Origin of the sequence: Mesorhizobium sp. LSJC285A00, from assembly GCF_000503155.1 — a bacterium.
Lineage (GTDB): Bacteria > Pseudomonadota > Alphaproteobacteria > Rhizobiales > Rhizobiaceae > Mesorhizobium.
In genome coordinates this window covers 1-57,671 of sequence record NZ_AYVK01000010.1, presented here as the reverse complement: position 1 = coordinate 57,671, position 57,671 = coordinate 1, and the positions used below count along the sequence as shown (strand labels likewise).

Sequence of the window (57,671 nt, the reverse complement as noted above, 5' to 3'; positions counted from 1 at the left end):
AACCTGGCCTGGATCTTTGCCGTCTTGAGAACCACCGGCTCGGGCGCGGCTGCGGCCCAGCCACTGAGCCTGGCCATCGCTGCAAGGCCAACCCCGCCAACGCCGGCAAGCGCGGCTGTTTTTAGAAGCCGGCGGCGGGTGAGTAGGGTCATGGAAAGCTCCGACGAAAATCCGGCTGTGTTGGCGCTCTGGATGGCGGCGGCTACCGGCGCGCTGCCGATACTGCCACATCGCCTCCCGATCATGCCATGGCGAGCCGATGACATTTGCTTGCGCACCAGCGTGAACGCTGGTGCCGCCGGTTAGCCCAACAAGGTTTGCCCGGCACGTACCCCTACCCTTAATCCCTCCCCACAAGGGGAGGGAAAGCTGCGGCGCGCCCTGTATCTCCGCCCTTGCATCTAGACCTCAGTAATTTGCCGAGATCAACGCTTACCAGGTCTCCCTCCCCCTTGTGGGGAGGGATTAAGGTGGGGGTAGGTGCCGGGCAAACATCGAAGAATGGGGGGAGCGCCCTATGTGATTGCCCTGCATCAGCGTTGTCTGGAGCCTCAGTTCAAGCCGGCGAGCAGCGCCTGTGCCTCGGCGAGGTTTTGTTCCGAACCGGCGGCGAGTTCGTCCATCTTGCGCTCCTTGAAAATGACGAGCGCATCCTGGCAGGCGGCGATGGCTTCCTCGGCAAGCGCCTTGTCCTTGCGGGCAGCACCGAGGTCGACCAGCACGTCGCACAGGCTGTCCTGCGTGAAGGCTACGGCCGGCACCGAATTGATCTTCTTTTGCACGGCGATTGCCTCGCGCAGGATCGGCACCGCCTCCTCGAAGCGGGCGACGTTGTTTTCGGCGCGGCCGGCAAGCGTCAAGGCATAGCCGACCTCGTTCTGCACGCTCGCCCATCGGTCGGGGTCGCGGTCGCGGCCGACCTCATCGGCCAGTGCGCGGTTGGCGGCGATCTCTTCATCGAACACCGCCGACTCCGGCGCCTTGTCCCTAATCATGGCGAGCACCCGGGCGAAATCGCCCTGCGTGCGGACCCATTGCTCCGGCGCCCGCTCACGAGTGCGCACGCTCTGTATGCTGCGATAGATGGCGGCCGAGCGCTTCAGCAAGGCGACATCGTTGCGCCAGTAGCCCAGCGTCGACAGCGCGCTGGCCAGATTGGCCTGGTTGCGTAGCCACTCATCGGCGTCTGTGTCGCGGGCAATCACGCTGAGCGCCGCCTCGTAGGCCTGAACCGACTTCGCCATTGTGTCCGGGTCGGAGGTAGCGCTGGCCTGCATCATCCGCGCGTTGCCGAGATCGCCTTCAACGGAGGCCCACAGTGTGCGATCGGGCAACGCGGCATAGACGGCGAGCGCCGCCTCGTGCGCGGTCGCCGCCCTCTGGTAAAGAGACGGATCGTTGCTGCTACCGGCAAGGTAGTAGTAGGCGCTACCGAGATTGTTCTGCAGTTGTGCATGATCTTCCGGCGCCGTGGCGCGGTCATAGAAGGGCAAGGCCGCTTCGAGCGCAGTCACCGACTGGCTGAAGTCATCGGCGTTCTGTGTCCTGTCGCCGAGCACGAGCAGGACATGGCCCAATCCCCATTGTGTTGCCGCAAAAGAGACCGGATCGCTGTCGCGAGTCTGCACCTCGAGCGCCGCGCGATAGGCTGTCACCGAGCGTTCGAGCGCCTCGACCGGGCCGCCATTGGCCTTGCCCAGCATGGAAAGGGCGATGCCCAGCCGGTATTGCGTCGTCGCCCAGTCGGTCGGGGCGCCCTCTCTGGTCCGCACCGTGAGCGCGGAATCATAAGCGGCGACCGCCTGTTCGAGGATCGCCCTGTCGCCCGCACGGGCACCCCAGGTCGACAGCGTGGCGCCGAGATCGTACTCTGTCGAGGCGAAATCGAGGGGGGCGGAGGTGGCGGTGTAGACTTCCAATGCCTTGCTGTAGGAGGCCGCCGACTTCTGCAAATAGTCGGTTCCTGTGTCTCGATTTCCAAGCGTTGCATAAACGAAGCCGAGATTCTGTTGCAGCGAGGCCCAGTCGAGCGGCAGCTTTTCACGCGTATATTCAGATAGCGCCGCCTCGTAGGCTGAGACCGCCTTGAGCAACATGGCGTCGTCGTTCTGCCTGGCGCCAAGACGATGCAGTGCGTTGCCCAGCGTCAGCTGGCCGTTCGCCCAGTCGGCCGGCGCGCGCTCGCGCGTCCGAACCGAAAGCGCTGCCTCCGCCGCCTCCCGCGCGCGCTGCAACGCGGCGATATCGCCGTTGATCTCGCCGATCGACTCGAATGCGGTGCTCAAATTGTTCTGGATCGTCGCCCATTGCGCCGGCGCGCGTTCCCTGGTCATCTCCTCAGCCGCCGCCTGGAAGGCCGCGACCGATTGCTCAAGCGTCGGTACATCCTTTTCGCGCGCGCCGAGGCTCGCCAGAACGACACCCAGATTGATCTGGCTCAATGCCCAGTCGAGCGGTACGCGATCCCGGCGATATTCTGTCAGCGCGGCGCGATGCGCCGATATCGCTGCGCGAAAACTGTCCGATGTGGTCTGGCGTTCGCCGATCTCGGACAGCACGATGCCGAGATTGTTCTGCGTCGCCGCCCATTCAAGCGGCAGTTTTTTCGACGACTGTACCTCGAGCGCCGAGCGGAAGGCCGCGACTGCCCGCTCAAGCAGTGCCGTCCCGTTCTCGCGCTGGCCGAGCCGCCAGTAGACCGTGCCCAGATTGCCATAGGTCGATGCCCAGTCGTCAGGGTAGGCGTCATGCGTATAGACGGTCAGCGCCTGCTCATAGGCGGCAGCTGCCTTGTCGAGGTTGTCGCGGCCGGCTTCCCGTTCGCCCAAAGTAGCAAGCGTGGCGCCCATATTGTTCTGGGTGGCCGCCCAAAGCAGCGGCAACTTTTCGCGGGTGACATAGGTCAATGCCTGTTCATAGGCTGTCAGGGCCTGGGCGAGATACGCATTGTCGCCGGAGAAGTCCCCTTGTTCCGACAGAGCGTTGGCCTCTGCCGCCTTGTAGTAGAACGCATCTTCGTCGCTCCATTTCGCGGCCTGCTCATAGGCCTTGGCGTAGTCCTGAGCCGCCTCCTTGAAGTTGAAGGAAATCTCGTAGGTTCTGGCGCTGCTGGCGAAAACCTTTGCGAATTCGAGCCGCTTTGCCTTCAGCTCGGCCTCGGCCTGGTCGACCGTAGACGAAAGTTCGCCGATGCGGGCCTTGGCCTGCTCGTTGAATTTCTGCGCCGCTTCGAGCGCGCCTTCCTGAACCGCCTGTTCGGCGAGTTTCGATAGCCTGGCAATTTCGGGGTCCGGGTTTTTCAAAGTCTCGCGTTCGGCCAACACGTGTTTCAGCCGTTCGGTCTGGCCACGCAGCAGCTTGTCGAGCTCAGCCGGATCCTTGGGTATGTCGACCCCGAGCGCCTTCAGCATGGCGTAAAGCCCATCCATCGGCACCTTGCCGTCACGCGATATGGTTTCGATCTGGCGGCGCTCCGGATCGGGTAGCGTCGAGATGGTCAGCAGGAGCTGGCGCCGCTCCCTGAGGATTTCGCCCTCATCGCCTTTCGGTGCCTCGGCGGGGGTACCGAAATAGAGCAGCCGGCGCAGGCTCTCATTGACCCAGGGCCGCTGCTGGCCGTTGGTCTTGAGATAGACCTCCTCGCCGATCATGCGCAGAACGGTGCCGAATTCCTCGCCGCCCATCGTGTCGATGTGGCGCAGGATCGCTGCCGCATAGGGGCTGTTGCCATCGGCCGGACCGTCCAGCGCAACCTTGCCGGGCTCGGCGGCAAAGGCGATGACCTGGCCGAGGCTGCCGTCGACCGAGCCCTTGGCGTCGGCGCCGCCCTTCAGGGAAACCACGCCGCGCGTTTCCCCGAGACCGCCGGCGCCGATCGGCTTGCCTTGGTCGCCCGGCGCCAGCTTCAGGAGCGTGCCCGGCGGGAACGGATCGTTGCGGCAGGCGTCCAGCAGAACGATGGTGACCGGCACCTTGGCCTTCAGTTCGGCGACGATGGACGACAGCGGCACCAGCTTTTCGCCGGCATTGTCGAGCGCCGAGATATCGGCATCGACAGGGACCAGATAATTCTCGCCGCCGGCTTCGATGCCGTGGCCGGAATAGTAGATGATGGCGACATCGGCGCCCTCGGCATCGTCGACGAAGCCTTCGAGATCGCGCCGCAATTTGCGCGCGTCGCGGTTGGTGGCGACATTGGTCTCGAAGCCGAGCCTGTCGAACATCTCCTCGATGGCGCGGGCGTCGTTTTCCGGATTGGGCAGTTTGCCGACATGCTGGTAGTCGGACTGACCGATGATGAGCGCGACGCCTTTCAGCGCCTTCGGCTCTTCAGCCAAAGCGGGGCCAAACGCGCATAGGCACACCAGTGCTGCGGCAATTGCCGCGCACATGCGCCCTGTCGCACCTGCCGTTCGCCCAAAGAGCATTCTCTACCCCAAAACCCGACGCTATCTTCCGCAGGCGAGATGGCATCATGATGGCCGGCCGATGGCAAGTCCTTGGGCGAGCTGTGTTCTTGTCGTGGATATGCGTACGAGGAGGCTGGCTTTCAGCGTGCGAGCGGTAGTGTTCAGCATGCCGGATACGGCCAGACCGGCCTGTTCGTGAGTTGACAGGTCCGGACTTGTTGAGCAGTCGTCCGGCCCCGTAGAGCCTCTTTCTCTCAATGTTTCCGGGCGAGGCGCCACGGTTGGATGCGCGGGATTGGCACTTTTGCGTCAGCCGGCTTTTTTGGTCCGCAACGAGACCCGGACTTCGCGACTGCATCTTTTTAAATCAAAGGAATGAACTGGTGCTGCGAGAGAGGATTGAACTCTCGACCTCTCCCTTACCAAGGGAGTGCTCTACCACTGAGCTACCGCAGCCGCTGATGGCGGGGCTTCTGCCATATAGAACCGGCAAGCGCAAGGCGTCTGTGAAAGGCTTTGCCAGACAAGTTTCGCTGACATGGCGGCGCCACAATGCTAACTATCCCTTGAACGGCAGGCCCTGCCAGTTGCGGGCGGGACGGAACGATGGACGAGAAGACAATTCCACCGAAAAAGGCTGATCCGGAAAAAAAGGACGGGACTGACCGCAAGGACCGTCTGGCCGAGCAGCTGCGCGCCAATCTCATGAAGCGCAAGACGCAAGCGCGCTCGCGGCGCACCGGTGATCCTGACCAGCGGCCCGAAGGACTGCCGGCTGCTGAAAAAATGCACAAGGACTGACCGATATCAGCCACACTGGCCGGTCACCTTGGCCAAAGGGGCTCAGAAATCCTATTTCTTGAACCAAGCCGGCCAATGGTCTAGACGGGCCGATACTCAAACTGACGAAAACCGGCCTATCGGGCCGAGGGGACATTCTCTCATGGATCGCATCAGAATTGTCGGCGGCAACAAGCTCGCCGGAAGCATTCCGATTTCGGGCGCGAAAAACGCCGCTTTGCCGCTGATGATCGCCTCGCTGCTCACCGACGACACGCTGACGCTGGAAAACGTGCCGCATCTGGCCGATGTAGAGCAGCTGATCCGCATTCTCGGCAATCACGGCGTCGACTATTCGGTCAACGGCCGCCGCGAGAAGCAGAATGAGGGCTATTCGCGCACCATCAATTTCTCGGCCCGCAACATCGTCGACACGACCGCGCCTTACGAGCTGGTGTCGAAGATGCGGGCATCGTTCTGGGTGATCGGCCCGCTGCTGGCCCGCATGGGCGAGGCGAAAGTGTCGCTTCCCGGCGGTTGCGCCATCGGCACGCGGCCGGTCGACCTGTTCCTCGAGGGCTTGCAGGCGCTGGGCGCCGACATCGATGTCGACACCGGCTATGTGCTGGCCAAGACCAGGAACGGCCGCCTCGTCGGCAATCGCTATGTCTTCCCGAAAGTCTCCGTCGGCGCCACCCATGTGCTGATGATGGCGGCGGCGCTGGCCAAGGGCGAGACGGTGCTGGAAAACGCCGCCTGCGAGCCCGAAATCGTCAACCTCGCCGAATGCCTCAACGCCATGGGCGCCAGGATTTCCGGCGCCGGCACGCCTGTTATCACCATCGATGGCGTCGAGTCGCTGTCGGGCGCGCGCGTGCGCGTCATCCCCGACCGCATCGAGACCGGCACCTATGCCATGGCGGTGGCCATGACCGGCGGTGATGTCGTGCTCGAAGGCGCCCGCCCCGAGCTGCTGCAGACCGCGTTGGATGTGATTGCCCAGACCGGTACCGAGATCACGCCGACCAATTCCGGCATTCGCGTCCGGCGCAACGGCGCCGGCATTTCGCCGGTCGACGTCATGACGGCGCCGTTCCCGGCCTTCCCGACCGATCTGCAGGCGCAGTTCATGGGCCTGATGACCATGGCCAAGGGCAAGTCGCGCATCACCGAGACCATCTTCGAAAACCGCTTCATGCATGTGCAGGAACTGGCCCGGCTCGGCGCCCACATCACGCTGTCCGGCCAAACGGCGATCGTCGACGGCGTCGCCAAGCTGAAGGGCGCACCCGTGATGGCGACCGATCTGCGCGCCTCGGTGTCGCTGGTCATCGCCGGTCTGGCGGCCGAAGGCGAAACGACGGTCAACCGCGTCTACCACCTCGACCGCGGTTTTGAGCGGCTGGAAGAAAAGCTCTCCAATTGCGGCGCGGTGATCGAGCGGATTTCAGCTTAACCGCACGGCAGTTGCTTCAGACAGACAGGCGTCTGGTGCTGCCTTCATTCACCGCCAACACTTCAAACCCGAGGCGCTAGCCTCGGGTTGAATTTGTGTCGCGGTTGCACGGACCGGAAAGACCGCCTAACAGAAGGCTGAAACCAACTTTCAGGTGTGCATTCGGCATGGCAGCCCTCAAACTCATTGCGCTCGACGATCAGGATCTGAGCATCGTCTCGGCTCACGTCCAGGACGCCGTGATGAAAGTCTCGGATCTCGAATACCTGCCTTCGGCCAAGCGTTTCATATTGACCATGAACCGCTTCGTCTGGGAGGCGAAATCCGGATTGTTCAGCCCGCACAATGAGCGGCGCCAGGCGGTGTTGCATTTCGACCGCGTGCTCGGCGCCAAGACCAGCGGCATTGCCCGCGATCGGCCGGCCGAGGTGCTGTCGCTTCTGGCAATCAGCTTTATCGAAATCAGCAAGCCGGCCGGCATCGTCGAATTGGTCTTTTCCGGCGGCGGCGCGATCATGCTCGACGTCGAATGCATCGAGGCGCGGCTTGCCGACATAGGCGGCGCCTGGGAAGCCACCTCGCGTCCGGTGCACAGGGTCTAGAGCATGATCCCAAAAAGTGGGTGCCGGTTTTTGTTGGACAAAACGGGAATCGTCTGTCCAGAGATCTTGCTCCAACAAAGGGTTAGATCGTGATGAGATTTCAACCAAGTCTCATCACGATCTAGACGCAGCCGATGGCCATTACGCTTATCCAGTCCGATGCCGGTTTCGCGCAGCGTTTCGCCGCCTTCCTGACCACCAAGCGGGAGGTATCGGAGGACGTCGACACTGCCGTGCGCGCCATCATTGCGCGGGTTCGTGCCGAGGGCGACGCTGCCCTGGTCGACTACACGCTGAAATTCGACAAGGCCGACCTCAATAGCCTCGGCATCGCCGTGTCGAAGGACGACATCGCGCAGGCCTACAAAGACGCCGATCCGCAGACGGTCGAGGCGCTGAAATTTGCCCGTGACCGCATCCGATCCCATCACGAGCGACAAATGCCCAAGGACGATCGCTATACCGATGCCGCCGGGGTCGAGTTGGGTTCGCGCTGGACGGCGATCGAGGCGGTCGGGCTCTATGTGCCGGGCGGCACGGCAAGCTATCCAAGCTCGGTGCTGATGAACGCCGTGCCGGCCAGGGTGGCGGGCGTCGAGCGCATCGTCATCGTCGTGCCGGCGCCGGGCGGCATCATCAATCCGCTGGTGCTGGTGGCCGCCGATATATCAGGCGTTTCAGAGATTTACCGCGTCGGCGGCGCGCAGGCGATTGCCGCCCTTGCCTATGGCACCGAAACGATCCGGCCGGTCGCCAAGATCGTCGGGCCCGGCAATGCCTATGTCGCCGCCGCCAAGCGCCAGGTGTTCGGCACGGTCGGCATCGACATGATTGCCGGACCGTCTGAAGTGCTGGTGGTGGCCGACGGCAGCAACGATCCCGACTGGATCGCCGCCGATCTTCTGGCGCAGGCCGAGCACGACGTGTCGGCGCAATCGATCCTGATCACCAACGATCCTGCGTTCGGAAAAGCAGTCGAACAGGCGGTCGAGCGCCAATTGCTGAGCCTGCCGCGCGCCGAGACGGCGGCTGCCAGCTGGCGCGATTTCGGCGCGGTGATCCTGGTGGAGACCATCGAAGCCGCGCTGCCGCTGGTCGACCGCATCGCCGCCGAACATGTGGAACTCGCCATCGACGATGCCGAGGGCTTCCTGGCCAGGATGCGCAATGCGGGTGCTGTGTTTCTGGGACGCCATACGCCCGAAGTCATCGGCGACTATGTCGGCGGCTCCAACCACGTGCTGCCGACGGCGCGTTCGGCGCGCTTCTCTTCGGGCCTGTCGGTGCTCGATTTCGTCAAGCGCACCTCGATCCTGAAGCTCGGGCCGGAGCAGCTGAGAGCACTTGCGCCGGCGGCGATTGCGCTGGCCAAGGCGGAAGGCCTCGACGCGCATGGCCGCTCCGTCGCCATCCGGCTGAACATGTAGGCGGCGATGGCGGACGGCGATCAAACCCGCGCAAGGCTGATCGATGTCGAGCTCGACGAGTCGATCGGCCGTTCGACGCCCGATGTCGAACATGAGCGCGCGGTGGCGATCTTCGACCTGATCGAAGAAAACAGCTTTCAGCCGGTCAATGATGACGGCGCCGGGCCTTATCGGCTGAAGCTCTCGCTGGCCGAATCCCGGCTGGTGTTTGCGGTCGCCCGCGAGGATGGTGCTGATGTCGTCACCCATATCCTGTCGCTGACGCCGCTCAGGCGCATCGTCAAGGACTACTACCTGATCTGCGAAAGCTATTACGACGCCATCCGCTCCTCGACGCCAAGCCATATCGAGGCGATCGACATGGGCCGGCGCGGCCTGCACAATGAAGGCTCGCAGACGTTGATGGACCGGCTGGCCGGCAAGATCGACATCGACTTCGACACGGCGCGGCGGCTGTTCACGCTGGTCTGCGTGCTGCACTGGCGGGGTTAGACCTGACTGGGGCGCCCCGCTCGATCCTGTTCTTGTGCGGCATGAACGCCGTGCGCTCGCCGATGGCCGAGCAGCTGGCGCGGCGCATGCTGCCGCCGGCCACTTTCGTCGCCTCTGCCGGCGTGCACAGGGGCGAGCGCGATCCGTTCGTCGACGCGGTGCTGGCCGAAGAAGGCCTGACGCTGGGCGAGCGCCAGCCGCGCTCGATGGACGATCTCGAGGACGATTATTTCGACCTGATCGTCACCCTGGCGCCGGAAGCCCACCACGCCGCGCTCGAACTCACCCGCTCGCTTGCCGTCGACGTCGAATACTGGCCGATGCCGGATCCGACCGATGTCGGCGGCAGGCGCGAGCAGATCATGGCCAGCTATCGCGACGTGAGAGAACGGCTGAAAGCGCGCATCAGCCGACGTTTTCTGCTTCCGGAGGTAAAAAACGCGGCGGATTGATGCATGTCGCTTAAAAGCGGTCCCGGTTTTGAGACAACGACAGGCATAAAACGAAAGCTCGGAGCGCGTCGCATATGACGCGATCTAAGCGTGTTCACAAGCGCACGATTATCATATAGGTTCCGCCGAAATTCCGGCCTGGGCGCTCCAGGGCGCCGGAACTGCAATCCAAGCAAAGGTATCGAATGCCGAAGGAAGAAGTCCTCGAGTTTCCGGGTGTCGTGACGGAATTGTTGCCCAACGCGATGTTCCGGGTGAAGCTCGAAAACGAACACGAGATCATCGCCCATACGGCTGGCCGCATGCGCAAGAACCGCATCCGTGTGCTGACCGGCGACAAGGTCCTGGTCGAGATGACGCCCTATGACCTGACCAAGGGCCGCATCACCTACCGTTTCAAGTAACAGTCCGGCGCGAACCGCGATGAGCATCCTGCAGAAGCTCGTGCTTGCCTCTGGTTCGCCGCGCCGGATCGAACTGTTGCAACAGGCCGGCATCGAGCCGGACCGCGTGCTGCCAGCCGATGTCGACGAAACGCCGCTGCGCGCCGAACATCCGCGCTCGCTGGCCAAGCGGCTGTCGAACGAAAAGGCCGAGAAGGCGCTGGCCTCGCTGAAAAGCGAGGAAGACTATGCGCCAAGTTTCGTGCTGGCCGCCGATACGGTGGTCGCGGTCGGACGCCGCATCCTGCCCAAGGCCGAGACGCTGGACGACGCCGCCAATTGCCTTGGACTGCTTTCGGGCCGTTCGCACCGAGTCTATTCCGGCATCTGCCTGATTACGCCGGGCGGCAAGCTGCGCCAAAGGCTGGTTGAATCCAGGGTACGCTTCAAGCGGCTTCCGCGCGAGGAGATCGACGCCTATGTCGCCTCCGGCGAATGGCGCGGCAAGGCCGGCGGCTATGCCGTCCAGGGTCTCGCCGGGTCGTTCGTCGTCAAGCTGGTCGGCTCCTACACCAACATCGTCGGCCTGCCGCTCTACGAGACGGTGGCGCTGCTTTCGGGCGAAGGCTTCAAGGTCCACACCAGCTGGCATACCGCGCGGCCATGAGCCTGGACGATAAGGTCACACCACTGCGCCCGAAGCGCCCCTGCCCCGAATGCGGCAAGCCGTCGGCGCGCGAGACCTATCCGTTCTGCTCGAAGCGCTGCAAGGACATCGACCTCAACCGCTGGCTGAAGGGCGCCTATGTCATCACCGCGCGGGATGACGAGGACGAGAGCGACGAGCCGAAGTAGGGTTTGGGCGGTGCCGGCCGCGCAATTCCACTTCGCCGACCTTACGCAATTGCTGCTTTGCCGGCGTCGGTATTGTCTGCGACAATTGCCCCGGAAAATCAGCGCTTAGGCGCTGGACAGGCCGGATTCCCGTGCTATAACCCACGCGCTTTCAAGGGGTGCCCCACGGCGCTTTCCTGAAATCCGGTCAGGCGATGTCTCGTTTGCCGGCGAGGCCCAGATAGCTCAGTTGGTAGAGCAGCGGACTGAAAATCCGCGTGTCGGTGGTTCGAATCCGCCTCTGGGCACCATCCCCTCTTCTCCCGACACTCCGTTAAGCCGAACCTTCTACGCTGCCGCTTCTGCAAGCCACTGGGATTGTTGATCTTTTTCCGTCGCATTGCGCAATTAAGCGGGACAGAGAGCGCTTCGGGCGCATTTGGTCCAACGAGGCGGGGGGATGGTATTTCCGTTGGTATTCGACATCCTGATGGTATCGAAACAGCCAAGGGAGACCTGACGAATGGCCCTATCCGACGTGAAATGTCGAAACGCCCGCCCTGCTTCCAAACTCGTGAAATTGTCTGACGGGGGCGGGCTGCAGCTATGGGTACAGCCCACGGGCTCTCGCCTCTGGCGGCTCGCCTACCGCTTTGACGGCAAGCAGAAACTGCTCGCGCTGGGGAGCTATCCGCTTATCTCTCTCGCTGAGGCACGGGAGGCGCGCGATGATGCTAAAAGGCTCCTGCTAGCTGGCGTCGACCCTGGAAAGGAACGCAGCTTGCGGAAGGCCGATTCGGCAAAGGACTCCTTTCGCTCAATCGCGGACGAATATGTTGACAAGCTGAAGAAGGAGGGACGTGCCGTCCGGACGATCAGCAAGGTGAAATGGCTGCTCGACTTTGCCTATCCGATAATCGGCGATAAGTGCATTCGGAAGATCGATCCGGCTATCATCCTTACCGCCCTCCGTCGAGTCGAGGTTCGCGGTCGATACGAGTCGGCCAGGCGACTGCGCTCCACCGTCGGCAGCGTGTTTCGATACGCAATCGCGACCGCACGCGCCGAGACAGATCCGACCTTCGCCCTCAGAGGCGCACTCATCAGTCCGAAGGTAACGTCTCGCGCCGCGATTACCGATCCGAAGGCCTTGGGCGGTTTGCTGAGGGGGATCGATGCATTTGATGGACAGCCTACAACCCGAGCCGGTCTAAAGCTGATAGCGCTGCTGTTTCCCCGCCCCGGCGAGCTTCGCGCCGCTGAATGGGAAGAGTTCGATTTTGAAAGCTCGGTGTGGACGATCCCTGAAGCACGCATGAAAATGCGACGGCCGCACCGCGTACCCCTATCAAAGCAAGCGATCAGCGTCCTGACTTCACTGAGAGAAATCTCTGGTGATGGATCGCTGCTGTTTCCTGGTGTTCGGTCGGCTTCGCGTCCGATTTCCGACAATACGCTTAACGCCTCACTGCGTCGTATGGGTTACAGCAAGGATGAAGCTACCGCGCATGGTTTTCGAGCAACGGCATCAACTCTGCTGAACGAATGCGGCAAGTGGCATCCGGACGCCATAGAGCGGCAGCTGGCCCACATTGAGAACAACGACGTTCGGCGCGCCTACGCCCGGGCAGAGCACTGGGAGGAGCGCGTCAAGATGATGCAGTGGTGGGCCGATTACCTGGATGAACTCAAGAGCAAAAACCTGCGGGTGATCTCAATCGAGGGACGCCGCAAGCCTGCTGTCCACACACCAACGCGACCATCCACTTTGAACCCAACAGCGGCCGTTGATCAAACGCCGAAACAGATCTCCAACCGCCGGAAATCATACTGACCGTTAAAAAAAGCCACAACTCGACGCCAAATCGTAGGCCCGCATTGTCAGATTTCCTGGAGAGAAAGTTGACCACATTCGGCGGGAAGCTGCCGTTCTGCAACCGACCCCATTCCCGTCATTCAAGATGCCGATGGCCGGTTCCGAAACCGGGCACCTACCCGGCCCGGGCCTATCAGAGCGAGAATGCCATGGGCAGTGTGCGGTCCGTCCGTTTCGCCGACATTAGTCCGTGGATCCGCTATCCCCGCCCGACTTTCACCTCCACAACCTACACGGGCTCCGCGGCGGCTTCCTCTCCATAGATCCGGGACAAGCCCTGGATGCGCGTCGTGATCGCGTCGACGAGGCGACCAACGATCTCATGGATGATCCCCTCCTGGCGAAGCTCTTGCGCGCATTCCGATGACATGTCCGGTATCACCGCGAGCTGATGGCGGATCGTCCGCATTGTGTACTCGCCGCCAACCTTTGCTGAGGACGCACAGCGACGCCAGTGGCGCGGCATGATCTCCTCGATCGGGTAGGCTCTGTCGATCTTCATCGCCAGTTTAAGGTCGCGCATCTCAGCCTGGATCTCTCCCTCGCCGAGGTGCGGCAGAATGGAGGAGATGTCGTAGAGCGGAGCTAGGCGGGCCTCGCCCTGGGCACCCAGCAGCATCGAATAGTTCTTTGCATGCGCGTCCGTGCCGGCGATGATCCAGTTGAAGACGTTCGCGGCCATGAAGGTCTGACGGTCTTGGACGGGTTCCATGGAGGCCGCCAGCACCTTTTTGGAGATCGCCGTGATACCTGGCCCACCCTGGTTCTCGTACTTTAGCGTCGGCATCACCGATAGGGCCTGGCACATGTCCTCCTGATGGATGCGGATGGTCTTGCCGTCGATGTTGCGGCGGTCGTAGCGCTCGAGAACGATCGCCTTTTCGCCTGCGAAGTCGAGAACCTGGCTGTGTGCAGCGTCCATGCCGAGCTTGCATGCAAGCTGCAGGCAGAAATGCTCGTTCTCGGTATGCCCGTGCAAGTGCGGCAAAGGCGGCTTGAAGATGTGTGTCGTGGGCGTGTCGCCTAGAGGGATCCCCCAGCGATTGCTGCCCTTGTCGAAATGGAACGCCGTCTTTGCCTGCGCACCAGCGAGACTGAACTGACCAGGATCGCCGATTCGCCGGGTCGCCGCACCATCCTTGCGGAGGTCGCGCAGGCGGTCGCCAATCTGCGCCTCCGTGAGCAACTCCACGTTCTCGCCGCGGGAAACCTGGTGGCCACGCGGAAGGAACTGGACGGCGCCGGCGCAGTCGCGGCCGACATTCTTGAGCAGGGCAAACGGGTTTCGGGCGGAGACCTGGAACCTCTGCGCCCATCTGGCGAGGGTCTGCTCATTATCCGGCAGCAGACCCCAGAGGAATGCCTCGACGACCTTGCCCTCGTAGGTCCTGGTGATCGTCGGCATGGACAGGGAAAGCGGGATCGCCACCCGGCCCTCCATCCATGCCTCTTGATAGGAGAACGAAAGCTTGCCGCCCTGCAGGTGGTGGAGCCACCCAACCGGTCTGCCAGCGATATGGACGTCGAGGGTGTCGATCGGGTTCACCATGATCATCGTCACCTAGAGCTTGTAGGGAATCTCGTCGTCGTCATCGTCGACATGCCGTTCATCGGCATTATGATGATGATCAGCAGCTGACGTCGGCGCCGGCGGGATTTGAAAGTCCAGCTCCACACCAAGCGTAGTCAGCGCCAGCAGCACGTTACCGATCTCGGCGCTGGGCTTGCCGTTCTCGATCCACGACACCCACGTCTGCGTGGTGTTGATTATCTTGGCCAAGGCAGCCTGGGACAGGCCGCGACGGGTGCGGGCCTCCTTGATCAGGATACCAATGTCCCGAGCTGTTCTGATCTTCATGGCGTATACGATCTCTGTATGAGCTAGCCTGATATAGGCTCCTATATGACGGGTGTCAATATATGCCACTATATCAAACCTTACCCATATAGGTTCCTATATGGGTGATCCTCATATATTAACCTATATTGAGATAGGCAAACTCGTCAGAGGACCAGCCGCTTTCGCGCCCGTCGTACAAAGTCTCTAGCGTGACCGTTTCGAGTTTTGCGACTGCCAAATAGGAAGATCGGGTGTGAGCGGATTACCATGATCGCCCGGAGCATAGGCTCCAGTGAGAGGAAGGATAGATTGGCGCGGACCGTACTCGACCACCCGTTTCGAATTCCCTTGCACCGCGCGGCCGGTCCATAGACTGCGTGCATGATCACGGTCAACTTGACGCAGGCCTTGCAGTGAAATGAGCGTTCGGCGATCCCTGGCCCCAGCTTTTGACCTTGTCGGAGCCGTTGAAGCGCGTCTCTGGCCCAACGCCGTCTCGCAGAGCGCCCGCCGCACGTCCTCGTCGCCGGCCTTCGAGATGCCCCCCTGAACGTCGATGGAGGAGCCGGATTGGCAGCGCCGCGACGTCTGCCCGAAGTAGACCGCGCGACATCACGCGAACGGTGGAAGCGACGGATCGTCGATCACGGTCATGCAGGAGAGCCCTGTCACCGACTCCGGGGACACCTTCGACTGAGCGGGTTATTTCAGGTCGAGCTTCTTTTTGAGGTAGTCGCGCAGTTCGCCGACAGACGAGAAAATAGCGTCTGGTTTCGAGGCTTCCAAACCTGCCACGTCGAGGCAGCCCCATGCCGAGCCCAACGCGGCGACGTTGGCTCCACGCGAAGCCTCGGTATCCTGAGGCTGATCGCCGACATGATAAGTATTGTGAGGTTTTCCTCCCGCTTTTGACATCGCAAGCAAAAGACCCTCCGGGTGCGGCTTTCGGTTTTTCACGTGATGATAGCCGACCACAATATCTATCGGCCAGGCATGTGCCTTTATGAAGGCCTTCGGCACCATGTCGGGGCTTTTTGTAACGATAGCCAATGTGTGACCAGCCGCATGTAGCTCGATGAGCAACTCGGTAATTCCGCCGTAGACGGCCAGTTTCGGGGCTTGGGCCATAACCGCCTTCCAGTCCCGAGCGGCGCGAAGGTGCTCAACTGTGGAGGTGTCCACGAGAGTTTGATCGAAGTCGAAAATAATCATCTCAGAAACCCAACCGAGTTTGAGGATCGATGTCCAATGCGCGCTCCGGTCTTTTTGCTGGAGAGCGTTCGACCTGCTGGACGTGCAGCAAGAACTGCGTCAAGGCGACCCCATCGGATATGGCGCGGGCCCAGTGCTGAGCAATCATCATCTGATTGCCCTTCGTCTTGTCCTCGTGCTTCCACTTATCGGGATGATCAATGCACGCCAGCGCACGCTTCTGCTCTCGGCAGAACCGCACCGTGTGCATGGTCCCACCCTTCACATCCGTCTCCACCACTAGCACTGCGTCGGAGAGACCACTTTGGATGCGATCTCGCTCGGCAAAAGCTGTCCGCATAGGAGTGACACCAAGAGGATATTCGCTGACCAAACAGCCGCCGTTTTCAATTAAGCGAGTTGCCAGTCCCCGATTGGCGGCGGGATAAACTTTGTCCAAGCCGTGGGCCATCACTGCGACCCCCACACCGTGGGCATCCAAGCAGCCTTCGTGACCAAGAGTATCGCAGCCATGTGCTAAGCCACTCACGATAGTGAAGCCCTCGCTTGCTGCCGCCGCTGCCGACTTCCTAGCAACAGCTTCACCATAAGGAGTTGGCTCACGCGTCCCCACGACGGCAAGGCACTTCGTCGCGTGGAGTCCTGCCACGGCTCCCCTTACATACAAGACGGCAGGAGGATCTGGGATATTACGAAGGCGCTGAGGGTACCCTTCGTCATGGAATGAGAAAAACTTCGTATCGCTATTTAGCGTTTTCTCCAACTCGTCCTGAGCTCGATCCCATGCCTCTAACAGTGCGCTTTCCGATACCTTCGCCCGCGCCGCCCTGTCCACCACAACGTCTTTCGCATCACGGTCAGGCACAGGCCCATTAACGATGCGCAAGGCCCCCCGCCGGCCGAGACCTTTGAGCTTCATCAAAGCGACTAGCGCTACTGATGTCGATGACACGGGCGATGAAGCCATTGCTCTAATCCTTCTTGAACTTCGCGTCGTGCTCCCGTTCGCCCTGCCCCCATAGCGTATCCCACCTAGCAGGAACATGATCGTTCTCGGGATTCGGGCAGTAAGCAACACTCTCCGCTTTCGCGAGCGCAATCCCATACACCTTGCATTTCGGATTAGCGGCAAGCACCGCTAGCGCGATGCGAGACAGCGTATCACCTCGCGTGATGAAGTCATCGAAAACGAAGACATGGTCCGCATCTATTTTTGCCGACTGATACTTAGCCTTATCCAGCTCAGCGGAGCGACCCTCAGCGGAATAAATCGTATGAATCTTCTGATGGACATTCTTGGATAGGATGCTGTCGGAATATTGCGCCCCCACAGTTTTTGCGCATTCCTTGGTAATCCACGGTATTGAGCGGCTTGGGTCGGCTTTCGTTTCCTTGGACGAAAGCGCGGGGATAAATGAGGCGCGTTTGGGATCAATACCTAAGTGCTTGATGAGAGTCGGAGCAGCATCGTATAGAACCGTCGCCGCACCCCACTCGGCTTTATTATTCTTGTCTTTGAATCGAATAAACCAGGCGGTCCACTTCTCGTCAGTCCTGTCTTTCAGTTTATAGGCAATTGTAAACGAATACGTCAGCCCGAGAGACACACTCAGGTGAGGAAAACCCATCCATCCGGCAATTTTGTTGAAATAAACCACGCCACCCCCCTTACTTCGCAGTGCACGATGTAAGCAGCACGAGGCCGACTATCAACTCGCTTGCTGGCCTTTTTATTCTGCCAAAATTCGAAATTTCACCGGAGACCGCAGTGCACTCTTGGGAAACGGCCTCCGCCTGACGCGATTCGGGCCTAGGTGCCACTCTGAAAGGTCAGCCGAGTTGGATGCTCTACGGAAAGCGCGACCTATGAGAGCGGCCTCAAGGTCCCGGCCCAGACGTAGGCCTATGAGACTCGCATCTGCGCGGGCCCGAAGCGCGGCACGTGTTAACGACCGCCGGTCAGCCACGACCAGAAACCTCTAGATTTGGTTTTCGCGACCTCGGCCTTCGGCGAAGCGAGCGGCTCGACATGGCCACCGAAGTGACCTTCGCGCGCCGCCTTGTCGCGCATCCTGCCCCACGCAATCTCGTCCTCCGACATGTCGCCTGCCCAGACCACTGTGTCCATACGGATGAAATAGTGGGACCGGCAGGCGAATGACCAGTTCCCGACTGACGGCGAGAGACTGACGCTCTCGCCGTCAAAGGTGAGTTGCCAGCCTACCGGGCTAATCGGTGTCACCACCTTGGTGCCACAACCGCAGAAGCAATCATGGACTGCGGTTGCATACGGGATCGAAACATAGAGGACACCGGCCTCGCGGACCCTCGGGACGAACTCCACGAACTCGTGTCGGATCTTGTAGGGTCTCTTCATTCGCTGTCCTCGTTGATCGTCTCGGCGCCCGCGAGCACGAAGATGCTGAAATGTTCGTGGGTGTCGTCATCGTAGAAACCGAAAAGCTTCTTGAACTTGATGACTGCAAAGGCAGCATTCAGAGCGTTGAGTTCCACCACCTGAATGTTTTTGTCGTACTCGTTGACCTCTTCTGTCGTCATGAACGCGATGCGTTTCCCGTTGTGGACGTGCTCGCGCTTGGTAGGCGTGCTGGTCGTTGTACGTATCTGGCCCCGCAGGCTCTCGTTGTGCACCGTCAGGCCCATGCCCACATCTACGAACGGGATGTTTATTGCCTCCAGTTTTTGGACGATCGGCCGCTTCCCGGTCCCCTCCATGCACAGGAACACGAAGTCAAGGCCTTCCAGCAGGTGAAGGTTCTCAGGGGTAAGCTTGACCTTGTGCGGGACGATGCCGCGGCGCATTTTGCTGTAGGTACGCGCGTGAAACTCGACCTTGGAGAGCTCCTCCTCCAGTTCTTCGCCTGAAGGCGCGCCCGGCGCCCGAAAGGCGTTGTGCTGGTTGAACCCGTCGTTGTCGAAGAGGTGGATTTCGCGGACGTGGGTCTTGGCGAGATAATCCAGGACGTAGGAGCCCGTGCCGCCCAGGCCGACGATGCCAACCTTCAGCGGCTTGAGCTTTAGCGCGATTGCCACGATGTCGGCGCGACTACTGGCCGTGTCCTCGTAAAGAAAGACGCTGTCGTCCTCGTCGGGCGCGTAAGGCTTGAAGGATTGCGCCGTCACACCCGGCTCGATCACCTGTGCCGGGCCCGAGATTTTCGCCACGTAGTGCGCCATCTTTTGATGGAAATCATCGTAGCGGTCGGCGGGCTTGGGCTTACAGGAAAAGTTCCAGCGCACCGGCATCCCGTCGATCTTCAGGCCGTCGCCCAAGTCGCTGTCGCCAAGCCCCTGGATCTTGCTGCCGTCCTCGTTGCAAGGGTGATCGCCGGACCACTTGGTCTGGTGATCCTTGGGCGGCTTCGCAACGTCGTTGGTCACCTCCAATGGGGCGAACAACACGCCGCGCTTTACCTCCCGGTTGCTGTCAACATAGGGTACGTCACGGATCACGAGATATCCCGTGACCACGTCGACGCTGTAGCCCTCGTCTCGAAGCCGCTTCAGCGGCGGGCTACGATCGATCGGTCGCCGTGACATCGAACTTCATCCTGTTTTTGATCTTCACGGAGTGGCCAGCCGTGAGCGTGCCTTTGGGGTTCGACGGGGGGCCATCACGGTAGGTCACTGTGAATTCGATGCACGTTCCCGTCGGCAGGACGGGGAACGCGATCTTCACCAGTTCCTCGAACGAGAGACGAGTTTCAGTGGTTTCGAAGGGCTCGCCATTGATGCCAACTGTCACAGCCTTCTGGCTGTAGAAGTGATCATCCTTCTTCAGGTCGATCACAGTGTCGTCGCGCGGTACGAGTTTGTCCTCGTGATCACCCGGCACCTCCCGGAACAACTCACGGTGGTTCGGGATCTCGGCCAGCGCGTAGAGCGCTTTGCCCGTTGTGGGGTCGGGCGACTCGAAAATCTCCCGGTCGACATGGATACGCACCAGGTGCGCAGCGACATTGACTGACATTTTTACTACTTTCTCCGCTTCGCGGTGCTTGCGTTTCGCTCTGCCGGATGGCATCTTGCTGTCCGGACAGACAACACTTAGGCTCTCAAAAACGCCCTGTTCGGCACGAGACCAACCCAGAGCGCGTTGTCTGTCTGGACAACAGAATGGGAGATATTGTGGCGAATGTCAAGGAGGGCGGATGCCGGAGTCTGCGTTAGGAATTTGGCTGAAGGGGCTTCGCGGCGATCTTAGCCTGCGAGAGTTGGCTCAGCGGAGCGAAGTCGATCACGCCTACATCTACCGCCTCGAGACGGGTGCGAAGGAAGCGCCGTCCGACGAGGTGGTGAACAAGCTGCTCAGCGGTCTGGCGCCGTCCGAGCGGGAAGTCAAGATCCTGCGGTTTCTATCAAGTCACCCCAATGTCGACCCCGATCTTGCCGAGTTCGCGAGGGCCGATGATCGAGTTTCATTCGAAGAGTTCCATATGCTTACCACCGTCGTGAACCGTGGCGCCCGCCCCGACTACGCGACCTCCCTTGCCCGCATCCGCCGGTTCATGAGCGAGGACGAAGATGGATGAACTCTCCGTCGCGATGAAGGCACGCGACTTCATCGCCAAGAGCGGTCCATTGGCGCTTCCGGTCTCAGTAAACGCCTACGCGGCGCAAGTCGGAGGTACCGTGAAGCAGGAAGTGCTTCAGGAACATGAGGACGCATGGTCGGTGCGGTTGTCGAACGGCAAGTACCGCATTTGCGTGAACTGCGCCCACAACAGCCGTCGGCAGCGCTTTAGCATCTGTCACGAAGTGGCTCACGAGGCCCTCGGCATAGCGGCGGATCATAGGTCGCCGAGCTGGAGTTTCACGCGTAGGCCGCCCGGCGAGATCGCCTGCGACGTGTTCGCGGCCGAGCTATTGCTTCCATTCAAGCTGTTCAAGCCGAGAGTCGATGCGGCTGACATGAATTTCGCCGCAGTCAGCGACCTGGCCGACGAATTCGACGCTTCCTTGATGTCGACGGGCTCACGTTTCGCCACCTTCTCGCGCGAACTATGCGCCTTCGTGCTCTCCGAGGGCGGCAAGGTTCGTTACTGCTCGCGTTCCACATCCCTGCGAGGCGCCAAGGCTTGGGTGCGCCTCGGAATGGATTTGCCAAGCGACTCCTACAGCGCCCGGGTGCGGGCGGGGGCAGCGGCGGCAGGCCCCGAGGAAGCCGAGCCGGATCAGTGGTTCGAGGGCTGGGAGCGTGAAGGTTCTCTCTACGAAGACGTCCGCCACCTCGCCGCCTGGGATCAGACCCTGACGCTGCTCTGGTTCGATGATGAAGATCTCCCGCCCCCGGCGGCTGAACGGAAGCGATGGGAGGAGGAGACCTACGGCCTCCGCGAGCTTGACGGCGAGCTGCCTTGGCCTGGCAGGTCGAAACGTAGGAAATAGGAAATGAGCTGGGCCGGCCGGCGCGCGGCGCGAAACATCCTTCCGTAGAGCCGAGAAAAATCTGACCCCTGTTTGCAGAACCTTACACTGACCGCTGTGGGCCGGGAAAAGACTGACCATACCGGCGATTTCTCGGCGCAACCCGTGCGGGAGCTGGCCGCAGCCCGTGATGCGGTGGAAGCGCTTCCCATCGAACGGAAGAGATCGACGTATCCTTCGCAAGACCCCACCATTGGAGGTGCTGGCGGCATTTGCGAACTAGTGCCAGAGCCAAGCCACCAGCGCTTTGAGCGCTTGCTTATGGAGGGACCGCGAGGGCGCCAAGCCAGGAAGTCATCGATCGTTATTCGCTCGGCTGGCCCGGGAGTAATGCCGTGGCGAGCAAGCTCGACATAAAGGTCAAGCTCACTGGAAAAAACCAATTTCCAAAGTTCATTGACGTTTTGGGTTAAAACCAGAGTTGGAACTGCCAGCGTGACCTCCTGACGCAACTCTATCGCAAATTCTCCGCCAAGAATTGGTATTGAATCTCACGCTCAACCGAGACTAGCAGAGACTAGATTCAGGCGGCCGCTTCATTTGCAATCAGAGGACTAGGAGCGTGATGATGTCTGAAGAAGCCGGCAGTAATCTATTCGCACTTACTGCGGATATCTTTTCGGCCTATCCAGAGGAACGCGGTTCCGGTCTCTGGATTGCCCGATTTGATCGCTAGTCTAAATTCGGCATTGACTAAGATCGGACAGGGCGCCAACTGAAGAAACGGCTCCGAAGCCGTCATCCTAAAAGGTCCGTCCTCCCAGACTACATAATCAGTCTTGAAGATGGAGCAGAAATACAAGTCACTCAAGCGCCATCTGGCAACCCGGCACGGATGACGCCCGATGAATACCGGGCGAGGTGGGGACTGGCGAAGGACTATCCCATGGTCGCCCCGAACTATTCGGCCGCCCGATCAGCGCTGGCAAAATCGTTAGGTTTGGGGGAGGGAAGGCTGCTCCGGCCAAGAAACCTATCTCAAAGCGTAAAGCGAACGCCTGATATCAAATTTTGCGAAGCGCTTGCTGGGATCGGTGGCAACGCGGTCAGCATCAAGAACCTAGCGGTGCGACACCAAGCGTTACGCGTTGTCCGGTGTGGAAGATGATTGCCTTCGCGGTTTCTCCGACGCGCCGGCGCCCGGCAAACCTTCCTTTCTGGCCTTGGCAAATGCCCGGTCACCTTCCAGAAACCCGACCAGCATAAAGGGGATCAGGTCAGCCACGGTTTCGGACTCGCCATAGGTCCGACGGTAAAGAGCGGCATAGTCGTTGAGTGCTTGGCTCAACGCGGCGCCAACGGTGATGGTGATCTTCGAAGGTGTCCGATCCGGAAGTTTTCCGAGTTTCAGGTTCGCCATGAAGTCCTCCTGTTCACCCCGTGTATGGCCGCAACACGAGGTCCTTGTGCACGATGACGCGCAACGGCCAACCAGGGCGCACGGTGATCGTGGGTTGGACGTTCAGGTTCTTTTCAGTGATCCGTTGGCCCGCTTGACTGACGTTCTGCTGGGTGGATTCACGAATTGCCTTGACCAAGTCGCTTTCATTTTCCCCAAAGCTCAACTCGGTACCAACCCCCAGCAATGTGGCTACCGCGACGCCCTTGATCAACTGCCAAGTATGGAAATCCACCTTGTCCTCGAGCCCGGCATAGCCGGCCGCGTCGGTCACGGGCAGATTGTCGATTTCGGTAGAGGAGCCGTCCGGCATCACGATGCGTTGCCACACCAACAGAGCGCGCCTTTGCCCAAAGGCTACAACACTGTCGTAGGTGCCGATCAGCCGTGAGCCCTGCGGGATGAGCAGGATGCTGCCGGTGACGCTGTCGTGCACATTCTCGGTGATCTGGGCGACGACAAGGCCGGGCAGATCGGAATTGATGCCGGTGATCAGGCTTGCAGCGATCACGCTACCGGCCATGATCTGATAGGGCGAAGCCGGCGTCTGCAGTGCATGCGGGTTGTAGATCCCGCCGGTGTTCCGTTGATCGATGAAATCGAGCTTGCGCTGTTGATTGTTCTGGTCGCCCTCGGCCGGCGCGACGGAAGCTCGCTGGCCTTCGGTATCTGGCTGCGGAGACGCCGTCTCGAAAGGCGAACGTCCGCCCTGCCCATTGCCAAAAGCTTCCGTTTGCTGGAGTCGGGTTTCGATGCGGAACAGGACTTGCGACTCGCGCGCTTCAATCGCTTGTTGTGCAAGCCGCTGCGCCTCGGCGGAAACGTCTTGCCCGGGCGCGATGCCAAGCTGGCGCTGGTGCTCGAGAATAGGGCGGCCGAGATCGCCGGGCAGCGGCGGTCCAAGCACCGGAGCCTTCGGCTTGCTCCCGGAATAGTCCTTGGGCAGCGATTCAAGTCCCTCGGCGGTCGGCTTGCGGTCCGTGCTGTAAAGCTCTTCAGCCTGCTGCTTCAGGCGCAGTGCCGGCCCCTGCAGCGCCATCATCGTGACGCCAAAGATGGTGCCGGAGCCAACAGCTGCGATCGCGACGATTATGCCGCGCCTGAACCGCACCGCTCGGCGGGGTGAGGCTCGCAGCTGCAACTGTTCGGGATTGAGCTTCGGCGGAGCATTCGGGTGGGAAGTATCGGTCATGAGCCTCCCCTTACCTGCCAAAGCGCGAAAACAGCGAAACCCGCCGCGGCGGTTGCCGACCGTCGGTTCTCGTGATGCGCACCACCTGCTGCTGTTTGGTGCCCAGCCTTAGCTCGGCGGCAGCAAAGAGGCGATCGACGACGTAGTAGTTGCCGCGCATCCGGTAGTTCACGAGTTGGTTATCGCCGTCGGCTCCGACGATGAAGAGCGGTGGCGCCTCGCCCTGATCGATGCGCTTCGGGAACTCTATGTAGACCTTGCTGCCATCATCGAAGGCGCGCGTCGGTCTCCACGGCGGCGTGTCGCCGGTGATCGAATAGCGGAAGCGGATGTTTTCGAGTGCTACGTTCGAGGCCGCGGGCATTTCAGCCTCTGCCTGAGCGTTGCGCCGCCGAAGCGCCACGAGTTGGTCTTCGCTGTAAATCCAGGAGAGCGCCGCCATGGCAGTTTTCTCAGTGCTTTGAAGCTGCAGGTGATAGGATCGCCTGTCCGTCGTGATGACCAGATTGGTGGCAAGCCCCGGCGCGAATGGCTTCACCAGCACATGAGTGCGCTGGTCATCGCCTGAGCCACTAACGGTGTCACCGATCACCCAACGGACCGTATCGCCGGCTGAGACCGAGTTCAGCTTCTCGCCCCGCTGCAATGAGATATCGGTGACGCGCTCCGGCGCGGCGTAGAGCTGGTAGAGCGCGCCGTCGGCAAAGGGGTAAACCTGCACCGCATTGACATAGCCAAACTTGGTGGGTTGTTGCGTCGCCGCCTTGTTGGCATCGGCGACCTGTTCTTCCGGCGAGCGCTTATCTGGGGCGGGCTTGCCGGGTGCGGGCATCAACTGACCAGGCAACGGTAACGGTTTCGGCACTTCCACGACCTTGACCGGCTTCTCCGGCGCCTTCTCGATCGCGGCTGGTTTGAAGTCCTCGTGGTCATAGGAAATCTGAGGCGGCGGCACTGGTTTCGAGGCACAGGCCGAAAGAACCGCAGCAGACGCCGACAGGATCAAGGCAGCACGAAGCAATGGGGCTCTATTTGTCATTGGCGGGCTCCTTAGGGGAAACGGGGGTTGGCGCGGCGCTGTCGAGCTCGCGCGACCAGTCGATGGCGTTGATGAAGACGCCGAGCGGGTTCTTGCGCAGCTGCTCGGTTGTCCTAGGCGCGCGGATGAGGATGGTGAGGATCCCGATCCAGCGCGTCGTGCTGGCGAGGCTGCCGCGCTCGAACACCTGCTCGGTCCATTTGACCTGGAACGAGCTGTCGGAAGCCCTGACCACGCTGGTCACCTGCACTGACACGCTGCGCGTGCCGATTTGGCCGAAAGGGTCGTTCGCCTTGGCATATTCGTTGAGGAAGAGCGCCGCTCGGTCGGTGGCAAAGTCGTAGGCCGACAGCCAATTCTGCCGCACCAGAACCGCATCGGTGGAAACCGAACGGACATTCTGGATGAAGCGGCTGAGATGCCAGGCGATCTGGGCATCGTCGGGATGGTAGTTTTGGACTGCCGGCGCGACCGCGTGCGCCTCGCCAAAGCGGTCGACTTCGACGACATAAGGCACGACGCGGCCCTGCATCGACTGCCACAGAAGCCCACCGGAAAGCCCCGTCGTCAGAGCCAGGCAGCCAAAGGCCATGAAGCGCCAGTTCTTGGCCTGGACGCGCGCCGCGCCGATGCGCTCATCCCAGAGTTGGCTGGCCTTCTGGTAGGGTGTTACGGGTTCGGGCGTCTTTCCATAACGGTGAACGGGTCGCTTGAAGAGCATCTAGTCTTCCTTGTCATTGAGGGAGGGATTGGCGCCGCTTCCGCCCCGATCTCCATCGCGCACCGCCTGCGTGGCAGCATGGCGATGGGCGCGTGCGGTCTGTTCGGAACGCAGACGCCTTGCCCAGGCAGGCGCGGCTGCGGGAGCTATAACTGGAGAGCTTCCGCTCATCGAGCTGGTCGGCATGCCGCCGGTCGCGGTCCAGCCGGCATTGCGACCGGCGTCGGCACTACGGCGGAATGGTTCTGCTGCGGATCGCATTCCCCGCATCGCGGCGCCGCTAGCGGCACTCGCAACCCCCTGCAGCCCAGCAGCTACCCCGGACAGCCCGGACTCGGGCGATGTCGCGCGCCCCGTCTGCCAAGCGACGATGGCAGCGGACCCCATGGCGGTGCCGGCACGGACTGCGGCGAGGCCGCCGCCTGTTGCCATGCGCGCGCCGGCAAACGCAGCGCCTCCGGCAACGAGCGTTGATCCAGCTGCGGCCGCCGTTGTTCCAAGTGCCGCGCCGGCGCCAAGCTGCGGCGCGCCGGAAACAAGACCCGAGGCAATCCCGGGGCCGAAAATGCCGAGCCCAAGCAGCGCCAGCGCACCCAGTACCTGAGACATGGCCGCCGCCAGGTCCGGCTCCTGGCCCTGCAGGGCGGAAGCGAACTCGCCAAAGAGCGTGGAGCCGATGCCGACGATGACGGCAAGCACCATCACCTTGATGCCCGACGAAATCACATTGCCGAGCACGCGCTCGGCCAGAAACGCCGAGCGGTTCCAGAGCGCGAAGGGCACCAGGACGAAGCCGGCCAGCGTGGTGAGCTTGAACTCGAGGATGGTGATGAAGAGCTGGATGGAAAGAATGAAGAAGGCGATGAGGACCAGGAACCAGGCCAGAAGCAGCACGAAGATGGTGAGCGCGTTACCGAAGATCTCGGGGAAGCCTACTAGCTGGCTCGCTTGATTGAGGAGCGGCCAGGCGCCCTGGAAGCCGGCCGCGGCAATGCGGCCTGGCCGCAGGAGACTGTCGGCGGACAGGTTGCCGGGCGATGCGTTGATGCCGAGACCGGCAAAGGAGCGGTAAATTATGTCGGCGAGGTTCTTGAAATTGTTCAGGACGAAGGCGAAGGCGCCGACATAGAGCACTTTGCGAACAAGCCGGCCAAGTATGTTGGGCTCGCCGCCGAACGCCCAGACCAAGCCCGCGAGCGTGATGTCAATGCCGATCAGAATGGTGGTGAGAAAGGCGACGTCGCCCGAAAGCAGACCGAACCCACTGTCAATGTAGCGGGTAAAGGTCTCCATGAAGCGATCGATGACTCCGAGGTCGTTCATGTCGCCGCCTTCCTCGTTGTCTTGAAGAACTGCCGCTCAGTTGCCGGGATAAGCCGTGCCGGTGCCCAGGAAACGCTTCGTCGTCTCGCGAGCGGCTTCCTCAGACTGCGCCTTGCGCGCCGCATCCTCGGCCTCGGCCCGGAACTGGGTCGCAAGCAGCGTCTGGATCTGCATCTGCTGCTTGGTCGAAAGCGCGATCAGCTGATTGGTGGCCTGGCTTGCCTCGAGGGCACCTGCCGCGCCCTGACTGCGATTGACGAGGTCGGTAAGCAGGTCGCCATCGGCCTGCACGTTCTCGACTATCTGCGACTGCGCGCTCATGGTCTGGCGGAACGCCTGCATGGCGCTCTGCCAGCGCTCGCGCGCGGCGCTCGCCACATCGCTGACCTTGATGGTGGCGTCGTAGCTTTCCGGATATTGCTGGCGCCACTGGTCCTGCAGCTTGTCGAGATCGAAGCTCAGGCCGCTCGCCTGGGTCATCAGACCGTCAATCCGTTGGAGCGAGCCGGTAAGCTGGCCCACGGAAGAGAAATCCAGGCGCTGAAGGTTGCGCGCCATGTTCTGCAGCATGGTCGCCTGGTTCTGAAGCGACTGGATTTGGTTGTTGATCTGCTCCAATGCGCGTGCTGCCGACAGCACATTCTGCGTATAGTTGGACGGGTCAAACACGATGAGCGCATAGGCCGGCTGGACGTAGTCAGCCATCGGTTTGGCAATCAGGGAAACGGTGACCAGGCTAGTAAAAAGGCGGCGTCCGATCATGACGATTGCTCCTTGTTAGGTTGAGGAAATTGCTGGAGAAGCTCGGCAGCCCAATCCAGGCCGCGCGCACTGAAGAAACGGGCGGCAAAGCTGCCCTGCCCTTCTTCGGAAAGAATATTGTCGATCAGGGTCTGCGCGGCCGGGTCGGAGGCGCCGCAAAGCGCAAGAGCGATCGGGCCTAGCCCGAGCTCGAAGAGGCGATTGCCGCGGCGCGACTGCAGATAGTAGTGGCGCTTCGGCGTGGCGCGGGCGACCAATTCGATCTGTCGCTCATTAAGACCGAAGCGCTCATAGGCTGCCCGTGCCTGCGGCTCCACCGCACGATCATTGGGGAGAAAAATGCGCTGCGGGCAGCTCTCGATGATTGCGGGTGCGATAGAAGAGCCGGCGATGTCGGCAAGCGACTGCGTCGCGAAGATGACGGAGACGTTTTTCTTACGCAGCACCTTAAGCCATTCGCGGATGCGGGCGGCAAAGAGCGGGTTGTCGAGATAGACCCAGGCCTCGTCGAGCATGAGCAGCGTCGGCCGCCCGTCAAACCGGTCCTCAAGACGATGGAACAGATAGGTGAGCACAGGCAGCACAGCGCCTTGGCTGTGCATCAGCTCCTGGGTTTCGAAACACTGCACATCCGAGATGGCCAGCCGGTCGTCATCGGCATCGAGCAGCCGGCCGAATGGTCCGTCGAGCGTGTAGGGCATCAATGCCGATTTGAGCGCATTGGACTGAAGCAGGACCGACAGGCCAGTCAGCGTGCGTTCCTGCGCCGGCGCGGTGGCGAGGCTGGTGAGCGCCGACCAGATTGCCTCCTTCACCTCCGGGGTGACGGTGACATTCTCGTGGGCAATGAGGCCGGCGATCCATTCGGCCGCCCAGCTCTGTGTGGCCGGGTCGTCGATGTGGCGCAGCGGCTGGAAACCAAGCGCACCATTCGCACCCAACGCATGGTGGTCGCCGCCCATGGCAAGCGCGGCGGCGCGGGCCGAATTGCCTTTGTCGAAGACATAGATTTGCGCGCCAGCGTAGCGCCGGAACTGCAAAGCGATCAGGGCAAGCAGAACCGACTTGCCGGCACCGGTCGGCCCGACAATCAGCATGTGGCCGACATCGCCGATATGGGTCGAAAGCCGAAACGGCGTCGAGCCGCTGGTTTCGGCGAAAAGAAGCGGCGGAGCGTAATCGCCGGTGACCTCGGCAAGGTGCTCGTTCTCCGCTGGACCTGCCCACACGGACGACAGCGGCACGAGATGGGCAAGGTTAAGCGTGTGAACGAGCGGCTGGCGAACGTTGGCGTAGACATGACCCGGCAATGAACCAAGCCACGCTTCGACGGCATTGATGCTTTCGCGAATGGTGGTGAAGCCGAGCCCGTTGACGATCCGCTCGACGGCGCGAAGCTTTTCCGCGGCGGCTTTACGGTTCTGATCCCACACCGTCACCGTTGTGGTGAGATAGCCGAAGCCGACATGATCGCCGCCCAATGCCTGCAGTGCTGCATCGGCATCGAGCGCCTTGTTGTCGGCGTCGCTGTCGACGAGAGGCACCGGTTCGTTGGTCACCACCTCGCGCAGAATAGCCGCGATCGATTTGCGCTTGGCAAACCACTGCCGCCGGAGCCGAGTCAGCGTCTTCGTGGCTTCCGCCTTGTCGAGTGGAATGAAGCGCGTCACCCAGCGATAGGCGAAATCCTGGTTATTGAGCGCGTCAAGGATTCCTGGCCGGGTGACGTTCGGAAAGCCGAGAACTGTGAGCGTGCGCAGATGCTGCTCGCCCAGCATCGGCTCTAGGCCGCCGGTCAGCGGCGCGTCAACCAGGACGCCGTCGAGATACATTGGCGTTTCCGGCACGGCGACCGGATGACGGCGTGTCGAGATCGTGCCGTGCAGGTACGTCAGGGTCTCGGCATCGTCGAGCGCGCGCACCTCGGGCACGAAGCCCGAAAGAAGATCGAGAACGCGGTCAGTCTCGTCTCGGAACCGGGCAAGCTCCTGGCGCCAGTCTCTTTCCCCTCCCAAGTCATGCGAGTCGACGAGAGCACTTTCCGCGCGCGCTTGGCCATCGGGCCCAGGCATGAAGACCAAGGTCAGATGATAGATGCTCTCGAAATGCGCGACCTTGCCCTCGAAGGCCGCGCGCCGTTCCTCATCGATCAGCCATGAGGCAGCATCGGGAAGGGCCGAGCTCGCATAGCCCAGCGCTTCGATGCGCTCGGCCTCGAAGAATAATGCCCAGCCAGAGCCGAGCCTTCTCAGCGCATTGTTTGCCCGCGCGCATATGCCGATGAGTTCGGCCTCCGTCGCGCTTTCAAGGTCGGGGCCACGAAACCGCAATGTCCGTTGGAAGCTGCCATCCTTATTGAGCACGATGCCGGGCGCGACGAGTGCTGCCCAGGGCAGATGGTCGGCAAGCCGGTCGGCTTTGCCGCGGTATTCGGAAAGCTTCAGCATGCAAGCCAGCCCTTTTGACGAAGATGACGGACAAGCACGCTGGCAAAATCCGGATCACGCCGTGCGGCAAAGACCGCGAGCGTGTGGCCGGCGATCCAGAGCACTAGACCGCCAATCCACTGCTGCAGGCCTAGGCCGATGGCCGCGGCCACCGTGCCATTGAGGATCGCCACCGCCCGCGGCGCGCCGCCGAGCAGGATCGGCTCGGTGAGCGCCCGATTGATCAGAACCTCGAAGCCTTCGATATGCTGCTCTCCGGTGCTCATCAGACGACTGCCCCGCCGCCAAAGGAGAAGAAGGAAAGAAAGAAGCTCGAGGCCGCGAAGGCGATCGACAGGCCGAAGACGATCTGGATCAGCCGGCGGAAACCGCCCGCCGTGTCGCCGAAGGCAAGGGTCAGACCGGTGGTGATGATGATGATCACCGCGAGGATCTTGGCGACCGGCCCCTGCACCGATTCCAGAATCTGCTGCAGCGGCTGTTCCCACGGCATGCCGGAGCCGGCAGCGTGGGCCTGGGCCGTGAGAAGAAGCGCGACGGCGGCGAACGAAAGAAAGCGAAGCTTCTTGCGCATGAGGTGACCTTTCAGAGCTGCTGGAGTTGCGGAAGTGTGAGCGGGGTGACGGCGTAATCGCCGCTGCCGTCGAGACCCGTGACCTCGGCGATCGCGTCAACCCGGCGCGCGGGTCCTCTTCCGGCAATAAAGATGACCAAGTCGACGGCATCGGCGATCAGCCGGCGGGGAACGGTGACAACCGCTTCCTGGGCGAGCTGCTCAATACGATAGAGTGCGGAGCGTGCCGAATTGGCGTGAACCGTGGCAATGCCGCCGGGATGTCCGGTGTTCCATGCCTTCAGCATATCGAGCGCTTCCGCGCCTCTGACTTCGCCGACGATGATGCGGTCGGGCCTCAGCCGTAAGGTCGAGCGTACGAGATCGGCGAGTGTGATGGAGCCCCGCCTCGTCCTCATGGCAACGCAGTCCTTGGCCGCGCATTGCAGCTCGCGGGTGTCCTCAATCAGGATCACCCGCTCATCGCATTCGGCGACTTCTGCCAGTAGAGCATTGGTAAGTGTCGTTTTGCCCGACGATGTGCCGCCGGCGACCAGGATGTTGCGCCGCTCGCGCACTGCCTTCCTCAGGGCATCAGCCTGCAGCGGGAGCATGACGCGATCGGCGACGTAGTTGGCCAGCGTGTAGAGTTTTGCCGCCGGTTTGCGGATGGCGAAGCATGGCGCCAGCACGACCGGCGGTAGCAGACCCTCGAAGCGCTCGCCTGATGGCAATTCGGCACTGACAATCGGACTATCTGCATGCGCCTCGGCGCGTACATGGGAGGCGACGAGCCGGATGATGCGTTCCGCCTCGGCAGGATGCATATGCACGCCTGTATCGACCCGGCCTTCTCCCAACCGGTCGAGCCTCAGCGCGCCGTCGGGGTTGACCATCACCTCGATGACGGTCGGATCGGCAAGGGCCTCGGTGATCGCGGCGCCCATGGCTGTGCGCAGCATGGCTCGGCGGCGGTGGTCCGCTGCGGGATGAGAGTTCATCCTTCGCCTCCGTTGCCATTGCCGTAACCAAGCGAGCGCTTCCCGGAGGCTATCTGGCGACCGACCTGCTCGACGAATTTGTCAAAGCGCTCTTGGGCGATCGCCTGTGTCGCCCGATCCGGAATTGGCGTGTGCGCATGAAGCGTGATTGAAAAGCGGATTAAGAGCGCGAGGCTCTCCAGAGTTATTTCGGCGTCGCGCCTGACATGGTCGAGATCGCGGGAAAGACGGTCCAGCCGCTTGCCGTAGCGCTGGTCGAGCTCGTTTTCACCACGCCGTTCGATGAAGGCCTCGACCGCTTTCGCGACGATTGCCGATTTCGTGGTCGACGGGTTGCGGCTGAGGGTTTCCAGCTTCTCGCTCAATTCGGGTTCGAGCAGAAACTGGTGGCGAATGCGACGGGGCTTCATACGTCTCGTTCCGACTGGCCGGCGCTGATGCGCCGGTGCGAACGAACATCGCCGAGATCCGCAAAATCGCTTATGGGCGTTATCTACGCCGAGATACGCCTCAGTTGCGGAAAGCGTTCAGAAGCCGGGGATGATGTCCTTGTCGTCGCCCCTTCCCTCGTTGAGGCCGTAGGCGCTCGCCGCGGTAGAAACCCGGTCCATGACGCGCTTGTCTGCGAGTGCCTCGGCGTCATCGTCCGACAGATTGAAGAGGTCATCCTGATCAGGCTCCCGAGAGACGACGACGTGGTCTTCAGGCAGGCCGGGATGACGCTGCTGTTGCACGCCGCTCCCTTCTTCGATTGCCGCGCCGGCGTGTTCGTCATCGGCAGCGAGACGGCGGTCAACACTGCGGACTTGTCCGCTCCAATCGTCGGGGCGCGACGCAGGACAGTCCGCGTACAGACCGTCGCGCAACACCGGCGCCGGCAGCACCCGTTCGGTGAAATTCGGATCCTGGTAATAGCGCAACTTCTGGGCGCGGATCGGCGGCAACCCGGAAACAAGGATTAATTCGTCAGCTTGCGGCAACTGCATCACTTCGCCAGGCGTCAGCAGCGGGCGAGCGGTCTCCTGGCGACTGACCATGACGTGCGAAAGCCAGGGCGCCAGCCGGTGGCCGGCGTAGTTGCGCATGGACCTGAGTTCCGTCGCCGTACCGAGCGCATCCGATATGCGTTTGGCCGTGCGCTCGTCGTTGGAGGAAAAGGCAATGCGCACATGGCAATTGTCGAGAATGGCGTTGTTCTCGCCATAGGCTTTGGAGATCTGGTTCAAGGATTGCGCGATCAGATAGGCGCGGATGCCGTAACCCGCCATGAAGGCGAGCGCGGTCTCGAAGAAGTCGAGGCGACCAAGAGCCGGAAATTCGTCCAGCATCATGAGCAGTTGGTACTTGCGGCTTTTCTTCGGGTCACCTTCCAGCCGCTCCGTCAGTCGCCTGCCGATCTGATTGAGCACCAGTCGCACCAGTGGCTTGGTGCGCGAAATATCCGATGGCGGCACCACTAGATAGAGCGACATCGGTCGTTCCGCATCCATGAGGTCGGCAATGCGCCAGTCGCAGGCCGATGTTGCCGAGGCAACCGTCGGATCACGATAGAGCCCGAGAAACGACATTGCGGTCGAGAGAACGCCAGAACGCTCGTTCTCTGACTTGTTCAGCACCTCGCGAGCCGCCGAGGCCACGACGGGATGGACCCGAGGTGTGTCCGCCGTGCCGAGGTGGTTGGTGGTCATCATCCGCAGCAGTGTCGCGGCAAACGAGCGTTGCGGATCCGACAGGAAAGTGGCGACGCGCGCGAGCGTCTTTTCTTCTTCCGCGTAGAGCACGTGCAAGATGGCCCCGACCAAGAGTGAATGACTAGTCTTCTCCCAATGATTCCGCCGCTCCAGCGCGCCTTCCGGATCGACGAGAATGTCCGCGATGTTCTGAACGTCGCGGACCTCATCTGAACCCCTGCGCACTTCCAGCAGCGGGTTATAGCGCGCCGATCTCGAGTCGGTCGGATTGAACAGGAGGCAGAAAGAGAACTTCGACCGCCAGCCGGAAGTCAGCTGCCAGTTCTCGCCTTTGATGTCGTGAATGACGGCCGAGCCGGTCCAGGAAAGAAGCGTTGGAACGACCAATCCCACGCCCTTGCCCGAACGTGTCGGCGCAAAGGCCATGACATGTTCCGGCCCGTCATGTCGCAGATAGTGATCCTTCAGTTTGCCAAGGAAAACGCCGGCCGGCTCAAACAGGCCTGCCTTCTCGATTTCCCGAGCCGCGGCCCATCGTGAGGAACCGTAGGTGGTGACCAACCCCCTCTGCCGCGCGCGCCAGAGGGAGCCAGCTATTGCGGCCGCACACCCCAAGAATCCGCTGGCTCCGGCAAGCATGCCGGCCTTGTCGAAGACCTCAGGCGCATAGGCGTCGAAGTGAAACCACCATTCGAACAGTTTCCACGGCTTGTAGATCGGCCGGGCCGCCGCGGCAAACCATGGCGCGCCAAGCTGCGGCTGATAGTCCAGCATGTGGGCGCACCATTGCGTTGCCGCCCATACGCCAACGATGACGATGGCGAACACAACTACGATCTGGCCGACAAGGAGCTTCGTCGGTGTCACGGGCACAGCCTCCACTGTTTGGTAGTAGATGGAAGCAGCATGACGTGACGTTTCAGAAAATCGAAGATACCCAATATACGCGCCCGTGCGATGCAGTGAACGTTGCAGGCTTGGAAGATTGGGCGCCAAGAAGTGTCATCGCGAAGGCGACGAGCGAATGACTTGTTTTGGGCCGGAAGCGGACTGACAACTTACGATGCTCAAAAATGCAAAGCGGACGTTGCAGTGGGCTGACAAGACTTCTGCAAGTGACCCTTTCCAGTCGCTCCTAGGGCGTTGCGTGAACGACCGCTTCGCGCGCCCCATTCAGCCGTTGAGCAGGTTTCCGGTGTTACCTGAAGACTCGCACTCGTTTCCACAGTCACCGCCTGGATTTGAATGAGCCCCCCACCTAGATCAGATGTTGAACAGGAGCTTTTTCGACATGCTCTTCGTGAGCGGAGCGTACTCGACCGGAGTTCCGCGGCTGATGACGACCGTCCGCCACATCCGAGCGCTGTCGGGGGTCTGAACTCGCATCCTCGTTCGACGTCGACTTGGCGGGGGTTAGCGTCAGACAGCGGCTCCGTTGACCAAGCGCTGGTCAAGGACTCGGTCTCGTTCGTGTAGCTCTGTGCTGTGAAGTGGACGTGACTGGGTTGGTCCAGAACGACGGTTCCAGCAAGCGGATGGGGGCGGTCCTGTTCTCGGCATGACAATGGCGAAGCCGACGAAGAGTGCCAGCAGGAGCAGCCCGCCTATCGTTCGCCTTACCCAGGACGACGAGATCCGGATCGCCGGTGCGGATCCCGCGTCGTAGGTGGCCGGCTCCCCTTTAAGACCTGTCTTTGCTGCCGCAGGTAGGCGCTCACCTCGTCGTCATAGGACGCGGTGCACTCCTGGAAGGCGCCCGAGCGCGTCTTCCAGGTCGTCGACCGCGTCTGCGGCGATGATCACGAACAGGCGGTAGTCACGATTTCGCAGTCCATTCGAGCGGTCAGTCGACACGTCATCGGAGTCGGAGCGGGGTACGAGAAAGGGGCGGATCAGATCTCGTCCTTGCCGGAGCGGATCAGCAGGACGCAGACGCACTCCTGCACCTCAGGCACGCGTTCTTTCAGGCGCAAAATCAGGGCGCTGCGGATGAGCCAGCGTAGATGCATGCAGCCGCACAACGCCGGCGCCTGCACGGCTTTACAGTGAAGGTAGAAGGCTGTAGAAGCCGCGCCCCACAGCGGCGGACAGATCGATGGTCAAGGGCGACGCGCTCACCGAACAGTTCTACGCCAGAGCCAAACGCGGCTACAGCAGATGTCTCTGGCCAACCATGAAGTGCCCAAACAAGGCGATCAACGCGCACTCCGTGCAGCGGGCGACGGCGCTTGCGCTCATCGCGGAGAAGCGGAAAGTCATGGAATTGCGGTCGAAGATAGTCGAAGGTCAGCTTCGGTCCCGGTTCGAGAGTAGAGGATTGCGGCAGGCGTCCACCTTCACGGGACTTTGCGCCGAACACGACGCCACCGTGTTCCGCAGCATCGACACCCAACCGCTGGACTTCAACAATCCAGCGCAGATGTTCCTGATTGCCTGGCGCTCGGTGACGCGCGAAGTCCACGCCACCATGGCAGGCGCCGATAATCTGCAGAATGCCCTGCGCACCGCAGTCGAGGACGGACGCGTCTCGCCGGATGAGGACTCGCCGCCGCTACTCTGGGCGACCCGCGCTTTGATGAGAGCCTACGTGACCCACTGCTACCGGACCGAATACTATGACCGAGTGTTCGCGTCCGGGCGGTTTGGCGACATCCTGCATTCGGTGGTCCCAATTAAAGAGCGGCAGCCCGTGCTCGCCTCGTCATCATTCTTCGCCGTCGACGACCGGCGTCTGGAACGTGACCTTCCCCGCCTCGTCCTAAACGTGATCCCGTCCAGCCAAGAGGAGACGACAGTCATCTTCAGTTACCCCAGAACCCACGCCGATTCCTGCAGGGAGCGTATCCAGCCGATCCTTCAATCGTGCGGTGAGAACCAGCTCCTCGCCCTCTCGACCATGATTTTGGACGCGACCGAGAACTTCTTCGTGCGACCGTCGCACGTTGCTGGCTGGCCGGACCAGAAGCGTATGCGGATCGAGGAAGCCTTCAGGTCGACCGTCACACAGGACGCGGATCTGCAGCCCGCGAACGATCTGATGCTCTTCTGAGGCTAGTCGTCGCCCTCAACGATAATCAGGTCATCGGCGGCGTCGATCCGGTCGTAGAGCGCTCGGACCACCTCAAGTTGGTCCGCTTGATTGTCGACCACGTCGTAGACGGCATTCGGGTCGGCCTGGCTCCTGCCAGCTCGCCCTGCCGTTTCCTTCAGTTTCTGCTCATGGACGAGCAGTGATGTCAGGATCGCCTGCATCTCCGCCGTCGTCAGGTTCTTCGCGCCCATGCCCGTGTCCTCCTCAACCGCGGGAAGATGGCGCGCAATTCGGGCAGGTCGAGCCGCCGGAGCCGGTCGATCTGCTGCACGCAGTTGTCGCCGCCGTCCTTCTGCAAGTCGAAGTACTGGTATTCGTAGATCAACTTTCGGCAATGCATCCAACGCACACCTGTCATAGAGTGACTTACCAATCGTCACCAGTCCCAACCATTTAAGAAGCTGAGGTCAGCTTTCAAGACGCAGGCGGATGAGATCGAATGGCCGAAGTGAAGGCGCATTGCGGTCCGGCAGCCTTTGGGCCGCTTGCAGACCGGTAGGTTCGGGCGACGATTTAACGAATAGCAGACATTCAAGTTTTGCTCGCGGCGGGTCTCAGATCGATCAGAAATGCAAGTAGCTTATGAGATTAGCCCCGCTGCATAGCGCCTATCAACGATTGGGCGGTGCAGCGTTGCCGATCTGCACTCCCCGGCACTACACAATTCGCGGGATAACTCCGATACATTGGCTCTCACCGTATTCCCGCACCTAGGTCTGTTACATAAGCTGCAATCCCTGTTTTTTGCCCACTTGCAGAGCGTATCTGGCGCACCCCGCTGAGAGGTTTTGTGGCCCCAAGGCTTGAGACGAATCTAGTCAAGTTTCTGCAATACGGCGTGTCACAGGAGCTGGGACAACGCGCGGTGACGGCTGGGCTTACGATCACGAAAGTCAGGACAGCCAGTCAGAAGGACATCAAAGACAAAGGCTTCACGGGGGAGGAAGCCAAGGCACTCAAGGCCGCCGTAGTACGTCAGCCAATTGATGAGGCGTTACTGCTCTCGCTTCTCGAAAACAGCAACTACCTCTGCAACTGCTGCAAGGGCGACAAAGGTCAGTCCTTCATCGTTCATCACATCGAGGAATATTCGACCTCACAGGACAACAGCTACGACAATCTGATTGTCCTCTGCCCGACCTGCCACGACCAAGCGCATCGTTCGCCCACACAGCTCACGCTTTCGATCACGCCGGAGATGCTGAGGTACAACAAGGCGAACTGGGAGCCGGAGGTTGAGAGAAGAAATGCCGAGCGCGCCATTCGAAAACGCGAGAGCGAGGTATCGACCGCTGAGCCGGGTGAAGCACTCGCCCTTCCAAAGGTGAAGAAGGTTCAGACGCGCGTCATTGTTCTGAATTTCGAAGGCGATGCGGACGACTTCCACGTTCAGAAGGTGGACGCGATCATCGAATCTCTCAGGCACATAACCGGCAATGCCGGGATCGAACTTGTCTCGACCGAGCGCGGTTCTTTCCTGATGCTCATTCGCGCGACTAGCGACGACAAGGCAAAGATCGACACACCCGAAACAAAGGCGTTGCTGCTCCAGGAGCACAACGCTGTTCTAACAAGTGTTGTAGACGAGCAGTCCTTCCGGCAAGTGCAGATGAGGGACGACGAACTAGGCCGTGTCCCGCGCGACCTGCTCGAGTGGTCGCAGACACTTCCGGACGGTACCCACTTCAGCCGCCCGGAGAAGGACCAGATTCTCGAGACTATCGCGGGGCAGGAGACCACGACGCAGGCCGTCCTTGGGCTTCCGGGTTCCGGCAAGTCAGCGCTGCTCGCCGAAGTAGCCAACGCGCTCATAAAGGATGGCATCAGGGTTCTGGCCATCAAGGCCGACCTGCTCGACTCGGCAATCGAAACCGAAGACGATCTCGCCGAGTGGCTTGGACTTACCATTCGTCCCAGCGCGATGCTCTGGCGGATAAGTCAGTTGCGACCGGTCGTTCTTATGATCGACCAGCTCGATGCGCTCGCAGGCTACACGGACATAAAGACTGGGCGGCTGAGTGTACTGCTGAGCCTGGTCCGGCGCGTCAGCGGCCTGACAAACGTGCACGTTGTCCTGTCGGCTCGCGAGTTCGAGTACGAGCACGACGTCCGTCTCAAGACCATCACGGCCGAAACAATTCACTTGGACCTGCCGCCCTGGTCCGAGGTCGTTCCTGTGCTGGAGCGCCATGGATTCGAACCCGCAGGCTGGCCTGCCGACGCGCAGGAAGTTCTACGGTCGCCCCAGGCGCTGAAAACGTTCCTGAAGCTGGAGGAGAGGAGCAGCGAGCCCTTCCGCAAGTACCAGCTCATGCTGGACCAGATGTGGGCGGAGACGATAACGAGGCAGCCCAGCGGGTCGCGGCTTGCGAAGCTCGTCACCGACATCGCAGACCAGATGGCGGAGAAGGAAATCCTGTGGCTCCCCGCCGCGCGATTTGACCAGGACTCGGAGGACATAACCTATCTCGTGAGGGCGGGAATGCTCTCAGACCTGGGCCAGGCCGGAAGCAAGATAGGCTTTTCCCACCAGACCATGTTCGAACATGCCCTCGCACGATCCTTCACCCGCAGCCAAGGACGGCTATCGGAGTTCACAATCGCCCGGCAGACTTCGCTGTTCGTGCGGCCGAAATTGTGGTCCGCCCTGACCTATCTTAGGGAGGTTGATCCGACTGCCTACGGCGTGGAGATGCAATCGCTCTTCCATACCCAGGATTTGCGGCTTCATCTCCGGACACTTCTCGTTGAATTCCTCGGTCAGCAGCCGACGCCGGACGGCGTGGAGGCACGCCTGTTCGACGAAGCGCTTGCGTCGGACAGGCGACCAACGGCTTTCATGGCAATGGCAGGAAGTCACGGATGGTTTGAGCGGTACAAACACACTGAGATTGTCCGTGCGATGAACGACGACAAGGAAGCCACCCTGGCTCTGGGCGTTCTCAATCGCGCTTGGGTATTTGCTGCCCGCGAGGTCGAGAGGCTGATCGCCGAGAACTGGTCGGCGTTGCCGGGCTGGGATGGCTTCACCTGGGCTGCCCTGGGTCAGGCGCGGGTGTGGACGCCGGGCATGGTCGAGATGGCGAGGGCGCTGATTGCGCGTACCGCAATGCACGCGCATAGCCTCGAATTTATTATCTCCACAATCGGCGTAAGCCAGCCGGAGGTTGCGGTTCAGCTTCTGCTCGCAAAGCTCGACCAGGAGCTTCAGTCGGCAAAACAGGAGTCGGCCAGAAGGATAGCGTCCGCTCCCAAAGAGGACGGCGACGGCTCCTGGACTTCGCGCATATCCTCGTCTCCCAGAGAGCCGATCAAAAGTGTCGTCGAGCAGGCGAAAGCCTGGGACACCCTGGAGGCACTTGGAAAGGAAAATCCCGCGCTGTTCCTTGGAGCCCTGTGGCCTTGGCTGACCGAAGCGATGGTCGCGCTTCGCGATCTTGACAGCGAGGAACACAGCCTCTCCTATCCGCTGCAGCACACGCTCGATTTCAAATTCGAAGAGGAAGAGCGGAGTCAAGGGCGTTCTGACCCCCCCATACTCAGCGCCATTCGCGTTGCGTTGGAGACCCTTGCCCTCAACGACGAAAAGAACTTTCTTCAATGGCTGTCAGAGCATGAAGGAGATGAATTCAATCCTGCCCAGCGGCTGTTCGCGCATGTACTATCGCTCTACCCGGATCAGTATGCGCAAGTCGCGTATCGTTTCCTTCAGGGCGATCCGAGACGATTTAGGCTCGGAAACCACGAAGACCCTTCTGGGACAACAAAGCGCCTCATCGCGGAGGCGAGCCTTCACTGGTCCGACGCGGATGTCGAAGCCTTTATCGCCGCCGTCAACGCTTACGCACCGACAGCTTATCCCGATCTGGACGTCAAAGGCCGCAAACTTTTCAGCGACAGGGTTCGTCGCATAAAGCTGGGCCTCTTATCGGCACTGCCTTCCGAACGCTTGCCGGGAGCGACCCGCCGCCTTGTGATGGAAGAACGCCGCCGCTTCCCCGGTTCGGACGAGGGAATACGGCATTATGGGCCGTCGTGGATAGGTTCGCCCATTTCGGCGGAGCAGCTCGCAAAGGCGCAGAACGACGAAGTTCTCAACGCTTTCCGCCAGTTGCCGGACAAGTATGAGTGGGACCATCCCAACCGCATGATGGAGGGCGGCAACATACAGCTGTCGCGGGCCTTCGCGGAGTTTGCAAAGACCGACCCCCAGCGGGCCGCTACGCTCATACGCAAGTTCGAGCCGAGCTTTGGGACCCGCGCAGCAGGCTACGCGCTGGAGGCCATCGCCGAAGCGGGTGATCCTCAGCTTGTGATGAATCTCATGGCCGAACTCGACGGGCGTGGATTCACCGGCGATGAGTTTCAGAACTCGGCGTCCGAGGCCGTCAGCCGATTGGTCCGCCGGGAGATTGCGGTCTCACCGGAAACCCTCGACATCATTGAGAAGTGGCTCAATGAGCCTGCCGCTCCAGACACCGCTACAGCGCAGCCTAAGGAAGATCGGAGCGACGATCAGGATCAAGAACTCCTCGACACGGGAGAGGAGAAGGCCAGCGAGAAGGACGCAGGAAGGCGGGAGCAAAGCATCCTCTGGGGAATGGGCTCCGCCTTTACACTTCCCGCTGGAAGCTTTCCCAAGCTGGATGTTCTAGTCCATGCCCTGCTGCTGGCAGGGCAGCACGACCGCGTCCTGGCCGTACTGACACGCGCCAGCGAGCGCGGAGAAGACGATCGGGTATGGAGGGCCATCCTTCATTGGTTACGCTACCTTAAGCCGACCAATAGGGAAGAGCTTGAGGGGCTCCTGGACACCGTCTTCAAACGCTACCCGGCTCTGCTGAGGACTACCGAGCTTGCCATTCTGTTCGCCTACCTTCACTGGAGGCATGCCGGTTTCGTGCGTTCTTACCTGGAGAAGTGGGCCGCCTCCGGCGACGAGTATTTCGAGCAGCTTGCAGGTGAGCTGACGCCCTTGATTGCGTTCCTGCAACCGAAGCTGCCCTGGACGAAGCCATTGCTGGAGCAGGTCGTCTTTGGACCGGGTACGGACTCGACACGGCTTGGAGCCATCAATGCCGCCGTCAACCTGTTTCCGGATCTTGAGTGTCGGGAGCGCGCGTCTGAGCTACTCGTTCGCGTAATCCCCCAGATAAGCGGCGTTGCCTGGAACAACCTTTTCGACGTGTTCCGGCTCGTAGACGAGATCACGCCCGATCCGAGCTGGGTCGCGTTGCTCACTGCCATTGAGGCCAACCTTGAAGGCGCTCCGAAAATCAACGCGACGTTCGTCGTGGATCGCCTCCAGACACTTCTCCCCCATTGCGCTCTCCTCGTGGCGAAGATCGCCAGGAGACTGATCGAGACCTGGCGTGACGAACTCGGGGACATCCAGACAGGGATAGCGGGCTCCGCTTCCGAGCTGGTTGACCTTGCGATTACGCTTCACCGCATTGGCGACGATACCCGCGAGGTAGGGCTGGAGCTTTTCGAGCAGCTGGTCGAAATCCAGGCTTACACGGTCAAGGAAACGCTTGAGCAGATCGACAACAGGTTCAGAAACCAGGCTCCGCAACGCCAGCGGCTGCCTCGCCGCAACCGGGCCGCCCGCCGACGCGCGGCGCGACGGGCGACCTCGTCTTAGGCGGCAGTGCCGACAGCTGCGTCCCATCCCTTAGCGCGAAGATACCGCGCGGGCACCTACAGGGAGGTCCGCTCACGAAGCACGGAAGCGATTGGATGGACGCCCGATTTGATCCTCAACGAAGTCTCCGATGTCTTCATGAACGAAGTCGGCTTTCAGGAGACGACGCTACAGACCTGAACGGCCGAAATTGGGCGCAAAGCTGCCATTCACGTCGTGGAGAACGTATGAGAAGGCGACCTTGACTGCTGAGTGTACTGCATCAAAATCTCTAGTCCTTCCACTTATCAGATTTTGCTTTGGTGATAATTGCCTTGGCGCGTTCGACAAGCTGCCCCAGTCTTTCGATGGTCGGGGGCGCTTCGGTGCCTGCCTCCGTATGACTATGGTGTTGATTTTCACTGAGAACTGACCCGGCGTTTCCACCGAGATTTGACCCGCCTTTCATGTATGTTTCGGTTCGGGATTGAGGGTCAAGGTTCTGGCTTTCTCCTTCGCTTTTTTAGGCTCGTGGGCAGAGCTGTTTTTGAATCGGAAGCTGTCGTTTCCGGTTTCGCGGATGTGGCAATGATGGGTCAGCCCGTCGAGTAGCGCGGTTGTCATCTTGGCATCGCCGAAGACACTGGCCCACTCGCTGGGCTATTGGCGATCTGGCCCGATCGTCCCTGTGCCTTCTGCTGTTCCAGCGCATTGACCAGCTCGACCGTCGAGAAGAAGCGAACCCGCTTGTGATGATGCTTGGCATATCTTAGCGCTGATCCTTCTCGACGTCTCAGAGCAAACCCGACACTCCAGACCGTGCGCTCTTGCGCGTCGAGGCACTGACACTTAGGTGAGAAATGAGCCGCCTGCAGAACGACGGGCAGCAGCTGAATATCTCGGCAACACCGGGACGTCCTTCCTCGTCAGCATATTCTTGCGCAACGTCTGCGAAATCAGCACTGACATTATACCGGCACCTTCACTTGCAAGCGTTGAATGCGTGGCTCTGCGCCCGGTTTTGGGACATCGGATATGTCGACGAATTGTAAATCGCAGAGCTGATAGGTGATTTTGACATTCTGCTGGGAGCCTTCCGGGAGAGGAAGCCCGCCCTGGGAGTCAAAGCGGATGATCTTCGTGGATTGGCCGTCGACGGTCGTATTGTCTGCGGTCGTAATAAATATCTCTGGATATGATTGACCCGAGCTGTCCACTACCTGCTTGTCATCTTCGGTATAGGAATAACACGGGTACCGCTTGAAAACGATCGCCGACCTGAGCCCGTAGTTCACGAACAAGATTTCAACATACCCGGCCTCCCCCGGGCTGGACCCTCCGCCCACAAAGCTGGCAGCCACAATGGCACGATTTTCCGTCACTTGTTTGGTTAGTGCCGGAAGTCCGACGACCAGAAATGTGGCGATTGACGCCAAACCGGTGATTATAGCCAAGACCGTTGACGCGTTCCCAAGATTGCCCCACCAGCTCTTCTTTTGAGATGTGCCACAGTGAGGACACTTTTCGGCGCCGTGTTCGATTTTGAGCCGGCATGCCATGCAGCGGTCTTCTGAGAAATCTGCAGCTTGAAGTGTCACGGTTCCCTCTCCTTTAAGTTAGCAGGTGCAACACGCTGCGTTTTGGCGGGTGGCTGCGCGCCTTTTCGATGAGTGATTGCTCAGGATCCGCCAAAACCGTTTATGGGTCGTAGGTGGTCACGACTGCGAAGTGATCGGACCCGTGCAACTGACAAGCTTTCGCCGCCCAATCGGTCTGCGCCAGGTCGACGCCGGCGTTGCAACCAAGCGTCGGCGCTTTGAAATCGGCTTGATCGCCAGCCGGCACAGCCATGTGATCGATTGCAGCGTCGGCAAAAGCGGTGTCCTTGTAAGTGCGACCCAGCCCCTGTGTAAGCAACGCAAACGCGCTTGCACCGATGAGGGGTGTCGTCAGGATTGCGAAAGTATCGTCGAACCCGTCGCCGGCGACGCAGGCTGCGGCGGGAAAGGGCGCTTTCTTGCATTCAAACGGCTGGAGATTGCAGTCCGCGAAAGCGGACCCTGCTTTGCCCTGTTCAAGACTCGTATTGAAGTCGCCGGCGATGATCGTTGTGCGGCCTTCTGCGGTCGCTTTGTCGGCGACGACCTTCACCGCGGCGATCACGCGTTCTCGCTCGGCCGCGTTGCGTTTATCGGCATCTACTTGACGGGCAAAGCCTTGTGCTATCGCTGTGATGAGCTTGGCTGGAACATCGATGGCCATATTTTCCAATGCCCGGTTTGCGTCCGTCGCGTCGGAGCATGCATTGTTGATATTGCTCTTCAGATGCACAGGAAAGATCGTAAGGCCGTTCGCCAGATCCACGCGCAGGGTACCGCGGTCGTTGCCTCCTGTTGGCTGGACCTGCGAAAGACCGCTCGAAGTTAGAAGTTCTTCCGCCACTTGCAGTCCGCCGAAGCTTCCAAAGACCTCATGCGTCCGCCCGTCGAGTTTCACATCGTACTCTGTGACGCGGATCATCGGAATCTTGGAGATAACCGCGACCTCCAGGCCCTCGTGGGCTGCTGTATTTGGAACCGATAGGTCGGATACCGCCACGTGATAGTTTGACCACCCTAAGTGATTGGCAACGATTTCGGCGCCAGTTCGCCCGATCACCTCGACCATTACGACCACATCGGGTGACAATTCAGCATCCAGGCCCGCGAAGTCAGCTTGCCGGCCAAGCATGGACTCCTCCAACCCACGACCTATGTTCCAGGATACAATTGTGGTCGACTGTGCAAAGACAACAGCCCGTCCACGCACAAAGCCAAGCGAAAGTCACAATTGCACGCATCAACGTCGTTCCTCCACTAGGTGCTCACCCTGCGGTGGGAGACCTCACACCGGCAAGTTGGGTAAGCGTTCTTCATGGTTCGTCGCGGGAAAACGGCGAAGGACCCACGTGGGACCTGTCTTGTGTCGGCGGCAGTATCCTGGACAGTGCTGCTTCGGCGTTGCCGCTCTTTTCTGCTTCAAAAATGTAAGGGGCAACATCGCGCGTTTCCGCGGCCTGGGATGAAAACTTTAGATCCACCCAACGGCGAAAATTGAAAATGCCACCCGCAAGCTGGAGTGAATAGTCGAGCGACTGGGTCTCGGCGACGAATGGTTCTGTGGGTGCGCGATTCTTGAAATAATGTCTCAGCGCCTGTTCATCGTAAGGATTGATGGTGAACGGCAAAAGGCCATTCATTTCATCAAAAACAGGGCCTTCAGGCGGAATTCCCCGACCCCAATCGAGGGCACGCGCATGGCAGGCAAGGCATGCAGACTTGAAGTTGTCGACGGGTCCATTGAGGCGCCCAAACAGTCCAAGATGGTGCCGAGGCAGCGAGAAAAACCGGGCAGCTACCGTGGGATTGACCCAGCTCTCCTGCACGGTGCCTCCATCTTCCTGATACTTCTTGGCAGTCAGTTCAGGGTCGTTTCCCCACATCAGTCCCACGGGAACGAGCTTTGACCAGACATCGTCACCAGCTGCATAGGCGTCGTACATGAACGTGCCAAAAACCCAACCTGTCAGGGCGCCAGCCGCTGGATCCTTCACCGCAACATCCACCTGCAAAAGGCGCATTTCCTGCACGGAGCCGCCTTCGCCAATGGCGGCGTTCCATATTTTCGACCCGGTTAGATATGGCACCCGCGAAACCGGCGCGGTGGTGAAGAGCAGCTTGATTGCAAATGTGTTGGGCGGGAACACCATGGCCTTGGTCTTCGGTCGCGCGGGGTCCCCCCAAACCTGACCGAGCCCATAGCATCCAACCCCGTTGTAGAACCCAATTGCCCAGTTTTCGTCGCGAGAGCGTTGATGCTCCGAGAGTTCGAAGAGGCGCGATCCTCGCTCGCGGGTCATACCGTGAATGCGCTCGCGAATATCCTGAAACCACGGCGCGTGGCACCAACTTTGCGATCCTTTCTCGATCCTCCAGTCAATAGAGACATTATCCTTCAGCCCATAGGCAAGAAGAGTGCGAAGGTAACGCTCAGGCTGTACTCGAAAGTCGATCCCACGCCATGGAGTCTCCACGGCTGGGAGGGTCTTCGGAAAGGAAAAATTGGCAACGAACTCCTTCTCCCCGGCAGGCAGACCAGAAAGAGCCATAGTGCTTGAGCACTTGAAGAGGATACTCGCCGCCGTATCGAGCGAGGCGTTCTCCGCAACGTCGCAGGCGGCGTGAGCCGGCCGAGGCGCAATAGCAAAGATGCCGAGCAACATCCAAATCAGCGTTATAGCATTTGCACAGACACGCATCCGCGTCCCCCATTGGTGTAGTCACCGGTCTGCCAGATTATGTTATACCTGCAGTGATCGTTATTTTAATACCGCAAGGTCCCTCAGTGTCGTCAGGCATAAGGTCTGGCAACCCGTTGCTTCGGGCGACGGTGTTCTACCTCAGGGGATCGCTCTCGCCTTCGACGATACCCCGTCCCACTGTCCATTTTCTGGGCGATCCGTGTTAGATAGACAGTACGGTCTCAATTGCATCAGCAACGATGTCGGCGTGATGTGGTTCATGGCCGTCGTGGAACACTATCTGCAACGAGCTTTCGATCCACCTTTCAGCTTCCGGGCAGTGTGTCTGCTTATAGTCAAAGACAGTCTCGGGGATATCCGGAAAGATTTGTCGGGCAACCAGCTCGGCCGGCCAGATTGGAGTTTCGTTGTTGGGTTGTCCGAAAGTGTCGAAAAAGTTTCGGTTCCTGAACACCCCAGTCCGATAAAGGGTCTCATCGCCGTAGGATTTACCGACGCCCATGCCGACCGAAGTCGCAGCGGCGCGCATTGCCTTCAGCACATCTTCCCGGCGCGCTACAAGATCCGGCTCCAAGCGAAACATTTGAAAGAAATAGCTGGAGATCGCTTTGCCGTGGTGTTGCTGCGGCCGCACACCGGGGATCTTTGACAGCCTCTCATCAAGCCGTTGGCCAACGGCTGTAAAGCGAGCCGCTACTTTAGCCAATTTGGGAAGCTGCGCCAGGAGCATGGCGAACTCCAGGTCGCTCATCCGGTAATTCACACCTGACCCGTTGTATATGTAGTGCTCGCTATTGGGATCCGTGACGCCGGTCCGGTTGCGGTGCTTGTCGGAGAAGTTGAGGCACCGCAGGAAATCATCCTCGCTCCTTACGAGGACAAAGCCGCCCTCGCCACACGTGATGTGTTTTTGGGAGTTGAGGCTGAAGCAGCCAGCATCGCCTCGCGTTCCCGCGGGACGTCCTTTATAGCTGGCCCCCTGAGCCTGCGCAGCATCTTCGATCACTTTGATATTGTGTTGCCGACAGAAATCAAGAATCGGATCCATATCTGCAGGCGAGCCCCCCAGGTGCACGACAATGACCGCCGAAGTGCGACTGGTAGCGACGCGCGCGATCGTTTCGGCCGTCAGCAATCCGGTATTCGGATCAAGATCGGCGAACACGGGAATCGCGTTCTGAAAGATCACCGGCATGACAGTTCCCATGTCGGTGATTGGTGGAACGATAACCTCCGTTCCGGCGGGAATTTGGAGGCCGCCAAGCGCGACGTGGATGGCGGCGGTGCCAGATCCCGCCGGGACGGCGCGGAGACGCTCGCCGCTCGTGTCGCTATAGTAGTTTTCCAAAGCCTCACGGGCCTCGTTCCAGAAATTCCGCTTTGGATCGCCGCTGCTGGTATAGGGCCATAGTTCCTGCCCTGCCAACGCGGCGTCAAGCAGTTGCCGCTCGGCACTGTCAAATCTGCGTCGCTCAGGTGCGGTCACAGGCTGTCCTTTCTGGTCGCGGGTTGTCGTGCGCGACATGCGTCGATTTCTTCACGCCCGAGGCGATCGCGACGTTCGGGCAGTTTGTTTGTCCACCCAGGCAACAAGGCCTCCTAGCTGAACGCGATTGAAGCTTTCTTCGAGTAAATGCGCTTCAGGAAAAAAAGGATAGTGGGCGCTGGGGCTCTTCAGGCCGTCGGGGACGAATTCACGACGATTTCACGCAACGGCGGTAGGACGCCAGACCGCGTCGCTAGCGGATGGGCCAGCTACGCTTCCAGCCAGTCATCGGCCCGGCCCGCAGCCTTCTTTTCTATTGCTGCCATGATCGGCAGCCGCCGCAGCGTGTTGACCGGATAGGCCGGATCAAGCAGCGCCGCTGGAGCAAAGTCGGGCTCCTGCTCTCGCAGAGCCTTAACAGCTTGGCGAAGCTGGGGCACTTCAACGCGGCGCAGCTGCAAGGCCACCTCATAACGCCGTGTCGAGACAAAATCCGGGCGGAAGCGAAGCGCCGTTCTGGCGTGCAGCAGCGCCTGATCGTAGTCAGCCAGAGCGGTTGCGGCCATGCAAGCGAAATGCTCGAAATAGAACTGATAGGGACTGTGCTTTGTAAGTTCCAGAGCACGCCGGGCTGTCTGGTATCCTTCTTCCAACTTGCCGTTTGTGCTCAGGGCGTTGGAGAGCAGCGCCCATCCCAACGGGTCCGTCGGATCGCGCTCGACGCCGCGCTGCGCCATCACGAGCGGGGTCCGCAGATTGCCTTGGTGAATATATTCAATCTGCGAACTGATTGTCTGGACAACGGCATCGTCGGGCGAGTGGCGGAGCGCCTCCGCAGCGAGCTCGGTGACCGGCGCAACGTTGTCCAGGAATGACATCGTTCGATGTTGAAAGAATGCGGCATTGCGCAAGAAGCCCCGCCACACCAGGTACCGGCCGCGCGGCTCTATCTCAAAGGCGCGCTTGAACAGGCTGTCAGCAGCAACGAGGCTTTTCTTGTCAAGACGAAAAAACAGGTTCCGCGCCTGGTGCGCCAGGACAGATGCGCAAGCATCCGCTCCATCAATCGATGCCGATTCGGCAAAAGCTTCGCAAACCCGTTCGACTGTGTTGAGCGCAAGCCTGTCCAAGTCGACCGACTCGTGCATCGCGCCGATGGCGCCAGGTACGCTTGCATTGTCGGACCACAGCCGTCTTCCATTCTGAATTTCGCAGGACAGGAAAACGTCACCACCAACCGCAACGGAAAGCACCCGGATCAAGAGCATCGCCTGCGGTTGGCCTGCGGGTGCATCGAGATCATCCGCGCCGCCGTCCCCGTCCGCACTCATGATCTCCAAATCGTCCATCTGCCGCAATGCGCTCAGAATCCGATTCTGCAACAATCGTGCGCCGACATCGGCCGCTGGCGCTCCTCGTGCATCGCTACGCACCAGCACGATGCGTCTTCGGCGCGGCGCTGCCCTACGCTGCTGCATCCATCTCTCGAGGACATGGCTGCGCACGTCGCGGATAACATGTTCGAATTCATGGTCGTGCACGTCGACGTCTTCAAAGGCCTCGACCGTGCCTGCCCGCCTCATGTCGGCAGACGCTTCATACACGACCTTGAAGCTCGCTGGGTCTAGAGTCACGGCATGGCGCGAGGCCACCAGCAGTTGGCCGTGCGGCCCCAACGCGCGGCGTATCTCACTAAGGGCCGCCCGCAAACTGCCTGCCGCTTGTTCCGCGGCCCGGTCGCTCCACAGGCGCTGCTGCAGCCATGCCCGCGTGCGGGTGTGACCAGGCGCGACGGCCAAAAGAGCAATCGCGCCGCGCGCCTTGCTACCTTGTGGCGCGAAATCACGCCCCCCCTCATCGGTGAGGGTAAGCCTGCCGAGAGCATTTAGCTTTAGCATGTCCGCCCTGCAGAAGTATTCTGTGCCCATATTTACTTACTGCAATTTTCTGCGTCCCGCTATCCATTAGAAGAAGCAAATGTTCATGCGTCCTTGCTGATCCTCGTGGGGAAAAGCAAAATCCTGCTGCTGAAGGGAGCGAAGTCCGTTCGGCAAGAGTTGCTGGGTAAGCGTGAGCTGACACACGCACAATAGCGGCTCCATTCACCCCTTAAGCTCGCATCGATGTATTTCACGGTGTTTTCACGCCCGCGATTTTTTTCCTGATCTAGGATTGCGAGCATCTCGAACGAACAATTTTGCAAAGCCGATTTGGTGAGATCGTTCGAACGATTGAATTGCCCATCGAAGGAGGATGCGTTGGATACCCAGGCACCGAAAACAAAGGTCAGATCGAATACCGGCTCGCACCGGGCAACCAGCGCGGCATCCGCCGATCCGCTGGGCATCATTGTCGACCTCTTGCCACCGGGTTTCCCGACGCGGCCTGGCACACGGATACGGCCGACCACTATTACCATTCACAACACCGACAACCCCGGTCCGGGCGCCGATGCCGACGCGCACAATCGATACATTCGCGGCAGCGACGCAGTCGCGCGCAAGGTATCGTGGCACTTCACGGTGGACGACAACGAGATCTACCAGCATCTCCCGGTCAACGAGATGGGCTGGCACGCCCATGCTGCCGCCAATGCATCCAGCATTGGCATCGAGATCTGCATGCATCGCGGCATGAATGAAGCAGCCGCATACGACCGGGCGGCACGGCTTTGCGTGTTTCTGGGCATGCAGCTCGGCATCACCGTGCCCGAGGGCCTGCGCCAGCATCATGACTGGACCGGCAAAAACTGCCCCAGCGTCCTGCGCGGGCGGCCAGATGGCTGGCAAACGTTCCTCGACCGCGTCGCCTTCTACAGCAGGGGATCGCGCAGGCGCGCAATGCCCGACGTCACCTTTGTCGCAGCGGCAAAGGCGGGAGCCGCGAGCAAGCTAGCTCCAGAGGCCATGGACGACGCGCTCAGGTCCATCGATCATCACTTTGCAGCGCATGCCGACGCCGGCACCGCTGCCGAGCAGGCCCTGCCGATCCCGACTGGGGACCCGATTGCGTTCGCCGCGTCCACAGCAAGCACAGTCTATTGGCCTGTTGTGACGCGCCATCCGCGCGCCTTGGAAGTCAACACGCGACTGGTCGGCGGAGGCGCTTCGGGTGCCAACGCCTCACGTCGCTTCCTTGCCGATCGAAGCGGCGGCGCCCGCTATCACTGCGCGATCGATCTCTATTGTTCCGAAGGAGACGCGATCGTCGCCGTTGAAGACGGCAGAATCGCAAATTTCTACCCCTTCTATGAAAACACCAACGCGCTCCTGGTGCAGCACGATGGATATGTGGTCAACTACGGCGAAGTCTCGCCCAACTCGCTCGCATCGCTCGGCCTGAGCGTCGGCGACCGGGTGAACGCCGGGCAGCGGATCGGCACTGTCGGCCGATTGAACATGCTGCATTTTGAAACTTATTCGAGCGGCACGACCAAAAACTATTCCTGGCCGAAGGCCAACCCCCGCCCGAGCCGGCTGCGCAATCCAAGCCAGCTTCTTCTTGACCTCGCTGTATCTGCCGTGCGGCTCGATGCCGATCACGCCACGACTGCCCTCAATGTTGCAAGATCGGACCGCATGCAGACTGTCAGCGCGCCCTCGATTGCTTTCGCGCCGACGGCCGTCCCGCCAATGGATGAGAAGGATTGGCATCCTTTCGGCAACGGAACAAGGGAATGGCGGTACGACGCGCGTGGCCTTGCCACCCGCGAGAACGGCACCGTCGAGCAACAGCGTTCGGAGCAAAGTCTCGATACGATAAGGAAGATCATGCAATACATGGGCTCGGAGCTGCTTGCCGCGAGCGCCAAACACGGCATACCGCCGGCGCTGCTCTTGATGACGGTGGCGACCGAGACGCACATCTACAAAGCCGACAAGTTCACAGGCCCGAAGACATTTCGCTGGGAGGCGCATGTCGAGAACGATGACGTCAATCCGCCGACGCTTGGGGACTATTCGGCGGGCCCCGTGCAATCGCTCGGCACGACGGCGCGCTGGGTCATCCGCTCGAAAGGCACGGCGTTCGGCCTCAACTACGATCCTTTTGCGGTCGCACCGGTGTATCCGGCCAAACCCCACCCCAAACCGGACAGTCATCCGCTGTATGACTTTGCGACCAATCTTGATCTTGGCGCTGCAGAAATACGGATCCGGCTCGACAAGAGCGGCATTGATCCGATCTTCGTGGCAGCCGCGTTCAACGCCGGCGGACTTTACAGCAGCGCGCATAGTCCGTGGGGTCTGCGCACTTATGGCGATCATCTCGACCGGGCGGCAAAATGGTACGGCGATGCCTGCGCGCTTTTGATTGAAATCGGGATTGTCTAGCCGGCGGGTTCGACAGACGGCAGCAAGGAGGCAGCTATGAACAGGAGCGTCGGCATCGCTATCGTTTTCTTTTGCGGAGCCGCAGCGGCCGGATCGACGGCCGACCTGCAGCGATACAGTGGGATTTGCGAGCCCTCCGGCGGAGCGTTTATCGGCCCATCAAGGTTCGCCGTCGCAAGCGACGAGTCGAATGTGATCCGGATTTATGAGCGCGGATCACCCACCATCTCTGCTTCCGTGGATCTTACGACATTCACCGGGTACGAGAAGTCTGATCTCGAGGGCGCCACTGCGAGAGGCGACACGGTCTATTGGACTGCCTCCCAGTCCAATAGCTCGGGCGGTAGCGACAAAAAGAGAAAGGTGATCTTCGCGACCCGGATTGTGCAGGGCAACGGCGGCACGACGCTCGAACCGACGGGGGTCTTGCGCGAGGATCTGAAGCCGCAGCTGGTGAAGCTTTCAGGATCATCCGACGGTCGCATCAACATCGAGGGTCTCGCCGCCGCACCCGATGGAGGCTTGCTGTTCGGGTTTCGTAATCTCGTCGACGGCAAGGCGGCGGTTGTGAAGCTGAAGAACGCCGACCTGGTGCTCGCCGCGAAAGACAGTCTGGCTGAATTCGGCGATACGGCGATGCTCGACCTGGATGGGCGCGGCATTCGCAGCCTGGAACGGGTTGGGGATCGCTATTTGATCGTTGCTGGCAAGGCCAGTGACGCGGCAGCCGTCGATTACGCGCTCTACTGGTGGGATGGGGAGCCCGAGCACAAAGCGGTGGCTTGGGAGACACAACCGAATCTCTCCGGTCTTGATCCGGAAGTTGCCATGGTGCTCCAGGACGGACGCGCGCTCCAGATTATCAGTGACGATGGAGACCGTTGTGCGGAAGTCGAGGAGGAGGATCCCCCTTCAGATCAGCGCGGCTTCTCCAGCATTGACGTTCCCCTCTGAGCGGCAGCGAGAACTACGAACTCGGATCGAGGCGATCAACTAGATGCGGCTGCGGGGCCTAGCCGCCGAGTACCGTGAGCTGACAGCAAATGAAAAGCGGCAGGTGTGTCGTCAGCGTCTCACCGCCAATCGCAGAAACACTTACGATGTAACCTGGAGCTAAGGGTATGAACTCTCCGATGACTGCATTCTTCGGCAGTGTTATCGCAGTACTTCTTCTATGCCTGTTTTCGTTTTCGACGTTTTATGTGATTTCGTTGGTCGTCGAAAATTGTCGGTCCATGCCGGTATGCGAGCCGGCATCTCCGTTATTTGGAGACGGCTTCAAGTATGTCGTCACCACCGTAGGCGGCTTGGTCTCTGCATTGGTCATTGCCCACCTGACGGTTACCGAACCAGGAAATGCGCCCACCGTTGGTTCCTTCGCGCCGGAATCCAAAGCCGCCGTCTACGCGACCAATACCGTTGTTGTGCTCTACCTTCTGGCATGGATCGCAACTGGCTTGGCCGCACTCGTTGTCGGCGTCATGCTCTACCCAAAGGCCAGTTCGACCCTTTCCGATATCGGCTCCACCTGGCTTGGCCTGGCAGTATCAGCGGCGTACGCATATTTCGGCATCAGGCCTTCATCCGATAGACGGGTAGGCGGCGGTCCTGCGACATTTACCACTGGCGACCTATCGCAGGGTCAAAAGGTCCCCAACGCATCGGAAGTGGTGACCTGCGGTCCGATCACTAAAAAAATTACACGCACCGATCCCGAATTCGCCGGTCTTGTCACGAATACAAACGCCAAGATCGTATTCAAGGACGAGGAAAACACCGGCGCGGATCGCATGATGACGCCCCGCCTCAAGAGCAAACTGGATTCCCTTGCCAATGTGGTTGCGTCGGAATGGCCCGGCGCCAAGCTGCGGGTTACGGAGGCTTGGGATGAGGACAATGAACATGCCGACGCCTCGCTCCATTACGAAGGCAGGGCCGCCGACCTCACGACCAATCCGGTCGACGGTGCAAAGCTCGGCAGGCTAGCTCGCCTGGCGGTGGATGCGGGTTGCGACTGGGTTTTCTTTGAGGACTCGTCCCACATACACGTCTCGGTGAAAGCTGGATAGGCAAACAAGAAGGTCGCCTGCAGCGGCAGGTGTTTCTCGTCACCGCGACACACGTAAGTTATTTCTGGCAGCACAGATCAGCTTGATCGAACTGCCAAAGGTCTTGTGTTGAGTCGCATAGATACTGTTTTTATCATAATATACTGTTGTATCATACAAACAAGTATGACATATATTATAATTTCTAACTGCCGTAATGTGTAAGATGCGTAAAACTGACGTCAGCGCAAACAATGCGCATGCACCGAACGTATTGGAGGATAGGTCGATGGCACGTTCACACGCGAAGACTACGGCGTCCAAACAAGCTGGTAACGCCAATCCGTTCAAACTGACGAGAACGAAAAAGGCGCAAGTCAAAGACGCCCACATTATTAGAGAGGGTGTGCGTTGCGACACGGAAAAGAGGGGGCACACAACGCCACACGGACGCACGCCGCTAGAAATTGTGGTCGATGCGTCCGAGGGCTTTATTCCGCTGTGGGCCAAGGGCACCACACTGCGCTGGCGTTTCCGTGACAATTCCTTCGCAGTGTTTGAAAATCAGGCCGCGGCGAAAGCGGCTGTAGAAGAACTGCTCGGCCAAGCCATCTTAAAGTGGGGCGACTCGGCTCCCGTCAAATTTGCCAAGCGCGACGATTCCTGGGACTTCGAAGTCGTCATGAGATCGACGGACGATTGCGATGACAATGGGTGCGTCCTGGCCAGTGCGTTTTTCCCAGACGCAGGGCGTCACAAGCTAACGCTTTATCCGCGTATGTTCGAACAGCCTTCGGAAGAACAGGTCGAAACGCTTATCCATGAGATCGGCCACATATTTGGCTTGAGACATTTTTTTGCATTGATCAGCGAAACCGACTGGCCTGCCGAGATTTTCGGGGAGCATAAGAAATTCAGCATAATGAATTACGGCAACGACAGTAAGCTAACCTCCCAGGACACATTCGATCTCAAGCGCCTTTATCAGATGGTGTGGAACGGCCTGTTGACGGAGATCAATGGGACACCGATCAGAATTGTAAAGCCATTTCATGCGAGCGGCGCGGCCACCGAAAGCGCGCTCGCGCTTGCGGCAACGCGGACCGTTGTCGCGCCATTGCCCGGGGCTTGAGATTCGCGACAGCGGAGCGGGTTTCGCCAGTGCAGACCCAAACCGTCGGCAAACCACCCATATTCTGAACTCAGATAGTTCTGCACTGGAAATTGACGCAAGAGGCATCGAATCGGTCATGACTTCCTTTGCATCGCAAAATCAGCTGCGCGAATTCCTCACGAAGACGACGGCGTCCAAAACGATCGAAGAAATGATGCCCGGTGCTTCTGGGCCGGAAAGCGCGGGGGCGGCTGAAACTCTGACCCGCACCACACTTCAGAAGCTGGACCGTGGCGAAATGCTCGATCCCCGTGAACGCTACCATCTTGAAGCGGTCATCTTGCCGGCGAAGCGACCCGCCATTGACATTGTGGGCGGCGACTTCAGCACACGACACCCCGATTGGCTGCATCTGAACAAGCCGGAACTCCGCGACCGACTGAAGGCGAAGTTCCCCGGCATCGGCCGGATTGAACTGCCAAATCACCCCACGCTGCCTTATGGCGGCACCGGCTTCGTGGTCGGACCCCGACTGCTCATGACCAACCGGCATGTCGCGGAGACATTCGCGGAGGGCCTCGGGACGTCGGGTCTGAATTTCATTCAGGGGCTCGAAGCAGGCATCGATTTCCTGAAGGAGCGCGGTCTCCCAGCGACGGCCTATCTGCAGGTGTTGCGGGTTGCTATGATCCACCCCCATTGGGACATGGCCCTCCTTGAGGTCGAAGGTCTACCCGCGATCCGCCAGCATCTGCGTCTCTCAACCCTCGATCCCGGCGCGATGACGGGCAAGGAAGTCGCCGTGATCGGCTATCCGACCTTCGACATTCGCAACCCCGCCGACATCCAGAACGATGTGTTCGCGGGGGTCTACGGCATCAAGCGCCTTCAACCCGGAAAGATACGCGAGATCGCAGCCGTCGACACCTACTACAACCGCGTCGTCGACGCTGCCCTCCATGACAGTTCCACGCTCGGCGGCAATTCGGGGTCGTGCGTGCTCGATCTTGAGACCGGCGATGTGCTCGGTCTCCACTTCGGTGGGCGTTACGCCGTCGCAAACTATTGCGTTCCCGCGGGCGCCCTGGCCGCCGACGGGCGCGTCATCGACACGGGCGTGACCTTCGCAGGCCCGGTCACGCGCAGGGCGACCGCATGGGACGACGCCTGGCGCCAAGTGTCCACCGGCTCGGCTCGGCCCGAGCCCGTCGACATCACGACTGGGCCTATCGCCGCGGACGCATCCCCATCATCTGGCTCAGGAGGACGTGCAATGGCCGCGAATGGCGAAGAAACGCGCATCACCATACCGCTCGAAATCACGGTCCGCCTCGGCCAGGCGCAACTCGGTGCCGCGTCCGTGACCACGCAACAATCCAACGCTACCGCGACGGTTATCGTCGAGCGCGCCGTCGAGCCGGTGCACGAGACCGACTATTCGACACGCAAAGGCTATAATCCGACATTCCTTGGGGTCTCCGTCCCCATGCCGAAGCCGCGACGCCCGAACGAACTGGTCCGCATGGCGGATGGCAGCCACGAAATCTCCTACCATCACTTCTCAGTGGTTATGCACAAGGCGCGACGGCTGGCCCTTTTCGCGGCGGCAAATGTCAGCGCCGATCCCGCCAGGAAGAGGCCGGGCAATCGGCCACAAGCGGACTATGGCCGCAAGGGCCTCGGCGGCATGGGCAAGGACGATAGCGAGAAATGGTTCGGCGATGGGCGAATCCTCGACACCGAGCAATTGCCGGACAAGTTCTACAACAAGGACCGCAAGGCCTTCGACAAGGGTCATATCGTGCGGCGGGAGGACGTCGCCTGGGGCGACACCTACGCCGAGATGCAGAACGCCAATGGCGACACGTTTCATGTCACCAACTGCTCCCCGCAGACAGCCCGTTTCAATCGGCCCGACGAGGAGGCCGACAATTGGGGCGCGCTTGAGAACCTGGTGCTGAAGAGCGCGCGAACCGAGAACCTGGCGGTCTTCGGCGGACCTGTTCTCGCCGGGGACGATCCGATCTTTCGCGGCGTCGACACGGAGGGCGAGATCGCGATCAAGATCCCTCGAAAGTTCTGGAAGCTGATTGTCGCCAGCACCGAGGGCCGGCTGCAGAGCTACGGCTTCACACTGGAACAGGACCTGTCGGGCGTCGACACCGAGTTGGTGGTGCCCGACAAGTGGGTCAAGTACATGCGCCCGATCGCCGAAATCGAGCAACTCGCAGGGGTCGATTTCGCCCGCAAGATCCGTGATGCGGACCAGTTCACCACCGCCGAGGGCGCCGGCATCATGGCGTCGGCCGGGGTCGCCGCCGGGCTGGCGGCCGGCGAAG

Annotated in this window: 49 protein-coding genes, 2 tRNA genes and 1 pseudogene (1 of these 52 running past the window's edge); 20 read left to right on the top strand and 32 right to left on the bottom strand. The window is 60.5% G+C overall.

Annotated features, from left to right (window positions below; genetic code table 11):
• From X726_RS157870 to X726_RS157875, 3 genes are all read right to left on the bottom strand, one after another.
• Positions 1-152: the start of a multicopper oxidase family protein gene (locus X726_RS157870; protein WP_023669290.1), read on the bottom strand. It extends 1,243 nt beyond the left edge of the window; the window shows 152 of its 1,395 coding nt (coding positions 1-152); its start codon is at positions 150-152; the stop codon falls past the left edge of the window.
• Positions 153-551: 399 nt separating this feature from the next.
• Complete coding sequence (locus X726_RS0134945) at positions 552-4,427, bottom strand: caspase family protein (RefSeq protein WP_084630697.1); 3,876 nt, start codon at positions 4,425-4,427, stop codon at positions 552-554.
• A gap of 363 nt (positions 4,428-4,790) precedes the next feature.
• A tRNA-Thr gene (locus X726_RS157875) sits at positions 4,791-4,865 on the bottom strand.
• A 150-nt stretch (positions 4,866-5,015) separates the two neighbouring features.
• Between X726_RS157875 and X726_RS157880 the strand changes: the two genes are divergently transcribed.
• The 11 genes from X726_RS157880 (at position 5,016) to X726_RS157930 (ending at position 12,669) form a co-directional block, all read left to right on the top strand.
• On the top strand, positions 5,016-5,210 hold the full coding sequence (locus X726_RS157880; protein WP_023669287.1) for a hypothetical protein: 195 nt from the start codon (positions 5,016-5,018) through the stop codon (positions 5,208-5,210).
• Positions 5,211-5,352: 142 nt separating this feature from the next.
• Positions 5,353-6,645: a UDP-N-acetylglucosamine 1-carboxyvinyltransferase gene (murA, locus tag X726_RS157885; protein WP_023669286.1), complete on the top strand. Its 1,293-nt coding sequence runs from the start codon at positions 5,353-5,355 to the stop codon at positions 6,643-6,645.
• Positions 6,646-6,812: 167 nt separating this feature from the next.
• On the top strand, positions 6,813-7,247 hold the full coding sequence (locus X726_RS157890; protein ID WP_023669285.1) for a DUF2948 family protein: 435 nt from the start codon (positions 6,813-6,815) through the stop codon (positions 7,245-7,247).
• 134 nt (positions 7,248-7,381) lie between these two features.
• Positions 7,382-8,674 carry a histidinol dehydrogenase gene (hisD, locus tag X726_RS157895; protein ID WP_023669284.1) on the top strand — a complete coding sequence of 431 codons (1,293 nt, stop codon included), beginning with the start codon at positions 7,382-7,384 and terminating at the stop codon, positions 8,672-8,674.
• 6 nt (positions 8,675-8,680) lie between these two features.
• Positions 8,681-9,166 carry a UPF0262 family protein gene (locus X726_RS157900; protein ID WP_023669283.1) on the top strand — a complete coding sequence of 162 codons (486 nt, stop codon included), beginning with the start codon at positions 8,681-8,683 and terminating at the stop codon, positions 9,164-9,166.
• On the top strand, positions 9,154-9,618 hold the full coding sequence (locus tag X726_RS157905; RefSeq protein ID WP_081725519.1) for a low molecular weight phosphatase family protein: 465 nt from the start codon (positions 9,154-9,156) through the stop codon (positions 9,616-9,618). The genes X726_RS157900 and X726_RS157905 overlap by 13 nt, the downstream gene beginning before the upstream one ends.
• A 185-nt stretch (positions 9,619-9,803) precedes the next feature.
• Positions 9,804-10,022, top strand: a complete 219-nt coding sequence (gene infA, locus X726_RS157910; protein ID WP_006200926.1) for a translation initiation factor IF-1 — start codon at positions 9,804-9,806, stop codon at positions 10,020-10,022.
• 19 nt (positions 10,023-10,041) lie between these two features.
• Entirely contained in the window at positions 10,042-10,668 is a 627-nt protein-coding gene (locus X726_RS157915; RefSeq protein WP_023669281.1) for a Maf-like protein, read from the top strand.
• Positions 10,665-10,856, top strand: coding sequence for a DNA gyrase inhibitor YacG (gene yacG / locus X726_RS157920; RefSeq protein ID WP_023669280.1), 192 nt, complete (start codon positions 10,665-10,667; stop codon positions 10,854-10,856). The genes X726_RS157915 and yacG overlap by 4 nt, the downstream gene beginning before the upstream one ends.
• A gap of 214 nt (positions 10,857-11,070) precedes the next feature.
• Positions 11,071-11,146 (top strand) — tRNA-Phe (locus tag X726_RS157925).
• A gap of 212 nt (positions 11,147-11,358) precedes the next feature.
• Complete coding sequence (locus tag X726_RS157930; protein ID WP_023669279.1) at positions 11,359-12,669, top strand: integrase arm-type DNA-binding domain-containing protein; 1,311 nt, start codon at positions 11,359-11,361, stop codon at positions 12,667-12,669.
• 271 nt (positions 12,670-12,940) lie between these two features.
• Here the strand turns inward: X726_RS157930 and X726_RS157935 are convergent, their stop codons facing one another.
• The 9 genes from X726_RS157935 to X726_RS1000000168030 form a co-directional block, all read right to left on the bottom strand.
• Complete coding sequence (locus tag X726_RS157935) at positions 12,941-14,260, bottom strand: type II toxin-antitoxin system HipA family toxin (RefSeq protein ID WP_023669278.1); 1,320 nt, start codon at positions 14,258-14,260, stop codon at positions 12,941-12,943.
• A 12-nt stretch (positions 14,261-14,272) separates the two neighbouring features.
• Positions 14,273-14,569, bottom strand: a complete 297-nt coding sequence (locus X726_RS1000000168770) for a helix-turn-helix domain-containing protein (protein ID WP_023669277.1) — start codon at positions 14,567-14,569, stop codon at positions 14,273-14,275.
• A gap of 186 nt (positions 14,570-14,755) precedes the next feature.
• On the bottom strand, positions 14,756-15,091 hold the full coding sequence (locus tag X726_RS1000000168765) for a hypothetical protein (RefSeq protein ID WP_348524589.1): 336 nt from the start codon (positions 15,089-15,091) through the stop codon (positions 14,756-14,758).
• Between the two features lie 162 nt (positions 15,092-15,253).
• On the bottom strand, positions 15,254-15,763 hold the full coding sequence (locus X726_RS1000000168035; protein WP_023669276.1) for an HAD-IA family hydrolase: 510 nt from the start codon (positions 15,761-15,763) through the stop codon (positions 15,254-15,256).
• 1 nt (position 15,764) lies between these two features.
• A complete protein-coding gene (locus X726_RS0134935; RefSeq protein ID WP_198022480.1) occupies positions 15,765-16,649 on the bottom strand; it encodes a DNA-processing protein DprA in 885 nt (294 codons plus the stop codon).
• Positions 16,650-16,734: 85 nt separating this feature from the next.
• Entirely contained in the window at positions 16,735-17,421 is a 687-nt protein-coding gene (locus X726_RS1000000171070; protein WP_198022479.1) for a phosphoribosyltransferase, read from the bottom strand.
• 287 nt (positions 17,422-17,708) lie between these two features.
• Complete coding sequence (locus X726_RS157945; protein ID WP_023669273.1) at positions 17,709-18,140, bottom strand: DUF6527 family protein; 432 nt, start codon at positions 18,138-18,140, stop codon at positions 17,709-17,711.
• The gene (locus X726_RS157950; protein ID WP_023669272.1) at positions 18,137-19,324 is read right to left on the bottom strand and encodes a ThiF family adenylyltransferase; all 1,188 of its coding nucleotides are present in this window, start codon (positions 19,322-19,324) and stop codon (positions 18,137-18,139) included. Before X726_RS157950 ends, X726_RS157945 begins: the two co-directional genes overlap by 4 nt.
• Complete coding sequence (locus tag X726_RS1000000168030; protein ID WP_023746229.1) at positions 19,299-19,808, bottom strand: multiubiquitin domain-containing protein; 510 nt, start codon at positions 19,806-19,808, stop codon at positions 19,299-19,301. Before X726_RS1000000168030 ends, X726_RS157950 begins: the two co-directional genes overlap by 26 nt.
• Before the next feature lie 127 nt (positions 19,809-19,935).
• On the opposite strand from X726_RS1000000168030, the gene X726_RS157955 reads away from it, so the two are divergent.
• On the top strand, positions 19,936-20,316 hold the full coding sequence (locus X726_RS157955) for a helix-turn-helix transcriptional regulator (protein ID WP_023669270.1): 381 nt from the start codon (positions 19,936-19,938) through the stop codon (positions 20,314-20,316).
• Positions 20,309-21,172 (top strand): ImmA/IrrE family metallo-endopeptidase, encoded by an 864-nt coding sequence (locus tag X726_RS157960; RefSeq protein ID WP_031214820.1) that lies wholly within the window; start codon positions 20,309-20,311, stop codon positions 21,170-21,172. Before X726_RS157955 ends, X726_RS157960 begins: the two co-directional genes overlap by 8 nt.
• Before the next feature lie 1,120 nt (positions 21,173-22,292).
• Here X726_RS157960 and X726_RS157965 read toward each other — a convergent pair.
• The 12 genes from X726_RS157965 to X726_RS158020 all read right to left on the bottom strand — a co-directional run bounded on the left by X726_RS157965 (position 22,293) and on the right by X726_RS158020 (position 34,206).
• On the bottom strand, positions 22,293-22,571 hold the full coding sequence (locus tag X726_RS157965; RefSeq protein ID WP_023669268.1) for a DUF2274 domain-containing protein: 279 nt from the start codon (positions 22,569-22,571) through the stop codon (positions 22,293-22,295).
• 13 nt (positions 22,572-22,584) lie between these two features.
• On the bottom strand, positions 22,585-23,802 hold the full coding sequence (locus X726_RS157970; RefSeq protein ID WP_023669267.1) for a TrbI/VirB10 family protein: 1,218 nt from the start codon (positions 23,800-23,802) through the stop codon (positions 22,585-22,587).
• Positions 23,803-23,812: 10 nt separating this feature from the next.
• Positions 23,813-24,841, bottom strand: a complete 1,029-nt coding sequence (gene trbG, locus X726_RS157975; protein ID WP_023669266.1) for a P-type conjugative transfer protein TrbG — start codon at positions 24,839-24,841, stop codon at positions 23,813-23,815.
• Entirely contained in the window at positions 24,831-25,562 is a 732-nt protein-coding gene (gene trbF / locus X726_RS157980) for a conjugal transfer protein TrbF (RefSeq protein WP_023669265.1), read from the bottom strand. Before trbF ends, trbG begins: the two co-directional genes overlap by 11 nt.
• The gene (gene trbL, locus X726_RS157985) at positions 25,563-26,885 is read right to left on the bottom strand and encodes a P-type conjugative transfer protein TrbL (protein WP_023669264.1); all 1,323 of its coding nucleotides are present in this window, start codon (positions 26,883-26,885) and stop codon (positions 25,563-25,565) included.
• A gap of 36 nt (positions 26,886-26,921) precedes the next feature.
• Positions 26,922-27,647: a P-type conjugative transfer protein TrbJ gene (gene trbJ, locus X726_RS157990; RefSeq protein ID WP_023669263.1), complete on the bottom strand. Its 726-nt coding sequence runs from the start codon at positions 27,645-27,647 to the stop codon at positions 26,922-26,924.
• The gene (trbE, locus tag X726_RS157995) at positions 27,644-30,094 is read right to left on the bottom strand and encodes a conjugal transfer protein TrbE (protein ID WP_023669262.1); all 2,451 of its coding nucleotides are present in this window, start codon (positions 30,092-30,094) and stop codon (positions 27,644-27,646) included. Before trbE ends, trbJ begins: the two co-directional genes overlap by 4 nt.
• The gene (locus tag X726_RS158000; RefSeq protein WP_023669261.1) at positions 30,088-30,360 is read right to left on the bottom strand and encodes a VirB3 family type IV secretion system protein; all 273 of its coding nucleotides are present in this window, start codon (positions 30,358-30,360) and stop codon (positions 30,088-30,090) included. Before X726_RS158000 ends, trbE begins: the two co-directional genes overlap by 7 nt.
• Positions 30,360-30,668, bottom strand: a complete 309-nt coding sequence (locus tag X726_RS158005) for a TrbC/VirB2 family protein (protein ID WP_023669260.1) — start codon at positions 30,666-30,668, stop codon at positions 30,360-30,362. The genes X726_RS158000 and X726_RS158005 overlap by 1 nt, the downstream gene beginning before the upstream one ends.
• A gap of 11 nt (positions 30,669-30,679) precedes the next feature.
• Positions 30,680-31,648 (bottom strand): P-type conjugative transfer ATPase TrbB, encoded by a 969-nt coding sequence (gene trbB / locus X726_RS158010; RefSeq protein WP_023669259.1) that lies wholly within the window; start codon positions 31,646-31,648, stop codon positions 30,680-30,682.
• Positions 31,645-32,058 (bottom strand): CopG family transcriptional regulator, encoded by a 414-nt coding sequence (locus X726_RS158015; protein ID WP_023669258.1) that lies wholly within the window; start codon positions 32,056-32,058, stop codon positions 31,645-31,647. Before X726_RS158015 ends, trbB begins: the two co-directional genes overlap by 4 nt.
• Positions 32,059-32,175: 117 nt before the next feature.
• A complete protein-coding gene (locus X726_RS158020) occupies positions 32,176-34,206 on the bottom strand; it encodes a conjugal transfer protein TraG (RefSeq protein WP_023669257.1) in 2,031 nt (676 codons plus the stop codon).
• A 1,228-nt stretch (positions 34,207-35,434) separates the two neighbouring features.
• Here X726_RS158020 and X726_RS158025 point away from each other — a divergent pair.
• A complete protein-coding gene (locus tag X726_RS158025; RefSeq protein WP_023669254.1) occupies positions 35,435-36,388 on the top strand; it encodes a hypothetical protein in 954 nt (317 codons plus the stop codon).
• Positions 36,389-36,390: 2 nt separating this feature from the next.
• Here the strand turns inward: X726_RS158025 and X726_RS158030 are convergent, their stop codons facing one another.
• Complete coding sequence (locus X726_RS158030; protein ID WP_023669253.1) at positions 36,391-36,621, bottom strand: hypothetical protein; 231 nt, start codon at positions 36,619-36,621, stop codon at positions 36,391-36,393.
• Positions 36,603-36,770 (bottom strand): hypothetical protein, encoded by a 168-nt coding sequence (locus tag X726_RS1000000170440; RefSeq protein WP_023669252.1) that lies wholly within the window; start codon positions 36,768-36,770, stop codon positions 36,603-36,605. Before X726_RS1000000170440 ends, X726_RS158030 begins: the two co-directional genes overlap by 19 nt.
• A gap of 498 nt (positions 36,771-37,268) precedes the next feature.
• Here X726_RS1000000170440 and X726_RS1000000168025 point away from each other — a divergent pair, with 498 nt between their 5' ends.
• Positions 37,269-42,074, top strand: a complete 4,806-nt coding sequence (locus X726_RS1000000168025; protein ID WP_156936422.1) for an HNH endonuclease — start codon at positions 37,269-37,271, stop codon at positions 42,072-42,074.
• A 444-nt stretch (positions 42,075-42,518) separates the two neighbouring features.
• Here X726_RS1000000168025 and X726_RS1000000168755 read toward each other — a convergent pair.
• The 6 genes and pseudogenes from X726_RS1000000168755 to X726_RS158050 all read right to left on the bottom strand — a co-directional run.
• Positions 42,519-42,826 (bottom strand): annotated as a pseudogene (locus X726_RS1000000168755) (ATP-binding protein); the annotation flags it as partial.
• 195 nt (positions 42,827-43,021) lie between these two features.
• Entirely contained in the window at positions 43,022-43,651 is a 630-nt protein-coding gene (locus tag X726_RS158035; RefSeq protein ID WP_155922515.1) for a hypothetical protein, read from the bottom strand.
• Between the two features lie 100 nt (positions 43,652-43,751).
• Positions 43,752-44,783, bottom strand: coding sequence for a hypothetical protein (locus X726_RS158040; protein ID WP_156936421.1), 1,032 nt, complete (start codon positions 44,781-44,783; stop codon positions 43,752-43,754).
• Positions 44,784-44,964: 181 nt separating this feature from the next.
• Complete coding sequence (locus X726_RS158045; RefSeq protein WP_023669247.1) at positions 44,965-46,314, bottom strand: hypothetical protein; 1,350 nt, start codon at positions 46,312-46,314, stop codon at positions 44,965-44,967.
• Positions 46,315-46,555: 241 nt separating this feature from the next.
• Positions 46,556-47,878: a DegT/DnrJ/EryC1/StrS family aminotransferase gene (locus tag X726_RS1000000168020; RefSeq protein ID WP_023827285.1), complete on the bottom strand. Its 1,323-nt coding sequence runs from the start codon at positions 47,876-47,878 to the stop codon at positions 46,556-46,558.
• 230 nt (positions 47,879-48,108) lie between these two features.
• Entirely contained in the window at positions 48,109-49,737 is a 1,629-nt protein-coding gene (locus X726_RS158050; protein ID WP_156936420.1) for a hypothetical protein, read from the bottom strand.
• Between the two features lie 315 nt (positions 49,738-50,052).
• On the opposite strand from X726_RS158050, the gene X726_RS1000000168015 reads away from it, so the two are divergent.
• From X726_RS1000000168015 to X726_RS1000000168005, 5 genes are all read left to right on the top strand, one after another.
• The gene (locus X726_RS1000000168015) at positions 50,053-52,170 is read left to right on the top strand and encodes an N-acetylmuramoyl-L-alanine amidase (protein ID WP_156936419.1); all 2,118 of its coding nucleotides are present in this window, start codon (positions 50,053-50,055) and stop codon (positions 52,168-52,170) included.
• Positions 52,171-52,206: 36 nt separating this feature from the next.
• A complete protein-coding gene (locus X726_RS1000000168010) occupies positions 52,207-53,124 on the top strand; it encodes a DUF3616 domain-containing protein (RefSeq protein ID WP_023669242.1) in 918 nt (305 codons plus the stop codon).
• A gap of 179 nt (positions 53,125-53,303) precedes the next feature.
• The gene (locus X726_RS158055) at positions 53,304-54,239 is read left to right on the top strand and encodes a hypothetical protein (RefSeq protein WP_023807855.1); all 936 of its coding nucleotides are present in this window, start codon (positions 53,304-53,306) and stop codon (positions 54,237-54,239) included.
• A 268-nt stretch (positions 54,240-54,507) separates the two neighbouring features.
• Complete coding sequence (locus X726_RS158060) at positions 54,508-55,350, top strand: matrixin family metalloprotease (protein ID WP_031214812.1); 843 nt, start codon at positions 54,508-54,510, stop codon at positions 55,348-55,350.
• A 118-nt stretch (positions 55,351-55,468) separates the two neighbouring features.
• The coding region (locus X726_RS1000000168005; RefSeq protein ID WP_198037302.1) for a DNA/RNA non-specific endonuclease at positions 55,469-57,671 on the top strand (2,203 nt) is incomplete at its 3' end.

Excerpts from the sequence above, each read along its gene's own strand:
- X726_RS158005 (WP_023669260.1), bottom strand. The coding sequence starts at position 30,668 with ATGCGCAAGAAGCTTCGCTTTCTTTCGTTCGCCGCCGTCGCGCTTCTT.
- X726_RS0134945 (WP_084630697.1), bottom strand. The coding sequence starts at position 4,427 with ATGCTCTTTGGGCGAACGGCAGGTGCGACAGGGCGCATGTGCGCGGCA.
- X726_RS158045 (WP_023669247.1), bottom strand. The coding sequence starts at position 46,314 with ATGTTGCTCGGCATCTTTGCTATTGCGCCTCGGCCGGCTCACGCCGCC.
- trbJ (WP_023669263.1), bottom strand. The coding sequence starts at position 27,647 with ATGATCGGACGCCGCCTTTTTACTAGCCTGGTCACCGTTTCCCTGATT.
- X726_RS158040 (WP_156936421.1), bottom strand. The coding sequence starts at position 44,783 with ATGCTTGGCCGGCAAGCTGACTTCGCGGGCCTGGATGCTGAATTGTCA.
- trbB (WP_023669259.1), bottom strand. The coding sequence starts at position 31,648 with ATGAACTCTCATCCCGCAGCGGACCACCGCCGCCGAGCCATGCTGCGC.
- X726_RS158000 (WP_023669261.1), bottom strand. The coding sequence starts at position 30,360 with ATGAGCACCGGAGAGCAGCATATCGAAGGCTTCGAGGTTCTGATCAAT.
- trbL (WP_023669264.1), bottom strand. The coding sequence starts at position 26,885 with ATGAACGACCTCGGAGTCATCGATCGCTTCATGGAGACCTTTACCCGC.
- X726_RS158015 (WP_023669258.1), bottom strand. The coding sequence starts at position 32,058 with ATGAAGCCCCGTCGCATTCGCCACCAGTTTCTGCTCGAACCCGAATTG.
- X726_RS157880 (WP_023669287.1), top strand. The coding sequence starts at position 5,016 with ATGGACGAGAAGACAATTCCACCGAAAAAGGCTGATCCGGAAAAAAAG.
- X726_RS158030 (WP_023669253.1), bottom strand. The coding sequence starts at position 36,621 with ATGGGCGCGAAGAACCTGACGACGGCGGAGATGCAGGCGATCCTGACA.
- X726_RS158055 (WP_023807855.1), top strand. The coding sequence starts at position 53,304 with ATGACTGCATTCTTCGGCAGTGTTATCGCAGTACTTCTTCTATGCCTG.
- X726_RS157930 (WP_023669279.1), top strand. The coding sequence starts at position 11,359 with ATGGCCCTATCCGACGTGAAATGTCGAAACGCCCGCCCTGCTTCCAAA.
- yacG (WP_023669280.1), top strand. The coding sequence starts at position 10,665 with ATGAGCCTGGACGATAAGGTCACACCACTGCGCCCGAAGCGCCCCTGC.
- trbG (WP_023669266.1), bottom strand. The coding sequence starts at position 24,841 with ATGACAAATAGAGCCCCATTGCTTCGTGCTGCCTTGATCCTGTCGGCG.
- X726_RS157955 (WP_023669270.1), top strand. The coding sequence starts at position 19,936 with ATGCCGGAGTCTGCGTTAGGAATTTGGCTGAAGGGGCTTCGCGGCGAT.
- X726_RS1000000170440 (WP_023669252.1), bottom strand. The coding sequence starts at position 36,770 with ATGCATTGCCGAAAGTTGATCTACGAATACCAGTACTTCGACTTGCAG.
- trbF (WP_023669265.1), bottom strand. The coding sequence starts at position 25,562 with ATGCTCTTCAAGCGACCCGTTCACCGTTATGGAAAGACGCCCGAACCC.
- infA (WP_006200926.1), top strand. The coding sequence starts at position 9,804 with ATGCCGAAGGAAGAAGTCCTCGAGTTTCCGGGTGTCGTGACGGAATTG.
- X726_RS1000000168020 (WP_023827285.1), bottom strand. The coding sequence starts at position 47,878 with ATGTCGCGCACGACAACCCGCGACCAGAAAGGACAGCCTGTGACCGCA.
- X726_RS157970 (WP_023669267.1), bottom strand. The coding sequence starts at position 23,802 with ATGACCGATACTTCCCACCCGAATGCTCCGCCGAAGCTCAATCCCGAA.
- hisD (WP_023669284.1), top strand. The coding sequence starts at position 7,382 with ATGGCCATTACGCTTATCCAGTCCGATGCCGGTTTCGCGCAGCGTTTC.
- X726_RS157890 (WP_023669285.1), top strand. The coding sequence starts at position 6,813 with ATGGCAGCCCTCAAACTCATTGCGCTCGACGATCAGGATCTGAGCATC.
- X726_RS157935 (WP_023669278.1), bottom strand. The coding sequence starts at position 14,260 with ATGGTGAACCCGATCGACACCCTCGACGTCCATATCGCTGGCAGACCG.
- trbE (WP_023669262.1), bottom strand. The coding sequence starts at position 30,094 with ATGCTGAAGCTTTCCGAATACCGCGGCAAAGCCGACCGGCTTGCCGAC.
- X726_RS157950 (WP_023669272.1), bottom strand. The coding sequence starts at position 19,324 with ATGTCACGGCGACCGATCGATCGTAGCCCGCCGCTGAAGCGGCTTCGA.
- X726_RS157915 (WP_023669281.1), top strand. The coding sequence starts at position 10,042 with ATGAGCATCCTGCAGAAGCTCGTGCTTGCCTCTGGTTCGCCGCGCCGG.
- murA (WP_023669286.1), top strand. The coding sequence starts at position 5,353 with ATGGATCGCATCAGAATTGTCGGCGGCAACAAGCTCGCCGGAAGCATT.
- X726_RS1000000168030 (WP_023746229.1), bottom strand. The coding sequence starts at position 19,808 with ATGCCATCCGGCAGAGCGAAACGCAAGCACCGCGAAGCGGAGAAAGTA.
- X726_RS1000000168010 (WP_023669242.1), top strand. The coding sequence starts at position 52,207 with ATGAACAGGAGCGTCGGCATCGCTATCGTTTTCTTTTGCGGAGCCGCA.
- X726_RS158050 (WP_156936420.1), bottom strand. The coding sequence starts at position 49,737 with ATGCTAAAGCTAAATGCTCTCGGCAGGCTTACCCTCACCGATGAGGGG.
- X726_RS157960 (WP_031214820.1), top strand. The coding sequence starts at position 20,309 with ATGGATGAACTCTCCGTCGCGATGAAGGCACGCGACTTCATCGCCAAG.
- X726_RS1000000168035 (WP_023669276.1), bottom strand. The coding sequence starts at position 15,763 with ATGATTATTTTCGACTTCGATCAAACTCTCGTGGACACCTCCACAGTT.
- X726_RS157945 (WP_023669273.1), bottom strand. The coding sequence starts at position 18,140 with ATGAAGAGACCCTACAAGATCCGACACGAGTTCGTGGAGTTCGTCCCG.
- X726_RS158060 (WP_031214812.1), top strand. The coding sequence starts at position 54,508 with ATGGCACGTTCACACGCGAAGACTACGGCGTCCAAACAAGCTGGTAAC.
- X726_RS1000000168770 (WP_023669277.1), bottom strand. The coding sequence starts at position 14,569 with ATGAAGATCAGAACAGCTCGGGACATTGGTATCCTGATCAAGGAGGCC.
- X726_RS158025 (WP_023669254.1), top strand. The coding sequence starts at position 35,435 with ATGGTCAAGGGCGACGCGCTCACCGAACAGTTCTACGCCAGAGCCAAA.
- X726_RS157965 (WP_023669268.1), bottom strand. The coding sequence starts at position 22,571 with ATGGCGAACCTGAAACTCGGAAAACTTCCGGATCGGACACCTTCGAAG.
- X726_RS157900 (WP_023669283.1), top strand. The coding sequence starts at position 8,681 with ATGGCGGACGGCGATCAAACCCGCGCAAGGCTGATCGATGTCGAGCTC.